Source organism: Pontibacter sp. FD36, from assembly GCF_015686655.1.
In the GTDB taxonomy this organism is placed as follows: domain Bacteria; phylum Bacteroidota; class Bacteroidia; order Cytophagales; family Hymenobacteraceae; genus Pontibacter.
In genome coordinates this window covers 56,450-114,120 of record NZ_JADPMP010000009.1, presented here as the reverse complement: position 1 = coordinate 114,120, position 57,671 = coordinate 56,450, and the positions used below count along the sequence as shown (strand labels likewise).

The 57,671-nt window shown below is 46.9% G+C and carries 55 protein-coding genes and 1 tRNA gene (2 of these 56 running past the window's edge); 32 read left to right on the top strand and 24 right to left on the bottom strand.

The genetic code is table 11. The features are described 5' to 3' along the window. From I0P70_RS13890 to I0P70_RS13855, 8 genes are all read left to right on the top strand, one after another. Positions 1–757, top strand: partial view of a LiaI-LiaF-like domain-containing protein gene (locus I0P70_RS13890; RefSeq protein ID WP_196119024.1) — the 3' portion only. Its footprint begins 92 nt before the window's first position; 757 of the gene's 849 nt are visible here — the last part of the coding sequence; the start codon falls outside the window, past its left edge; the stop codon is at positions 755–757. Next, positions 757–1,815 (top strand): sensor histidine kinase, encoded by a 1,059-nt coding sequence (locus tag I0P70_RS13885; protein ID WP_196119022.1) that lies wholly within the window; start codon positions 757–759, stop codon positions 1,813–1,815. The genes I0P70_RS13890 and I0P70_RS13885 overlap by 1 nt, the downstream gene beginning before the upstream one ends. Further along, positions 1,790–2,536 (top strand): LytTR family DNA-binding domain-containing protein, encoded by a 747-nt coding sequence (locus I0P70_RS13880; RefSeq protein WP_196119020.1) that lies wholly within the window; start codon positions 1,790–1,792, stop codon positions 2,534–2,536. Before I0P70_RS13885 ends, I0P70_RS13880 begins: the two co-directional genes overlap by 26 nt. A gap of 269 nt (positions 2,537–2,805) precedes the next feature. Then, positions 2,806–3,438 (top strand): TetR/AcrR family transcriptional regulator, encoded by a 633-nt coding sequence (locus I0P70_RS13875; RefSeq protein WP_230392197.1) that lies wholly within the window; start codon positions 2,806–2,808, stop codon positions 3,436–3,438. Positions 3,439–3,458: 20 nt separating this feature from the next. Then, positions 3,459–4,829 (top strand): TolC family protein, encoded by a 1,371-nt coding sequence (locus I0P70_RS13870; RefSeq protein WP_196119016.1) that lies wholly within the window; start codon positions 3,459–3,461, stop codon positions 4,827–4,829. Between the two features lie 33 nt (positions 4,830–4,862). Continuing rightward, positions 4,863–6,011, top strand: coding sequence for an efflux RND transporter periplasmic adaptor subunit (locus I0P70_RS13865; RefSeq protein WP_196119014.1), 1,149 nt, complete (start codon positions 4,863–4,865; stop codon positions 6,009–6,011). Between the two features lie 18 nt (positions 6,012–6,029). Next, entirely contained in the window at positions 6,030–9,464 is a 3,435-nt protein-coding gene (locus I0P70_RS13860; RefSeq protein WP_196119012.1) for an efflux RND transporter permease subunit, read from the top strand. Between the two features lie 4 nt (positions 9,465–9,468). Beyond that, a complete protein-coding gene (locus tag I0P70_RS13855) occupies positions 9,469–9,726 on the top strand; it encodes an acyl carrier protein (protein WP_007652315.1) in 258 nt (85 codons plus the stop codon). Between the two features lie 174 nt (positions 9,727–9,900). Here I0P70_RS13855 and I0P70_RS13850 read toward each other — a convergent pair whose 3' ends face one another. The 3 genes from I0P70_RS13850 to I0P70_RS13840 form a co-directional block, all read right to left on the bottom strand. Continuing rightward, the gene (locus I0P70_RS13850; protein WP_196119010.1) at positions 9,901–10,641 is read right to left on the bottom strand and encodes a SprT family zinc-dependent metalloprotease; all 741 of its coding nucleotides are present in this window, start codon (positions 10,639–10,641) and stop codon (positions 9,901–9,903) included. Positions 10,642–10,906: 265 nt separating this feature from the next. After that, a complete protein-coding gene (locus I0P70_RS13845) occupies positions 10,907–11,599 on the bottom strand; it encodes a YkvA family protein (protein WP_196119008.1) in 693 nt (230 codons plus the stop codon). A gap of 180 nt (positions 11,600–11,779) precedes the next feature. Then, the gene (locus tag I0P70_RS13840; protein WP_196119006.1) at positions 11,780–12,400 is read right to left on the bottom strand and encodes a C40 family peptidase; all 621 of its coding nucleotides are present in this window, start codon (positions 12,398–12,400) and stop codon (positions 11,780–11,782) included. 290 nt (positions 12,401–12,690) lie between these two features. On the opposite strand from I0P70_RS13840, the gene I0P70_RS13835 reads away from it, so the two are divergent. Then, entirely contained in the window at positions 12,691–13,068 is a 378-nt protein-coding gene (locus I0P70_RS13835; RefSeq protein WP_196119004.1) for a hypothetical protein, read from the top strand. A gap of 2 nt (positions 13,069–13,070) precedes the next feature. Here I0P70_RS13835 and I0P70_RS13830 read toward each other — a convergent pair whose 3' ends face one another. Continuing rightward, positions 13,071–13,706 carry a thioredoxin family protein gene (locus tag I0P70_RS13830; RefSeq protein WP_196119002.1) on the bottom strand — a complete coding sequence of 212 codons (636 nt, stop codon included), beginning with the start codon at positions 13,704–13,706 and terminating at the stop codon, positions 13,071–13,073. 9 nt (positions 13,707–13,715) lie between these two features. Beyond that, positions 13,716–14,213: a TlpA disulfide reductase family protein gene (locus I0P70_RS13825; RefSeq protein ID WP_230392195.1), complete on the bottom strand. Its 498-nt coding sequence runs from the start codon at positions 14,211–14,213 to the stop codon at positions 13,716–13,718. A 116-nt stretch (positions 14,214–14,329) separates the two neighbouring features. On the opposite strand from I0P70_RS13825, the gene I0P70_RS13820 reads away from it, so the two are divergent. Further along, on the top strand, positions 14,330–14,887 hold the full coding sequence (locus tag I0P70_RS13820) for a type 1 glutamine amidotransferase domain-containing protein (RefSeq protein WP_196119000.1): 558 nt from the start codon (positions 14,330–14,332) through the stop codon (positions 14,885–14,887). Positions 14,888–14,967: 80 nt separating this feature from the next. Here the strand turns inward: I0P70_RS13820 and I0P70_RS13815 are convergent, their stop codons facing one another. The 3 genes from I0P70_RS13815 to I0P70_RS13805 form a co-directional block, all read right to left on the bottom strand. Then, positions 14,968–15,513, bottom strand: coding sequence for a hypothetical protein (locus I0P70_RS13815; RefSeq protein ID WP_230392194.1), 546 nt, complete (start codon positions 15,511–15,513; stop codon positions 14,968–14,970). A gap of 127 nt (positions 15,514–15,640) precedes the next feature. Then, entirely contained in the window at positions 15,641–16,363 is a 723-nt protein-coding gene (locus tag I0P70_RS13810) for a YceI family protein (protein WP_196118998.1), read from the bottom strand. A 166-nt stretch (positions 16,364–16,529) separates the two neighbouring features. After that, the gene (locus I0P70_RS13805; RefSeq protein ID WP_196118996.1) at positions 16,530–17,159 is read right to left on the bottom strand and encodes a porin family protein; all 630 of its coding nucleotides are present in this window, start codon (positions 17,157–17,159) and stop codon (positions 16,530–16,532) included. 564 nt (positions 17,160–17,723) lie between these two features. Between I0P70_RS13805 and I0P70_RS13800 the strand changes: the two genes are divergently transcribed. Further along, positions 17,724–18,626 carry a histone deacetylase gene (locus tag I0P70_RS13800; RefSeq protein WP_196118994.1) on the top strand — a complete coding sequence of 301 codons (903 nt, stop codon included), beginning with the start codon at positions 17,724–17,726 and terminating at the stop codon, positions 18,624–18,626. A gap of 2 nt (positions 18,627–18,628) precedes the next feature. On the opposite strand, the gene I0P70_RS13795 is transcribed toward I0P70_RS13800, so the two are convergent. From I0P70_RS13795 to I0P70_RS13775, 5 genes are all read right to left on the bottom strand, one after another. Further along, on the bottom strand, positions 18,629–18,841 hold the full coding sequence (locus tag I0P70_RS13795) for a hypothetical protein (protein WP_076421093.1): 213 nt from the start codon (positions 18,839–18,841) through the stop codon (positions 18,629–18,631). Positions 18,842–18,864: 23 nt separating this feature from the next. Next, a complete protein-coding gene (locus I0P70_RS13790) occupies positions 18,865–19,041 on the bottom strand; it encodes a hypothetical protein (protein ID WP_196118992.1) in 177 nt (58 codons plus the stop codon). Between the two features lie 39 nt (positions 19,042–19,080). Further along, complete coding sequence (locus I0P70_RS13785) at positions 19,081–19,782, bottom strand: methyltransferase domain-containing protein (RefSeq protein WP_196118990.1); 702 nt, start codon at positions 19,780–19,782, stop codon at positions 19,081–19,083. Continuing rightward, positions 19,763–20,884 carry a type III polyketide synthase gene (locus tag I0P70_RS13780; RefSeq protein ID WP_196118988.1) on the bottom strand — a complete coding sequence of 374 codons (1,122 nt, stop codon included), beginning with the start codon at positions 20,882–20,884 and terminating at the stop codon, positions 19,763–19,765. The genes I0P70_RS13785 and I0P70_RS13780 overlap by 20 nt, the downstream gene beginning before the upstream one ends. A 180-nt stretch (positions 20,885–21,064) precedes the next feature. Then, the gene (locus tag I0P70_RS13775; RefSeq protein ID WP_196118986.1) at positions 21,065–22,174 is read right to left on the bottom strand and encodes an NAD(P)/FAD-dependent oxidoreductase; all 1,110 of its coding nucleotides are present in this window, start codon (positions 22,172–22,174) and stop codon (positions 21,065–21,067) included. A gap of 194 nt (positions 22,175–22,368) precedes the next feature. Here I0P70_RS13775 and I0P70_RS13770 point away from each other — a divergent pair, with 194 nt between their 5' ends. After that, complete coding sequence (locus I0P70_RS13770; RefSeq protein ID WP_007660506.1) at positions 22,369–22,704, top strand: T9SS type A sorting domain-containing protein; 336 nt, start codon at positions 22,369–22,371, stop codon at positions 22,702–22,704. A gap of 70 nt (positions 22,705–22,774) precedes the next feature. Here the strand turns inward: I0P70_RS13770 and I0P70_RS13765 are convergent, their stop codons facing one another. Continuing rightward, the gene (locus I0P70_RS13765; RefSeq protein ID WP_196118984.1) at positions 22,775–23,110 is read right to left on the bottom strand and encodes a hypothetical protein; all 336 of its coding nucleotides are present in this window, start codon (positions 23,108–23,110) and stop codon (positions 22,775–22,777) included. A gap of 934 nt (positions 23,111–24,044) precedes the next feature. On the opposite strand from I0P70_RS13765, the gene I0P70_RS13760 reads away from it, so the two are divergent. The 6 genes from I0P70_RS13760 to I0P70_RS13735 all read left to right on the top strand — a co-directional run bounded on the left by I0P70_RS13760 (position 24,045) and on the right by I0P70_RS13735 (position 28,116). Beyond that, positions 24,045–24,545, top strand: a complete 501-nt coding sequence (locus I0P70_RS13760) for an SMI1/KNR4 family protein (protein WP_196118982.1) — start codon at positions 24,045–24,047, stop codon at positions 24,543–24,545. 123 nt (positions 24,546–24,668) lie between these two features. Continuing rightward, positions 24,669–25,157, top strand: coding sequence for a hypothetical protein (locus tag I0P70_RS13755; RefSeq protein WP_196118980.1), 489 nt, complete (start codon positions 24,669–24,671; stop codon positions 25,155–25,157). Between the two features lie 154 nt (positions 25,158–25,311). After that, positions 25,312–25,728, top strand: a complete 417-nt coding sequence (locus I0P70_RS13750) for an anti-sigma factor antagonist (RefSeq protein ID WP_196118978.1) — start codon at positions 25,312–25,314, stop codon at positions 25,726–25,728. A gap of 81 nt (positions 25,729–25,809) precedes the next feature. Continuing rightward, the gene (locus tag I0P70_RS13745) at positions 25,810–26,373 is read left to right on the top strand and encodes a hypothetical protein (protein ID WP_196118975.1); all 564 of its coding nucleotides are present in this window, start codon (positions 25,810–25,812) and stop codon (positions 26,371–26,373) included. A 157-nt stretch (positions 26,374–26,530) separates the two neighbouring features. Beyond that, positions 26,531–26,917 (top strand): hypothetical protein, encoded by a 387-nt coding sequence (locus tag I0P70_RS13740; RefSeq protein WP_196118973.1) that lies wholly within the window; start codon positions 26,531–26,533, stop codon positions 26,915–26,917. A gap of 716 nt (positions 26,918–27,633) precedes the next feature. Continuing rightward, on the top strand, positions 27,634–28,116 hold the full coding sequence (locus tag I0P70_RS13735) for a hypothetical protein (protein WP_196118971.1): 483 nt from the start codon (positions 27,634–27,636) through the stop codon (positions 28,114–28,116). 73 nt (positions 28,117–28,189) lie between these two features. On the opposite strand, the gene I0P70_RS13730 is transcribed toward I0P70_RS13735, so the two are convergent. Then, positions 28,190–28,495 (bottom strand): transposase, encoded by a 306-nt coding sequence (locus tag I0P70_RS13730; RefSeq protein WP_196118969.1) that lies wholly within the window; start codon positions 28,493–28,495, stop codon positions 28,190–28,192. A gap of 158 nt (positions 28,496–28,653) precedes the next feature. Between I0P70_RS13730 and I0P70_RS13725 the strand changes: the two genes are divergently transcribed. Both I0P70_RS13725 and I0P70_RS13720 read left to right on the top strand, forming a co-directional pair. Then, the gene (locus tag I0P70_RS13725; RefSeq protein WP_196118967.1) at positions 28,654–28,974 is read left to right on the top strand and encodes a helix-turn-helix domain-containing protein; all 321 of its coding nucleotides are present in this window, start codon (positions 28,654–28,656) and stop codon (positions 28,972–28,974) included. A 6-nt stretch (positions 28,975–28,980) separates the two neighbouring features. Continuing rightward, complete coding sequence (locus I0P70_RS13720) at positions 28,981–30,258, top strand: type II toxin-antitoxin system HipA family toxin (protein WP_196118965.1); 1,278 nt, start codon at positions 28,981–28,983, stop codon at positions 30,256–30,258. Positions 30,259–30,511: 253 nt separating this feature from the next. Here I0P70_RS13720 and I0P70_RS13715 read toward each other — a convergent pair whose 3' ends face one another. After that, a complete protein-coding gene (locus tag I0P70_RS13715; protein ID WP_230392193.1) occupies positions 30,512–31,768 on the bottom strand; it encodes a site-specific integrase in 1,257 nt (418 codons plus the stop codon). Positions 31,769–31,991: 223 nt separating this feature from the next. Beyond that, positions 31,992–32,063 (bottom strand) — tRNA-Arg (locus I0P70_RS13710). Between the two features lie 158 nt (positions 32,064–32,221). On the opposite strand from I0P70_RS13710, the gene I0P70_RS13705 reads away from it, so the two are divergent. From I0P70_RS13705 to I0P70_RS13695, 3 genes are all read left to right on the top strand, one after another. Beyond that, the gene (locus I0P70_RS13705) at positions 32,222–33,475 is read left to right on the top strand and encodes a tyrosine-type recombinase/integrase (RefSeq protein ID WP_196118963.1); all 1,254 of its coding nucleotides are present in this window, start codon (positions 32,222–32,224) and stop codon (positions 33,473–33,475) included. 105 nt (positions 33,476–33,580) lie between these two features. Then, complete coding sequence (locus I0P70_RS13700; protein WP_196118961.1) at positions 33,581–34,708, top strand: DUF3800 domain-containing protein; 1,128 nt, start codon at positions 33,581–33,583, stop codon at positions 34,706–34,708. A 26-nt stretch (positions 34,709–34,734) separates the two neighbouring features. Then, a complete protein-coding gene (locus I0P70_RS13695; protein WP_196118959.1) occupies positions 34,735–35,751 on the top strand; it encodes an HNH endonuclease in 1,017 nt (338 codons plus the stop codon). Between the two features lie 75 nt (positions 35,752–35,826). Here the strand turns inward: I0P70_RS13695 and I0P70_RS13690 are convergent, their stop codons facing one another. Next, complete coding sequence (locus I0P70_RS13690; protein WP_196118957.1) at positions 35,827–36,339, bottom strand: HNH endonuclease; 513 nt, start codon at positions 36,337–36,339, stop codon at positions 35,827–35,829. 864 nt (positions 36,340–37,203) lie between these two features. On the opposite strand from I0P70_RS13690, the gene I0P70_RS13685 reads away from it, so the two are divergent. Beyond that, on the top strand, positions 37,204–38,802 hold the full coding sequence (locus tag I0P70_RS13685; protein ID WP_196118955.1) for a hypothetical protein: 1,599 nt from the start codon (positions 37,204–37,206) through the stop codon (positions 38,800–38,802). A gap of 741 nt (positions 38,803–39,543) precedes the next feature. Here I0P70_RS13685 and I0P70_RS13680 read toward each other — a convergent pair. Continuing rightward, the gene (locus I0P70_RS13680; protein WP_196118953.1) at positions 39,544–40,272 is read right to left on the bottom strand and encodes a hypothetical protein; all 729 of its coding nucleotides are present in this window, start codon (positions 40,270–40,272) and stop codon (positions 39,544–39,546) included. Positions 40,273–41,057: 785 nt separating this feature from the next. Between I0P70_RS13680 and I0P70_RS13675 the strand changes: the two genes are divergently transcribed. The 4 genes from I0P70_RS13675 (at position 41,058) to I0P70_RS13660 (ending at position 42,828) form a co-directional block, all read left to right on the top strand. Further along, complete coding sequence (locus tag I0P70_RS13675; protein ID WP_196118951.1) at positions 41,058–41,249, top strand: hypothetical protein; 192 nt, start codon at positions 41,058–41,060, stop codon at positions 41,247–41,249. A gap of 82 nt (positions 41,250–41,331) precedes the next feature. Further along, the gene (locus I0P70_RS13670; protein ID WP_196118949.1) at positions 41,332–41,601 is read left to right on the top strand and encodes a hypothetical protein; all 270 of its coding nucleotides are present in this window, start codon (positions 41,332–41,334) and stop codon (positions 41,599–41,601) included. Beyond that, positions 41,552–42,085 carry a JAB domain-containing protein gene (locus I0P70_RS21395; RefSeq protein ID WP_196118947.1) on the top strand — a complete coding sequence of 178 codons (534 nt, stop codon included), beginning with the start codon at positions 41,552–41,554 and terminating at the stop codon, positions 42,083–42,085. Before I0P70_RS13670 ends, I0P70_RS21395 begins: the two co-directional genes overlap by 50 nt. Continuing rightward, complete coding sequence (locus I0P70_RS13660; protein WP_196118936.1) at positions 42,082–42,828, top strand: recombinase family protein; 747 nt, start codon at positions 42,082–42,084, stop codon at positions 42,826–42,828. Before I0P70_RS21395 ends, I0P70_RS13660 begins: the two co-directional genes overlap by 4 nt. Here the strand turns inward: I0P70_RS13660 and I0P70_RS13655 are convergent. The 3 genes from I0P70_RS13655 to I0P70_RS13645 form a co-directional block, all read right to left on the bottom strand. After that, the gene (locus tag I0P70_RS13655) at positions 42,817–43,923 is read right to left on the bottom strand and encodes a putative phage abortive infection protein (protein ID WP_196118934.1); all 1,107 of its coding nucleotides are present in this window, start codon (positions 43,921–43,923) and stop codon (positions 42,817–42,819) included. The genes I0P70_RS13660 and I0P70_RS13655 overlap by 12 nt on opposite strands. A gap of 356 nt (positions 43,924–44,279) precedes the next feature. After that, on the bottom strand, positions 44,280–44,987 hold the full coding sequence (locus I0P70_RS13650; RefSeq protein ID WP_196118932.1) for a hypothetical protein: 708 nt from the start codon (positions 44,985–44,987) through the stop codon (positions 44,280–44,282). 382 nt (positions 44,988–45,369) lie between these two features. After that, positions 45,370–45,870, bottom strand: coding sequence for a hypothetical protein (locus I0P70_RS13645; protein ID WP_196118930.1), 501 nt, complete (start codon positions 45,868–45,870; stop codon positions 45,370–45,372). Positions 45,871–45,963: 93 nt separating this feature from the next. On the opposite strand from I0P70_RS13645, the gene I0P70_RS13640 reads away from it, so the two are divergent. Both I0P70_RS13640 and I0P70_RS13635 read left to right on the top strand, forming a co-directional pair. Then, on the top strand, positions 45,964–46,695 hold the full coding sequence (locus I0P70_RS13640; protein WP_196118928.1) for a hypothetical protein: 732 nt from the start codon (positions 45,964–45,966) through the stop codon (positions 46,693–46,695). Between the two features lie 40 nt (positions 46,696–46,735). Further along, positions 46,736–48,496, top strand: a complete 1,761-nt coding sequence (locus I0P70_RS13635) for a DUF262 domain-containing protein (RefSeq protein WP_196118926.1) — start codon at positions 46,736–46,738, stop codon at positions 48,494–48,496. A gap of 989 nt (positions 48,497–49,485) precedes the next feature. Here I0P70_RS13635 and I0P70_RS13630 read toward each other — a convergent pair. Then, positions 49,486–50,739 (bottom strand): Pycsar system effector family protein, encoded by a 1,254-nt coding sequence (locus I0P70_RS13630; RefSeq protein WP_196118924.1) that lies wholly within the window; start codon positions 50,737–50,739, stop codon positions 49,486–49,488. Positions 50,740–51,104: 365 nt separating this feature from the next. Here I0P70_RS13630 and I0P70_RS13625 point away from each other — a divergent pair, with 365 nt between their 5' ends. Together I0P70_RS13625 and I0P70_RS13620 are read left to right on the top strand one after the other, a co-directional pair. After that, positions 51,105–54,914, top strand: a complete 3,810-nt coding sequence (locus tag I0P70_RS13625) for a metallophosphoesterase (protein ID WP_230392191.1) — start codon at positions 51,105–51,107, stop codon at positions 54,912–54,914. Between the two features lie 80 nt (positions 54,915–54,994). Beyond that, the gene (locus I0P70_RS13620) at positions 54,995–56,044 is read left to right on the top strand and encodes a DUF6268 family outer membrane beta-barrel protein (RefSeq protein WP_196118922.1); all 1,050 of its coding nucleotides are present in this window, start codon (positions 54,995–54,997) and stop codon (positions 56,042–56,044) included. Positions 56,045–56,122: 78 nt separating this feature from the next. Here the strand turns inward: I0P70_RS13620 and ppk1 are convergent, their stop codons facing one another. Beyond that, positions 56,123–57,671: the 3' portion of a polyphosphate kinase 1 gene (gene ppk1, locus I0P70_RS13615; protein WP_196118920.1), read on the bottom strand. It continues 548 nt past the right edge of the window; 1,549 of the gene's 2,097 nt are visible here — the last part of the coding sequence; its start codon lies off the right edge, out of view — the gene reads right to left on this strand; the stop codon is at positions 56,123–56,125.

Genomic DNA, 57,671 nt, shown 5'->3' with positions numbered 1-57,671 from the left:
GGGTATTTTCTTTCTACCGAGCTGGGTGTTTTCCTGGCCAATGTTCCTGATTGCACTGGGCCTGTTTCTGGGCTTTAAGCATTCCTTTCAGAAACCAAGCTGGCTGGTGCTGATCGTGATCGGTGGCGTTTTTCTGCTCGACAGGCACTTCTTTCTCGATATCAACCTGAAGCTGTACTTCTGGCCTATCCTGATCATCGGTCTGGGGCTGTGGCTGATCATGAAGCCAAAGAAGCGCAACCCCTGGGAAAACCAGGTGGGACCTGGCCCCGAGCCAAGACCAGAGGAAACCCCCGGCTACTATACCGACCCTGTGAACGGCGCCTATCCTGGTGGCTATACCGACTACACCGGCAACGAAGCTTATACCTCCAGCGGATATGACGGCAACCAGGGTTATACGGCAGGAGGGCCTGAAGATCAACTTGACAGTGTGGCGATACTCGGAGGCATAAAAAAAAACATCGTCTCTAAGAACTTCAAGGGAGGGGAAGTGGTGAGCGTGTTTGGAGGCACAGAACTTAACCTGATGCAGGCCGACATACAACACCCGATCGTGCTGGAGGCGACCCAGATCTTTGGGGGAACTACGCTCATCGTACCGCCACACTGGCAAATCAAGTCCGACGAAATGGTGGCCATCCTGGGCGGCATCGACGACAAGCGACCTGCAATGCCACAGGGCTACGACCCCAATAAGGTGCTCATACTGAAAGGCACCACCCTCTTTGGCGGACTCAACATCAAGAGTTACTAATGGAAGGGGTCGCATCGCAGGTACGGCTCATGCTGCTCTATCTGGGCTGGGCCCTGCTTTGGTCGGTGGTGCTGGTATTGGTGCTCTGGCAAACGGGCTTTGCCTTTAAACTGATACTGGCAGATGCCCTGCTGATGAACGTTTTACTGGCTGTGGGTGGATTTGCTGTAGGTACAGGCCTGCGGTTCTATCAGCCGAGCATTCGTCAGGGAGCATTTCTGCTGGGCTGGAGTTTGGGTTTGGCAGGTATATGCACCTTGCTGTTTGACTTTATAATGGGTCAGATGGTACCAGAAGCTACCACATACCTGGCTTTTGTCGACAAAACCCTGCCGATGCGCATCGCATTTAGCTGGCTGATGCTCTTGCTGATGCTCCTCCTAACCTGGCTGTGGTTCTATACCCGTCAGTTGCAGGAGGCTGAGAAGCGCAAAGCCGCCACCGAGAAACTGGCCCGCGAAGCCGAACTCTATAACCTGCGCCAGCAACTGCAGCCACATTTTCTGTTCAATAGCCTCAACTCCATCAGTGCTCTGGTGGTGAGTCGGCCGGAGCAGGCCCGCAGCATGGTACAACAGCTGTCAGACTTCTTGCGCGGCACCTTGCGCAAGGACAACAACCAGTTGGTACCCCTGGCGGAAGAGCTGAAGCAATTGCAGCTATACCTGGACATCGAAAAAGTGCGCTTCGGGCATAGGTTGCAGGTAGAAGTAGAAGCTACCGAGGATAGCCAAGGTATGAAGCTGCCTGCCCTTTTGCTGCAGCCCGTAGTGGAAAACGCCATCAAGTTCGGACTCTACGACACGGTGGGGGAGACGGCTATCAAGGTAAAGGCTACTACCGCGGACGGCTACCTGACCATCATCACCCAAAACCCCTATGACCCGGCCACGAGCCAGCCCCGCAAGGGTACCGGCTTCGGACTCGACTCCATTCAGCGCAGGCTATATCTGCTCTACGCCCGGCAGGACTTGCTGCGCACCTCTCAACAAGACCATCAGTTTACAACCACCATCAAGATACCCCAACACTATGAAAAAATGCCTGATAATAGATGATGAACCGCTGGCCCGCAGCATGGTGGCCGAGTACCTGCAAGCCTACCCTGAGCTGGAGGTGGTGCAGGAGTGCGGCGACGGTTTCGAGGGTGTGAAAGCCATCATGCAGCACCAGCCCGACCTGATTTTTCTTGACATCCAAATGCCTAAGATCAATGGCTTCGAGATGCTGGAGCTGGTGGAGCAAGCCCCCGGTGTCATCTTCACTACCGCCTTTGACGAGTATGCCATCAAGGCCTTTGAGACCAATGCCGTGGACTACCTGCTCAAGCCCTTCAGCAAAGAACGCTTCGATGCCGCCATACGCAAATGGCTGCAGAGCCAGGCAGCAGCAGCACAGGCTATACCTGCTTCAAGTGCGCTGGAGGAGGCTACTGGCAAGCAACCTGAAGAACAGCATCGCATTGTAGTAAGAGCCGGCAACAACATCCGCATCATACCGGTGGCCGATGTGCTATACCTGGAGGCCTATGACGACTATGTGAAAATCCATACTCGCGACGGTGTTTTCCTCAAGAAAAAGACGATGGGCTATTACGAAAAAGCGCTTGATCCGAAGCAGTTTGTGCGGGTGCATCGCTCTTATATCATGGCCCTGTCGCAGCTTACCCGCATCGAGCCCTTCGAGAAGGACAGCCACGTAGCCCTGCTGCGTAACGGCGAGCGTATTCCCCTGAGTAAGAGTGGCTATGCCCGACTGCGGGCAGTACTGGGTATATAGTCACCTTTGTACATGCCTATATTTGTATTTATCTGATTGGGAATATGTTTTTGGCTGTTTGGAGTCAAAAAAGCAGTGTCTGAATCAGCATTTGCCCTATTCGTCTAAATAGTTTTTCTCAAACCGAAAAAGCTATCACATTTGTCTCGCTCAAAGCTGTTTTGAGCTTGCCCGGAAAGTCTGAACACTTACTAAATAATTCTGTTAAACACTTGTGGAAACTTTTGAGATAAAAAACGTTTCCGTAGTTTTGCCTCGGAATTATGAAAATGGAAACGACAGTACAGCCATCGGTTAAAGATAAGATTGCAACAGAGGCATTTAAGCTTTTCTGTCGCCGCGGCATCAAGGGGTCCTCTATGGATGACATTGCGCAGCACCTTTCTATGTCCAAAAAAACCATTTACAAGTGGTTCAGCAACAAAGACGAGATTGTGTACTGGGCTATCAACTCTTACCTGAGCTCGGTGGATGCGGACTGTGAGCGATGCAAGCAGGAGGCGCCCAATGCCATCGAAGAACTTTTTTCGATCATGAAGACCACCCGTCAGGTCTTCGCCAGCATTCACCCCGGCATCTTCTTCGATCTGCAGAAGTACCACGCCAACGCCTGGCAAAAGTGGCAGGAGTATAAGAACCATGACTTCCTTCACCGGATAAAAGATAACCTCAGGCGCGGCATTTCTGAGGGCTTGTTCCGGCAGGACCTGGACGTGGAGGTAATCGCCCGCCTGCGACTCGCCCAGATCGAGGTGCCTTTTGACGAAGCCCTTTTCCCCCGCTTCCAATTTGAGCTGCTGCATGTGCAAACGGCCAGCCTCGAGTACTTCATGCTCGGGATCGCCACGCTCAAAGGGCACAAGATGATCAATGACTACAAGCAAATCACAGAAGAAGAATAACTGACTACAACTCTCCGATTATGAAAAAAACCATTAGCCTGTTACTGGCACTATTCGTCTTGCTAAGCCCGGTCAAGGTGCTGGCGCAGGCATCGCCGCAGGCTTTCAGTCTGCAACAGAGTATCGATTATGCCCTGCAGAACCGCGCGAGCCTGAAAATGGCCCGCAACCAGCAGGATATCGACAAAGCCAAAGTAGGAGAGATCCGGGCAATGGGCTTGCCGCAGATCGACGCCGCCGCCGACCTGGGCAAAAACGTGATTCAGCAGAAGAGCTTCCTGCCAGCCGAGTTTTTTCAGGATCCGGATAACCCAAACGCACCGGAGCCAGGCACTTTTGTGCCGGTAGTGTTTACGCCACAGTATACTGGCAACGCTGCCATCACGGCCAGCCAGCTGCTGTTCGACGGCTCATACCTGATCGGTTTGAAAGCTGCCAAGACTTATACCGAGCTGTCGCGCAAAACCACGGAGCAGAACGAAATTGATGTAGTAGAGCAGGTGACCAAAGCTTATTACAGTGTGCTGGTGAGCCGGGAGCGCATGGAGCTTCTCAACCAGAACCTCTACCGCCTGGACACGCTCCTGAAGCAGACGCAAGTGATGTTTGAGCAGGGCGTAGCTGAAAAGCTGGACGTGGACCGCCTTCGTGTGACCTACAATAACCTGAAAGTAGAAAAGCAGAAAACTGAGCGCTTGCTTACATTAGGTGAGGACCTGCTTAAGTTCCAGATGGGGATGCCCCAGAAAGAACAGCTGCTGTTAACTGACAGTCTGAGCGAAGTGCAGGTTGATATGGCCAAGACCAATCGAAACGGTTTCAATTATAGCAATCGCATTGAGTACTCTGTCCTGGAGACGCAGCGTGACCTCGCCATGCTAAACCTGCGCAACATCCGCTCTGGTTACTTACCCAAACTATACCTGAACGGCCGCTACGGCTATGTGGCTGCCAACAATGACTTCAGTGAGATCACCCGCAGCCGTAATTGGTTCGACTTCGCCTACGTAGGCCTGGGCCTGCAGGTGCCGATCTTCGACGGCCTCCGCAAGCACTACCAGGTGCAGCAGTCCCGCCTGACGCTCGAGAATGCCAAATTGGGGTTTGAGAGTCTGGAGCAAGGTATAGATCTGGAAATGGAACAGGCCTCCACCGACCTGACCAACTCTCTGGACGTGCTGGCATCGCAGCGCGAGAACCTGGAACTGGCCGAGGAGATTGCCCGTGTGGCCAAGATCAAGTTTCAGGAGGGCGTAGGCTCTAACCTGGAAGTAGTGACCGCCGAAACCGACCTGCGCCAGGCACAGACCAATTACTACGCCGCCATGTACGATGCCTTGATCGCTAAAGTGAATCTTGACAAAGCCACTGGCACCCTGCTTATAAAATAAAACACTTGAAAAAAGACTAACACACGACTTATCATGAAGAAGATACTTGGAGTTTCATCGCTGGCCCTGTTCCTAAGCCTGGCCGCCTGCAACCAGGGCAGCGACAAAGAGGCGCAACTGGCAGAACTGAAGAAACAGCAAACGGAGCTGCAGGAGCAGATTGCACAGCTGGAAGCGGAGCTAAAGACAGAAGGCAAGGGTGGACCAGTTGAGAGAAAGACTGTGCCGGTAACTGTAGCGCAGGTGCAGCAGGACACGTTCCGTCACTACCTGGAGGTGCAGGGCCGTGCAGACTTTGATCAAAACGTGCTGGTAAGCGCCAAAGTACCGGGTGTGCTCACGAGCGTGCGGGTAAAGCGCGGTGACAAGGTAACAAAGGGGCAGACCATGGCCACCATCGACGCGCAGGTGCTAGAGCAGAACATAGCCGAGGTGCGTACCCGCCTGGAACTGGCCAACGTGGCCTATGAACGCCAGAAAAACCTTTGGGATCAGAAAATTGGCACTGAGATGCAGTTTCTGACAGCCAAAAATAACAAGGAGGCCCTGGAGCGCAGCTTGGCCACCCTGCAGCAGCAGCGTGATCAGTATAACGTGAAGGCTCCTGTGAGCGGCGTGGTCGACAACGTGATTCCAAATGCCGGAGAGGCCGTGGCGCCGGGCGTGGGTATCATCCGGGTGGTCAACACCAATGGCTCTAAGATTGTGGCGGAGGTGTCAGAAGCTTACCTGACCAAGATCAGCAAAGGCGACGAAGCCCTGATACGTTTCCCGGACCTGAACCAGGAGATTAGCGCTACAGTGGATGTGGTCAGCAGCTTCATCAACCCGAGCAGCCGCACCTTCATGATCGAGCTCCGGCCGAAAAACGTGAACATAGAGTTGCGTCCGAACTTGGTGGCCGTGGTGCGCATACAGGACTACCGCAAAGAAGACGCCATCATTATACCTGTCAACCTGGTACAGCGCGACGAAAAGTCGCAGTACGTGTACGTAGCCCAGAAACAAGGCGAACGCTACGTGGCCACCCGCAAAGAGGTGGAGACGGGCGTGAACTACCAGGGGCAGGTAGAGGTGCTGAATGGACTGACAGCGCAAGACTACATCATTACAGCAGGATACCAGAGTGTGAACGAAGGGCAGCCAGTTGTCTTCAACCAGGAGCGTCTTGCGCAGCAATAATCTTTTAAGCAGCAGACTATGAAATATTTCAAGCCGACCAATTGGTCCATTGATAATAGGACGAGTATATACATCATTACCCTCATCATCTCGGTGTGGGGTATCTTCTCGTACATCACGCTCCAGAAAGAGAATTTCCCCGACATCGTGATTCCGACCGTGTTTGTGGGCACGGTATACCCAGGCACATCGCCGGCAGATATCGAGAACCTGGTGACGCGGCCGATCGAAAAGCAGCTGAAGGCTATTTCGGGAGTGAAGAAGGTGACGTCCAATTCTATTCAGGACTTCTCGATGATCACAGTGGAATTCAACACCGACGTGGATGTGGTAGAAGCGAAGCAACTGGTGAAGGATGCTGTGGACAAGTCCCGCACCGACCTGCCGACCGACCTCGACCAGGACCCGAACGTGCAGGAGGTGAACTTCTCTGAGTTCCCAATCATGTACCTCAATGTGTCCGGCAACTACAGCCTCGACCGCCTGAAAAAGTACGCTGAGGATATACAGGATCGCATTGAAGCGCAGCCTGAGATTACTCGCGTGGACATGGTGGGCGCTCTTGACAAGGAGGTGCAGGTAAACGTGGACCTCTACAAAATGCAGGTGGCGCAGGTGACTTTTGACGACATCAAAAGAGCCATTTCTTCTGAAAACGTTACTGTGTCAGGTGGCAATATCTCGGTAGGCGAGATGAAGCGCTCCGTGCGTGTGGTAGGCCAGTACACCGACCCGAATAAGATTGGGGATATCGTGGTAAAGTCACTGTCCGGCGCTAATATCCAGCTGAAAGAAATTGCGGAGGTAAAAGAAGGTTTTGAAGAGCAGGAGAGCTTTGCCCGCTTGGACAATTCGCCCGTAATTACGCTCAACGTGATCAAGCGAAGCGGCGAGAACCTGATACAGGCATCTGACAATATCCACGAAATGGTGGAGGAGATGCAGGCTACCGTGCTCCCGGCTGACCTAAAGGTGACCATCACTGGTGACCAGTCCACGATGACGCGCCATACCCTGAACGACCTGATCAACACGATCATCATTGGCTTCGTGCTGGTGACCTTGATCCTGATGTTCTTCATGGGCACGACCAACGCCATTTTTGTGGGCTTGTCAGTTCCAATTTCGATGTTCATCGCCTTTATGCTGATGCCGGTGCTGGGCTTTTCGCTCAACATGATCGTGCTCTTCTCGTTCCTGCTGGCCCTGGGTATTGTGGTGGACGATGCTATCGTGGTAATCGAGAACACGCACCGCATTTTGCACCAGTCCAATCTGGGCATCATTAAATCAGCTAAACTGGCTGCCGGCGAGGTGTTTATACCTGTATTGGCCGGTACCCTTACCACAGTGGCTCCATTCCTGCCGCTGGCTTTCTGGCCAGGCATTGTAGGTAAGTTCATGTTCTTCCTGCCGATCACGCTTATCGTCACACTGATGGCGTCGTTGCTGGTGGCCTTTATCATTAACCCAGTGTTTGCGGTTTCTTTCATGAAGAGGGAGCACGAGCAGGAGGCTGATATTGCACCGCGTGCACGTCGCAACTTCTGGTTACTGATAGGTGGTGCTGCACTGGTGGCCATCGTGGGTTACATGGCTGGCTGGTATGGCACGGCCAACCTGATCATGCTGGTTGTGGTGTTGGTGCTGCTGAACCGCTTTGTATTCCGTCGCATGATCCACGGTTTCCAGAACAACGTACTGCCGCGCTTCATGCGGGGCTACGAGCGCCTGCTGCGCTGGATGCTGATGGGCAGACGGCCAGTGTGGATGTTCCTGAGCATGTTTGTGCTACTTATTTTTTCTTTTTTTCTGACAGCAGTACGAGCACCTAAAGTAGTATTCTTCCCGGATTCCGACCCGAACTTCGTCTATACCTACATTAGCATGCCAGTCGGTACAGATCAGCTTGTGACTGACTCGGTTACACGTGAGGTGGAGAAGCGCATCTATCGGGTGATTGGTGCCGAAAACAGCGATGTGGAATCGGTTATTTCCAATGTGGCCATCGGTGCCGGCGACCAGAATGACCGCAGCGTGACCGCACAATCTCACTTAGGAAAGGTTACCGTAGCCTTTGTTGAGTATCAATACCGAACCGGCGAGCGCAGCACGCAGGAGTACATGAACGAAATACGTGAAGCGGTGCGCGGTATACCGGGTACCAACATCACGGTAGACAAAGAGCAGAACGGTCCGCCGGTGGGTAAGCCAATCAGCATCGAAATAGCGGGCGAGGACTTTGAAGGCCTGGTGGCGCTGTCGAAGCAAGTGCAAACTTACATTGATCAGCAGCAGATTGGTGGTATAGAAGAACTCCGCAGCGACCTGGAAGACAGCAAGCCGGAGATCATCATCAACATCGATCGGGAGCGTGCCAACCGCGAAGGCATCAGCACCGGGCAAATCGGTATGGAGCTGCGCACGGCCATTTTCGGCGACGAGGCATCTAAGTTCAAGCTGGACGAAGAGGAGTACCCGATACAAGTGCGCTATGCAGAGCCTTACCGCGAGAACATTGATGCCTTGCTGGACATGCGCATCACGTACCGCGACATGAACAGCGGGCAGGTACGCCAGATCCCGCTTTCGTCACTGGCGAGTATTGAGTACGGTACTTCATACGGAGGTATCAAGCGCAAAAACCTGAAACGGGTGGTAACGCTTGAGTCGAACGTGCTGGATGGGTATAACGCCAACGAAGTGGTGCAAAGCATCGGTAGCTCACTGCAGAACTTCCAGACGCCGGAGGGCTTTGAGATCAGCATGGGCGGACAGCAGGAGGAGCAGGAGGAAACAGCCAACTTCCTGATGATTGCCCTGGTGGCGGCCTTCCTGATCATCTTCCTGGTGCTGGTGACGCAGTTCAACTCCATCTCGAAGCCGTTCATCATCCTGTCGGAGGTGCTCTTCAGCATCATCGGCGTGTTGCTGGGCTTCTCCATTTTTGGGATGGACGTGTCGGTGGTAATGACCGGTGTAGGTATAGTGGCCCTGGCAGGTATCGTGGTGAAAAACGGTATCCTGATCGTGGAGTTCACCGACATGCTGATAGAAGAAGGACGCGACCTGAAAGAAGCGATTGTGGAAGCAGGCAAGACCCGTCTGAACCCGGTGCTGCTGACCGCGACTGCGACTATACTAGGCTTGATACCCTTGGCGTTAGGTATAAACCTGAACTTCTATACCCTGTTCACGGAGTTCAAAGCGAACTTCTTTATGGGGGGCGACAGTGCCGCCTTCTGGGGACCGCTGGCCTGGACGATCATCTTTGGCCTGGGATTTGCGACTATCATCACACTCCTGATCGTGCCGGTGATGTACTTGCTCAATGAGAAGCTGAGAGCAAAGGTAAAAGGAGAGAGAAAGCCGGTAGGAGGCGTGAAAATTATACCTCAGGACGAAACAGAGGTACCTGTAAATGGAAAAGTAGTTAGAGAATACACCCTATAAATATATGATTGCAACAACAGACAAAACTATTGAGCGAGAGGTAATCCGCATCATTAGCAAAACCAAGGAGATTAGACCTGCCCGTTTGCAGGCAAATGCCCGTCTGGAAAAAGATTTCGGCTTTGATACGGTGGATGTAGTGGATATCATCCTGGAGTTGGAGAAAAATTTCCAGATCACCATTCCGGATGAAGTTCCGATCAACACGGTGGGCGACTTTGTGGACTTTGTAGCATCACATGCGATGCAGAAAGCCAGCTGATCGAATTTGTAAATGGTATAAACAGAAGCGGCCGGGGTGCAAACCCCGGCCGCTTTTTATTTGGTAAAACAACAGCCTTGAAAGTGGAACCAGGTTCCTGTGTGGCTGTCGTTATGCGTATGTTTTCAGAAAATAATGTGTGTAGTAAGCGTTCTGTCGATAGGCAATACTTGATTAGTAGATAGAGATGCGGTAAGCTTTCAGTTTCTGGTCGAGGGCCTTTGAGTTAGGACATACCTTGTCGAGCAGTGCCCAGAAACCCGGACCATGATTTTTCTCGATGGTGTGCGCCAACTCGTGCAGGATTACGTAATCGCAAAGTGAGTCAGGCAGGCGCATCAGGTGCAGGTTGAGGTTGATGTTGTTGGTATGCGAGCAGCTTCCCCAGCGTGACTTTGCGTTTTTGATAAACACGTTCTGGTAATCGAAGCCAAACTTGTCGGCGAAGAATTTGACACGCTCCGGCAGATACGCTTTGGCCTCTTTGCGGTAGGCCTCCTCAATCGACTTGCGGATAAACTTCTGCACTTCGTTGTCGCGCACGTCTTTGTAAGCCGGGTAGAACACGTTGATGTAACCGTTCTCGATCACGCAGCGCATGGTATACTGGGCATGCGTGAGCAGGCGCAGGGTATGGCAGCGGGTCTTGAAGTCGGTGTTGCCATCGTACATGGTCACACGGGCCTCCTGCTGCTTCATGCGGGCCTGGTGCTCTTTTATCCAATCGCTCTTGGTATAAATAAGCTGCTCGGCTTTTTCGAAGCTGATGTGCGGAGGGACGGCTACACGCACCCCTTTGATAGGGCGCACACTGATGCTAAGACGCTTGGCTTTGTCGCTGCGTTCGATCAGAACCTTCCCAATGCCGTCGATGTGAAGATTAACGGAAGTAAGTCGTAGAAATGATGAAGACACCTTGGCTAAAAAGTTAAAAATACACAATCATCAGTCCAAATATAGAAAATTAATTCCTGAAGAAACTAATAGATAAGCGGCTTTTTTCTAAATTTTTTCAGATTTCTGTATTTGAATAGTACTATATTGTGTAGCCGTTATGTATTTTTTTAAGCTGTGTTATGCAGTTGTTTAACCTGCTGTTACACTCTCTAATGAGGTACCAAGGGCATAAAAAAAGCCGCCTTGAAAGGCAGCTTTTCATGTGTTTTTTCTGTGACGCAGGCTAGCGGATATTGCCGCCCTCCGGAATGTCGTCGTGCGGGTTTTTGGCTACGCGGCTGCTGTCGGTGGTAGAGGCACGTACAATGGGCTCGTGATGGCCTGGTTCCTCAGAGCCGTGTCCCTGCGAAGTATGGGCTGGACTCTCGTGCTGAACCTCTGTTGAGTCAGCAGCCTGGTCGCTGTACTTTGGCGTGCCAAAGGAGCTGTCAGCATGGTGCGGCTCCATGGTGTGCACCGACTGCTGTCGGGCCTGGCGATCCTCGTCCCACTCCTTGAATTTGTCGAGCTCCGACTTGATGCTGGTCATAAACCAGGCCAGCAGGGTAGCATCGTCCAAAAGACCGATCACTGGTATAAAGTCAGGTATCAGGTCGATTGGCATCAGGAAGTACAGAATAACGGCCACACCACCTACCAATGTTGTATTCGGGATGCCTTTGTACTCTCCATTCACAGCCGATCTGATCATATGCGATAGGACCTGGAAGCTTTCCCATACCTCGCCCGCAATCGTCCCCAGGCTTTTCTTGGCCGTGGCTTTCTTGAAGGCGTCGTTCAAAAGTCTGATAACCTGCGAAGGATGCTCCAGATACTTCTCTGCCTTCTTGAGTATGTTCTTAAAGAGCTGGCTTTGGGAAATGGTTTTCCCGTCCGGGCTCTGCTGTTGCTGATTCTGAGTGTTCTGATCTGTCATAAGGTATGTGTGATTTTGTATAGCACCTGCTTCGGCTGTTTGTCAAATCGGGCGCAAGTTGCTCAACTCCGAACAACCTTCCTATACCCTGCTACAAGTAATTTTGTTATACACCGCAAACGAAAAAACGGGCGCTGGTATAGCCGCCCGTCCTCAAAATCTATGATACAAGGTATGGTGTTAGTCAACCCGGCCGGCAGCGTAGTAGTAGTTACGGTAATAAGGCTCCTTGAGGGAACTGATCATCACGCCACCGCTTGTGGCGGAGTGCACAAACTTGTTGTCTTTGAGGTAGATGCCCACATGAAAGATCGGCTGCCTGGGACTACGACGGAAAAAGACAAGATCGCCGGTGCGTACACTGTCTTTGCGGATGCGGGTCACGTCGTCGAACATGGAGCGGGAGCTGCGGCTCAGGTCGATGCCGTACACGTCGCTGTAGATGCGGGTCACAAAGCCGGAGCAGTCGGTTCCTCTTTTGGAGTTGCTGCCATAGCTGTAAGGAGTGCCCAGCCACTTGGATACGCTTTCGAGCAGGTCTTTGTCTTCGCTGTAGTCGAGCTTGAGGCCCAGTTTGCGGGAGTAGCGGTGGTAGAAGGCCGAATCCACGGGTTCGCTCAGGTGGGACGGCACCTGTAGTTGCAGTGCTTTCGCGATGTCCTCCCCAGTCTGGATCGGGTATAGCATGAGGCTGGCCGTTTCTGATTCAGCAGGTGTCGACCCAGGCTTTTTTACTTCGTAGAAGAAAGAAAGAGCGATGGATACAAGGGCCAGTACACTCAGTATGATTGTTTTTGTCATAGGGTTTAGCATGTTTAGCTCTGCCGCAGCAGCAAACTTTGTCACCTTATGGTTGTAGAGTGGTATAGGTCTAGTATTGCATTTTATACCCTGCAACCTGTTCGCCAAAACTAAAATGGCGAACCAGGGAGCAAAAGTAAGTACAATTTTCTAGACTGGCAATATGGTAAATAGCTGATGTTCACAGGAGAAAGGCATGCTATTCACTTTTTATTCAGAGCTGTTTACCCGTATGATAGCCTGGACGCGTAACCTAAATGACCTGTTGTGTCAGGTATAAGCTTACAAAGATGAAGTACAAAATTGTTGAGAATTCTCCTTTTGCCCGCATCGCCCGCCTGGTGCTCAAGAGCAGCAATGTGGCTATGGTACTGGGCCAAACGATCCACCTGAGCGGCGTGAAGCGGGACTCTTTTCTGCGTGACAAAGGCTGGGTGGCACATGAGCTTTGTCATATCCGGCAGTTTCAGGAGCATGGCTACCTGCGCTTCCTGTGGCTATACCTGCGCGAGTCGATGCGTGTGGGCTACTACAACAACAAGTATGAAGTGGAGGCCCGCATTGCCGGCCTGAAAGGTGAAATAGATCTGCCTGTAGCCCAAAAAGCAGACAGCTCAATCAAACCGACTGAGCTGCCATTGCCTATTGATATCAGAAAGGAAAGCTGAAACTATGCCTCACGCCACTTGATGGTGCAGCCGATCGCTTTGGTGTTAGGCTGGCTCACGGCTTTGCCTGCTACCAGCTCGTCAAGTGCCTCCTCAGCATATTTCTTCTGCACTTTCGCTGGTTCACGCGAGTTATCGTCTATCGTGCCGATGTAGGCTACCTTAAAAGTGCCGTCTTGCTGCTTCTGCACCACATACAGGTGCGGTGTGCGGGTAGCACCATAGGCTTTGGTGATTTCCTGCGTTTCGTCATACACGTACGGGAACGGGAAGTTCTTCTCCCTGGCACGCACCTGCATGTCTTTGTAAGAGTCCTTTGGTGATACTTTCACATCGTTCGGGTTGATGGCAATGATCGGGTAGCCCTGCGGTGCATACTTGTTGTGCAGCTCAATCAGGCGGTCTTCGTAAGCCACCGAGTAAGGGCAGGTGTTGCAAGTGAACGTGACAATGAAGCCCTTGGCATCCTTGTAATCGCTCATGGAGACCATCTTGCCGTCCACGTTCTTCAGTTTGAAGTCGCGGGCTGTGTCGCCTACCTGGTAGCCGGAGTTGTTAGAGGCAGGTATAGCTGCCATCAGCACGCCCACCAACAGCAGGCACGCCATGTAAAGAAGCGGTACTCGGTTATTCTTCATAGTAATAGGTTATGGTTTATACTTGTTGATCAGTTCCTGTAACTCATCTTGTGAGATCTCGCGCTCTACGAATTCATACTGCTTGCGCTTGTTGTTGAAGAACATGGTGGCAGGTATGGCGCCTGACCACTTCGGCTCGATGCGGTCGATCCAGGTGTTGCCGTCTGGCTCGTCGAGCAGGTATAGCCGCGACTGGAGCTTACGCTTCTGCACAAAAGGCATCACCCGCTTCTCTTTGTCCTGCACGGCATCCATGCTCACCAGGATCACCCGCACCGGCTGGTCTTTGTACTTGGCGTGGGCAGCTTCGAAATAAGGCATCTCTTTAATGCAGGGCTTGCACCAGGTGGCCCAGAAATTCACCACGTACAGGGTGTCATGCGGCGACTGGCGTAGCTCCTGTAGCTGGTCAAACTTGATGGTCGTGACCTCCTGAGCCTGCGCTGCCGTGCTGACGAACAGGCCAAAGGCCATTGCCAGCATAAATTGCTTCAGATGTTTCATCATGGAATTATAACGAAATATACAGCAGGGCTATTGCTGCTTGCTGCCTTCTAACAATTTGCTCTCTAAATCGTTTTGAATATACTATACGAATGTTAAACTATAAAAACCAACTTAGAATGGCTAATAATCTGGAAGGAAAAAAGATAGCAATAGTAGTAACCGATGGGTTTGAGCAGGTGGAGCTAACCGAGCCTAAAAAAGCTTTGGAAGAAGCCGGTGCGCAGACTCATATAATAGCCCTGAAAGAGGGAGAAGTGAAAGGCTGGGACCATACGGACTGGGGCGATAAATTCAAAGTGGACAAAACCATCGACAGCGTGAACGCCGACGACTATAACGGGCTGCTGCTGCCTGGTGGGGTGATGAGTCCTGACAAACTGCGCGCTAATGACAAGGTGGTGAGCTTTGTGAACAAGTTCATGGAGAGCGGCAAGCCCGTAGCCGCCATCTGCCACGGCCCCTGGACGCTGATTGAAACCGGCAAGCTGCAGGGCAAGAAAATGACAAGCTACCATACCCTGAAGACCGACCTTAAAAACGCCGGAGCTGAGTGGGTGGATCAGGAAGTGGTAGTAGACAATGGCCTGGTGACAAGCCGTAATCCGGATGATATACCTGCCTTTAACAAGAAGATTATTGAGGAATTCGCCGAAGGCCGTCACGAGCCGCGTTAAGCAAGCACTGAGGAATATTAAAAAGCCGCTGCACTATACCCAGACAGGTATGGCGCAGCGGCTTTTTTTAGGTTTATAAATTAGTTTTGGATAAGGGGCAGTAACTGCTCAGCCCGGCCCTCCAGCATTACAGCCAGCGTGATATCGAGCACTAGTAAAAACAGCCCCTGCAGTGTGATAGACTGCCCATAGCCCAGGTACTGCTCTGCTTTTGGTGAACTCAGCGATCGTTCTTTTAGGTAAGCTGCCAGCATCAGAAACGCAAAGTCCAGGCCGATGCTCAGGTATAGCAGCTTAAGCGTCCAGTAGTGGAAAGCAACCGTTTCAGATAGTGATCGAACACTAGAGTCAACTGAGAGAATAAAATAGAGTGATCCGCCTGCAATGATCATGTTGACGATGTTCCAGTAGATGTTCATCTGGAAAAAGTAACGTTTGTTGCGCGAAGACTTGGTTAGTTTGATACTGCTGATCAGTATGTTGATAAGTGCCCAGACACCCAGTGCCAACATGCCGAATTTCAGCGTCTCTGCCTGTTTCAAGTTAAATGCCGCTATGGCGCTGCCTTGGGCGTTGGCCGTGAGACAGAGTAGCAAAAGAGGCAACAGGCAAAGGTATTTTCTCATAATATGTTCACAAATGGTTTGTGTAGGAACGTATTACGGGTGAGTTTAGCATAGCTGAGCGGTAATAAATGTCGGAACAGTACAATTGCTGTAACGCAATTGTTGCTATAAGTGTTTGTTGATTAGCTTATTGCCTGCGAGCCACTATGTCAAGTCCAATATTAACGGATGGGTAAATAGTCCTGTTTCCGAGTGACTGGTCTGAGCCGTAGGTGAGGCGCCAGTGGGTGCGGTCAATGTTGAAATTAGCTTTGGCGCGCAGCACAGAGTCTTCCAACTCAATAAGGGCAGGAAAGCTGATACTCTTGGTGATGCCTGTAATGGTAAGGTTGCCTGTCACTTTGTGATTCGGGTTTTTGATGCGCAGTTGTTTCGTGTTGTCGGGAACAGCAGGGGCGTCCTGGCGCTCCGTGCTGTCATAAGGTACAATGGAGGTGATCACAAAGGAGGCAATGGGATGCTGTTGCACGTCAAAAAAGTCTTCGGAGCGCAGGTGCTTTGTCAGCTTTTTGTTTCCTGCCTCGTCAATCGACTTGTCATCCGAGCGCACATTGGTCATGTCAAACACTGCCTTGCCGCCATGGGGCTTGCCATCGTGCAGTGTGATCGTGCCTTCTCTGATTGGGATAAGGCCATTGTGGCGTCCCGTCACTTTAGCACCTATCCAGGTAACAGTGCTTTTGGTTGTGTCCAGCTGAAATATCTGGTCGGGCATGCCGGGGCTGAGAGCCCTAACGGCAGCGCCCACTTCTGCTTCATCGGTTTTTACGGTAGTGTCGCAGGCCATGCCAGCAAATGCCAGAAAGGCCCAAAGTAGGGTATAGAGCAGTCGTAGTCTGTGCGTGTTCATAAGTGTAAGCGCTGTGCCCGCTGGCACAGGGGTGGTTTTCAGCATTATAAAATACGGCATAGAAAGACAAAGGGCTGAAAACAACAGGCTGTATACCTGCGCCTAAAACAAAACAGGGACCTGCTGCCAGGTCCCTGTGTCGAGGAGATCAGAGGTGAGTAATGCCTTAAAAGCCAAGGCCCAGGTATACCTGGAATACGCCATGTTTTATATCCTGATTTATCTTCTGCCCCTGGTTGTTTTCTTTGCGCAGGTCCTCCAGCCCCAAGTTATAGCGGGCTCCCAATCTGAAAATGCTCAGACGGGCTTCAGCTCCGGCTGCTATGCCATAGGCAAAGGTGTTCAGCGGCTCTATGTTCACTTCCGTATCTTCTTCTTTTGCTGACATCAGGATGCCTACCTGCGGACCAAAATGTATACTTACATTTTCAGTGATGTTGAATACCGCCAGAATGGGTACTTCCAGGTAATCGAAGCGGAAGGTGGAGTCGTTTCGCTCAATGCCTTTGCGGGAGTACAGCGCCTCAGGCTGTATGGAAAAGGTATTGCCAAGTGAAAACTGGGTATAGACACCGGCATGGAAAGTTGTAAGGCCACTGAAGTTGCCCAGCACGTCTTTGTCGCTGCCGCGGAGGGTGGCGAAGTTCACACCGCCTTTTATACCAAAGCCGGAATTGGTGCCGGTGCCGCTGAACAGGTTGTGATTCTGCTGTCCTGCCGATGGTCCGTAATCGGTCTGAGCATAGGCACCTATTGAGAACAGGAAAGCTAGTAGGAGTAGTATAGATTTTTTCATCGTCTTGTCTGGTTGGTTTTTATTAAAGTTTACGATAGCCTACGCTAAAGTGTGACTTTTATATGTGAATTGCTATATATCGTTGCATAAATTACAAAGGTTGCATCGTCCTTGCACACAGATTATTAGGTATAGCTTTTGCGCTGATAATATTTAGCCGGGAGCGCTCTCTTTTTGGACTGCTCCGTGTGAAGCCATGACTGTAGCGTCTGTCAGACAGTTGTCCGCGGTGATGAAATTTACCTGAAATTAACAGGGAGTTAACAGTAAATGGTGGATAATTCACCGTAATCAACATAGTTATCCACATTTATCCACATCCTGAATGCGCATTTGTGGGCAATTATATAGGGTTTCATGAATTTATGCACCTGTGTGCATAGGGTGTTTTACATAATGTTGTGAGAGGATAATTGCACTGAAAATCAGGTATAAACGGCTTGTGCAGGTGCTGTAAAAGTAGTTCTAGAAAGGGTTCTGACCGGCAGAAAAAAGGGTGTATCGGGGAAAGAAAATGGATCGGTGGATAAACTAGTGGCGGTGTATAAATGTTAATTTTGCACTATGCTAAAAATTGCCTGGTCTGAAATATTCGCACACTCCCTGCCCGAAGGCCACCGCTTTCCGATGGCCAAATACGATCTGCTGCCCGAGCAGCTGCTCTATGAAGGCACCATTACGCAAGACAATCTCTTCGCCCCCGAACCGCTACAGGAACAATACATCCTTGACACCCACGACGCCACCTATTGGCAGCGCCTGCGCGACTTGGAGCTAAGTCCGTCAGAGATTCGAAAAACAGGTTTTCCGCTTTCGGAGCAGCTGGTAGAGCGTGAGGTGGTGATCATGAACGGTACGCTGCAGGCATCGCTGTTTGCGCTGGAGTTTGGCATCGGCATGAACATAGCCGGTGGTACGCACCATGCCTTCACCGATAGGGGCGAGGGCTTCTGCCTGCTCAACGACATTGCCATTGCAGCTAATTACCTAATCAAATATAAGGGGATAAAGAAAGTGCTGGTGGTGGATCTGGACGTACACCAGGGCAACGGCACGGCACAGATTTTCAGGAACGAGCCACGTGTGTTCACCTTCAGTATGCACGGCGGACACAACTATCCCTTTCACAAAGAGCAGTCGGACCTGGATGTGCCGTTGACGGAGGGCACAGATGATAAAACCTATTTGAAATTACTGGGAGAGCACCTGCCACGGCTGCTGGACGAGCAGGAGCCAGAGTTTGTGTTTTTTCAGTCAGGGGTGGACGTGCTGGCGACTGACAAGCTTGGGAAGCTGGGCATGAGCATAGCTGGCTGTAAAGAGCGCGACCGCATGGTGCTGGAGGCTTGCGCACGGCACCGCATACCTGTCACGGTCAGTATGGGCGGTGGCTACTCCAAACAAATCGCGCACATCGTAGAGGCGCACGCCAACACCTTCCGGCTGGCGCAGCAGCTCTTTTTCTAAACCTAGGGCCTGGACTTCAGCTTATCATCTTCGCTCTTGCCTTTTGCTCCGGGCAGTATCAGCTTGAGCACAATATAAATGATCGGGGCCAGTACAAGCACCAGGATCACAAACAGAACAGCCTTGAGCACCTTCACGAAAATAGAGATGATCAGGGCTGAGATAATGATGGACACCACAAAGAGAATCCAGAAATTAAGCGTGCTTTTGTTCATGTCAAAAGGGTTAAGTGAGCGATTCAGCTATACCTGTTGCGGGCGTGTCGCAGCACCAGGTAGATAGCCGGTTGCAGCGTGGCAATTAATGCCAGCGCCAGCCACACATTTGTGACAAACTCGCGGGACCAGGCGAAGTAGAACGCCGCGGCAGCCAGCAGTACCGAAAGCAGGTAGGGCATGTTGATCCGTCGCATCATAAGGGAGTTGATTGGTATACCTTGTTAAGATACTAATTGTTAGGCTTTTTTCAAAAGCAATTGCCAGCGAAATGCCCACATCCAGCGCAGGCTATACCTATCTATACCTGCTTCCTGCACCAGCGTTTGTAGCTCCTCTCTTCGAAAAGCCCGCCAGACTGAAAGCGGTGCGTCGTTTTTGACAAGATAGGAATCAGAGAAAAAATGTGTGAGCAACCTGATAGAATGATAGGCCAGCCAGTGCCGGTGCAGGTCGTTGATGATAACGGCTATACCTGCCTGCCGGTGCAGCTGCCGGAACATGTGCACCAACTGATCATCGGTGAAGTGGTGGCAAAAGAGGCTACATACAATAATATCATACTGCTGATGCTGAAAGCGCTCCGAAAATACATCGTGCTGCTCCAGTTCTATTTCGGGGAAGCCACCGCAGCGTTGCCGGGCATACTGCACCATGAAGTTGTTAGCATCTATACCTATAAGTTGCAGCGGAACCTTCTTGCGGCGGGCCCACTTGGCAATATGTCGCAGCGTGTCGCCGCCACCACAGCCGATGTCGGCCAGCCGGAGAGGTGGACCTGTGTATCCATCCAGCAGTTGCTCCAGCGCATCGAGCACCACCTTATAACCGCCCAGCCAGGTGTTGATCACCTCCAGTTCTTCGAGGTTGCGGCGCAGCTCGTCACCAGACAGGCTGAGGTCGTCCATTAGTTCGGCTTGGTTAGACCTTTGCTTCAGCATAGTGCACTTTCAGTAGCATCGATTCCAATGTTAGGCCGGGGCCAAAGGCAAAGCTCAGCACCGGCTCGTCTTTTTCGTGTGTGGTCAGGCTCGCCATCAGCTCCTTCAGCACAAACAGCACCGTGGCCGACGACATGTTGCCAAATTCGTGCAGCACCCGGTAGGCAAAGCGATTGTCGTCGCGGGTCATGCCCAGTTCCTGTTCTATCACTTCGAGGATGCGCCGCCCACCGGGGTGTATAGCAAACAGCTTGATCTCCGAAACCGTGGTGCGGAGGCCCTGCAACAAACGTTCTGTGAGTTGCTTGATGCCGTTTTTGATCAGATCGGGTACGTAAGAGGAGAGGGTCATCTCAAAACCCGTATCGCCAATGTGCCAGGCCATCTCGCGTTTGCCGGCAGGCGCCAGGTCGCAGTGGAAAGACTGCAGCTCGAGGCTCACCTCCTGACAAGGTTGCCCCTGCATAAGTACTGCCGCCGCGCCGTCGCCAAACAGTGCATTCGATACGAGGTGGTCTTGTTCCTGATTTTTCTGGAAGTGGATGGTACAGATCTCGGTGCACACCAGCATCACCCTAGCGCTGGGGTCAGCTTTGCAGATGGCGTCGGCCAGCTTGATGGCATTGAAAGCCGCATAGCAGCCCATAAAATTGACAGCCGTGCGCTGCACACAGGAGTTCAGCTCAAGCCGCTCCACAAGATCAATATCAAGACCGGGTGCGTACATGCCCGTGCAGCTCACGGTGATCAGGTGGGTCAGGCTCTGCAGCGTAGTATCGCTGACCTGGGCCAGACAGTTGCGCACCGCCTGCTCTGACAGGTCGAGGGCGTGCTTGCGGTATACCTCCATGCGCTGCTGCACCGTGGGGAAGGGCTCGAGGTCATGCGTGTTGGGAAAGAAGGTATAGTCGCCGTTTTGTCGGGTGAAGTCTTCGAGCACGCTGTAACGTTGGCTTATACCTGACACGCGGTAGAGGGCTTTGAGCTTGCGGCTTCCTTGCTCATCGAGCTGGTGAGCCGCTGCCATAAAATCGGCCACCTGCATCTGAGGGATTTTGTGTGGCGGGTTAGCCGTGCCGATACCGCATATATAGCTTTTCATGAGCTGGTGTGTGTGCTAAGAATTTGTTTCAAGGCAATTGGAATGCTATACCTGGGCTTGCCCGTCTGTCATAGGTATAGCAGCAACAGGTAAACAAACACTATGTTTGTGCTTCTTCCTAAAAAGACGCAGCCACAGGTTTGGATAAGTACGAAAGCGACCGGTTTAAGATGTATAGGATTAGAAAGGCTGCCCGTGGGTTTGACGCATGATCAGGCGTACAGCTGCTGGCAGGTAACGTAGCGTGCCTACTGCCAACTCCGACAGCAGTGGGTTTCCAAACAACCGTTGCACGGCACGCCCTACCTGCAGACGCTGTGCAAACTGCTCTTTCCAAGCCAGGGTATAGCCTGCTTCCAGTGCTTGTCGGTTACGCCCATTCTGAAAGTAGTACATGGTCTGCTCCGCCGCCAGTTTGCCTGCGTGGATGGCCATGGCCATGCCGTTGCCGCAAAGCGGAGTGATCATGCCAGCCGCGTCGCCGCACATCAGCATGTGGTGTTCCACGCAGGTCTTGTTGGCAAAGGATATCTCGTTGATAACTTCGGGCTTCTCATACAGAAACTCGGCCTCTGCAAAAATACGGCGCAGGTGTGGGTTCTGATACAGGATGGCCTGCTCCATGGCAGGTATAGAACCATGCCTCCGCAGGTTCTCGCGGGTAGTCAGGTAACAGAAACAGTAGCGGCCGTCTTCGATGGCTGAGATGCCTGCATAGCCGTCACTGAAATTGTGGAGCGCGATCAGGTCATTGGGCATGTCAAGCCGCACGTGGTACTTCACCCCGATGTAGGGAGAGCGCCTGTTAAAGTAGGAGCGGTGGAGCTGGCGGTCGAGGGCACTGCGCTTACCGTAAGCGCCAAGTACGACTTCTGTACTGAGGGTATCACCGTCCGAGAGTTTTAGTGCAAATCTGTTATCCGTGAACTGCACGTCCTGCACCGCCGTCTGCAGCCTCACCTGCACCCCTTTGGCCAGTGCTACCTGATACAGGAAGTGATCGAGGGTATAGCGGCTGATACCAAACCCGCCCAGATCGAGTGGTGACTCCAGCGTGGCCCCTTTTGGAGAGGTGAGCATAAAGCGGGAGATAGAGGCCGGTTGGAGCGTCGCCGGGTCAGCTCCGATACTACGCAGATAGGGGAGTACTTCGTTCGAGACATACTCTCCGCATACCTTATGCAAGGGGTAGGACTTTTTTTCGATGAGCGTCACAGAAAGCCCCCGCCCGGCCAGTGCAATTGCACTGGTCAACCCGGCAAGGCCCCCTCCGATAACTGCTATCTGCATAATTGATAGGCTTTATGTTTTAAGTCCAAAATTACTTTCCACTATTTAGTGAAAGCATCCGATCTGGTATGTAAAATACAAGAACAAATTATCTCTCCAGACGTTAACAATATGGAACAACTTTTGTATATACTTAGAAGGACAAGATCTTAATTTTCAATATGAAGCAAATTATACTTACTCTCTTTTTCTGTATGGCAGTTTTACTGGCACAGGCCCAAGTACGGGAGCCGGCTCCGGGACAAACTGAAACAAAGAATAAGAGCTTAGAGCAACAGGAAAAAGAGGTTGCCATATACCCTAACCCCAACAACGGGGTTTTTACGATTTCGTTTGCCCAGCTGGATGCCCGGCAGGTGGAGTTGCGTATTCTGAATGTGATCGGCAATGAGGTGTATCAGGAAGTGATCAGCCGTCCGGACATTCAGACAACCAAAACCGTAGACCTGACCCGGCTTGCCAAAGGGCTGTACTATGTGAAAATAGAAGCTGAAGGCTACAGTTCTGTCAGAAGGGTTGTAGTCAAATAAGGAAACATACATTTACAACGAAGGCCGCTCTGCTTGCAGAGCGGCCTTCGTTGCTTTAGAATGAAAGGGTTTACTCCGGCAGGATGGCCTTGGATACAAAGCCGGTATAAGCGGCAGTGTCGCGGTGCACACGCGCCTTTACAAACATGGCATCGGTAGTGTCGAGCACCTGTATGAGCTGTGTGGTGTCAAAGTGCAGCAGGCTATTGGCCTGAAAGCTGGCTGTTTTGTACACCTCCCCACCGATCAGAGGCCTGGTGGCGTATAGTACGTCCGCAGGGAGCCCTCCGGTCTCGCTGGCTACGGTAGCTTCAGAGTCGTCCGCTTCCATACTCCGCTGTTCGCTGTTGCAGGCCGTAAGGCTGACAAAGATAGCCAGCATGCAGGCAGTTAAAGTTGTTTTCATGGTGTTAGAGAGTGGCTTCAGCTCTAATATAGGGAATAAAATATGAAATCGGAAATATAGCGCCTTTGCGAAGTAGCTCAGACTCTTTCTATTAAGTGGAGCCAGCAGGGGTTAGTTCCCCAAATACACTGAAAAATAACTCTTACATTGGTGGCCCTGTCAGGAATCGTAACTTCCTTGCAATGGACAGTAAATCAATAGGTTATGAAGTGCTGTTTTATTTACTCACCGAAAAACGCACCAGTTTTAGCTTTAGTTTAGCTGCAAATGCTTAAATGTAAAGTTAACAAATTGTGGTTTGCTTGTCAATACTAAACCTTTATCCACGAAGATTTAGTGACCTAGAGTGAACATGCTGATGAAGAAGAGAAGTGTCAAAGCTCTATTACAGCAGCTGTAAGGTGCTGTTATATCTCTTAGTGCTTTTATATCCAGTAGGTGGTGCGGCCTATGTTTTACCTTCTGGTAGTAGGGTTACGTAGCAGGAATGGAGTTTACACTTTGGCCCAGTAAATTGTTCATACACCTTTACCTAAAGATCCGTTTTTTGAAACGTATAGTTACGTTTATAAACGGATCACTGCTTTTCTAGGAGCAAACTAATCATTGTTAAGGTGATTCGGTTTGGCACTTACTTTCCTCTTATTTACTGGTGCAGGGCACTGATCTGAGGTATATTTAGTCGCTGTTGTGGCTCAGGAGCAGCAAAACAATGGAAATTTACACGTATGTAACGAGCTACGCCCTGGATAAAATCACAAGCCCACTTGATAATCTAGGAAAATGAATTATCTTAGTTTAATTGTATGTATAGGACGGTTCATTCAAAGTCGCAAAGAAAAAAACTAGGTAATTAGAACAAAACCGGCTTCGCATATAAGGCAGATAAACGTCACGATGACGTTTACACAGTAGTTAGCGGTAACACTCAATCATGAAAGAAGTAGAGCTACAATGTGATAAAGTGTTGGAGAATCTTCACCAGTTCTCCAATGGCTTGCTGGACTTAGGAGAGCCTATAAAGGACAATAGATTAAGGGAGTTTGAGAATCAGATTGGTTTTCAGCTACCCCATGACTTCAGCTACATCCTAACCAAGCATAACTACATTTCTTTAGCAGGAACGGAAGTTCTCGGAATTGGTAGCGAGTTCAAAGAAGAGTCGCTTGATAAAGTATACCTTTTTGAACATGATGGGGTTGGAAATCCAATGCCTAAAGAATTTCTGCCTTTCTCTCCTGACGGCAGGGGAAACCATTATTGCCTTGACCTATCCAGAATGGAAAACAGTCTCTGTCCTGTAGTTTTCTGGCAACATGACTACACTTACTCCAGAAAGGAAGAAGTAGAAACGTGCAATGAAAATTTTATAGATTGGGTAGAAGAAGTAATGATTGAGTGGACCCAAGAAGACCTAGAGTCTGAAAACAATTAAAGGCTTGGAAGCCGAATTAGAAGTATAAAAAGTGCTCTCCGCTAACAAAGTACAGGCTTAAGCTTCAGCTGACGCCTTGCCTTAGCCTGTACGAGCCGTTGTAGGTAACTTGACTAACAAATTATGACACATGAAATATTAAACAAAAATGGGTACAAATGGGAAAGTAATGGTGAGAAAATCATAATAAAATCAAGTCGTAGAATAAGCGAATTTTTACTCATACTCTTTGTAACTATTCTAATTCTTTATACCCCTATTCAGACAGAATTTAAAACGTTCATACAATACTTGGCTCTTATAGTCCTCACATTAATACCGATTTCAATTCTCTTTTTTAGATGGATAAGGAGGGTAGAAATCCAAAAAGGGAAAGTTAAAATTAAAGGAACAACAAAGGGAGAAATTGAAAACTGTTGTATTCAATCCATTGACATAAAGACAGAACAATCAGCCCAGAAAAGAAAGATTACGGTTTTTGTAAATGATTCCGACAAAGGACTCAATAAACTTTTTGTAATAAGTATAAAGCCTGAAGAAATGAAGGAGTTGAACGAACTTGTTGACTGCATACGGATGAACATTGGTATAAACAGAGTAACTACTAAATAGAAAACCTACCCACAACACTAGCTATAAAACATAGGCTGCATTGAAGCGTGGGATAGACCAGATTGTTTAGATTTTTTACTAAGATAGCTAATCTACATTTCTAGCTCCCCTACGTTTTATAGCCAATCCGTTGTTGGGCACAATAAAATTTATTATGATTCCTCAGTCATCGATTGATTCCATATTCGCTTCAGATCCTAAGTATAAGAAGCACTTTCTTTTAAAGAATTTGACTCTAAAAGGAGAAGACTTCTTATATCTAAGTATCAAAGAAGATTCAACTGGAAAAGATTTGGAATCAATCATGAACACCTTAGACCACTTTTATACTGAAGTTGAAAACCTTGGTCAGATTAATCTTATTTATTCATTTAAGGAGATAGAGTATTTTAGTGATATAGGGCTTTCGCTGACAATTCGCTTATCTGAAGTAATAAGAGCTAAAGGCGGAAAGTTCATCGTACTTGAACCAAGAAAATATCCAAGACAAGTAATGGAAATGATGGAATTAGATGAAGATTGGCTAATATACAATTCTGAGAGTGAGTTCTTTGAAGAAATGAAAGATTAAAAAATTACTAAGCCCAACACGACCTATAGTGCATTTAAACGCACCATAGCAAAACCGTTGGGCTTAATAACAAAGTATAAAATGGGAGTAATTAGACTAATATTGTTTTCGCTGATTCTAATCCAGACAACTGCTTACTCTCAAGTTGACTTTGATAAGATTAAGCAAAAAAGGTTAGAGCCAATCACCATCGACACAGTCAATGAAGACGTGCTGATTGTTGAGAAACGCTTTGCCACTCTATACTTCAAGAAAGCCGATGTCAGGGAATATGCTATACCTCATAATAATCTAGGTGTTCGCATTGACCAGCATCATGACAACTTATTGGAAGTAGTAAATACGTCTGGTGACACAAGGTTAGTGGACTGGTGGAATGACTACACAGACGAAGAAAGGCAAAGCATCCATGGTGACCCCAATTTTGTGAACGAGCACAAGAAAGCTCTATCAGAACTGTACTATGTCGGAGCCGACTTGATTCATGACGGGAAATTCATGGTCGTAGACAAAGCCTCTGGTGAAGAAGTCAGAAAAGGGCTTAAAATAAAAAGGGTCAATGGTCTGTATGGGAGCCGCTATGTGGAGTTCCTATTGCCAAACGGTCAGAAATTTTGGCACCTCGTGATCCGCCTTGGAGAATAGAACTACTTAGCCCAACACGGTTTATACCCTATGCTTCGGCTGACTGCCTCGCACATGGTATACACGAGCACGTTGGGCAGAATAAAAGAATCAAAAAGGAAGGACTAACTAAAATTTAAGCGTTAACCACCTAAGAGGTTTCCTTCAACGAAATAAAATGAAGAAAAAAGACCTTCTTGCTAAATACAGTATAGAATTTAAAAAGAAGAATTTCACTAACCCAGTTACTGGGGAGAACAGAATCTCTAAATTCGTTTATACTTCAAGCAACGACTATTCTATACTTGCAGACTTTTTCAATGACTTACAAAAACCAGAAGAAGTTAAGATGGAAGTTCTTGAAGTAATTGAAGAGGTAGAATGTAGAAGTTTGGAAGAAGGTGAAACTGGTTCTCAATCAGGGGTTGCAGTTTATATTAATATTGAGAATACTAAGTTGGTCGGATTTAATAGCATAGGATCATACCTTGAACCTGACTTGATAGTGCCGACTATAGATTTTAAACTAATAGGTTTTGCTTGGCTGTATTTCCTAGAAAATTAAAACTACTCTGCCCAACAGAGTTAATACTCTACCCTTGCTGACGCAATGGGCATTGTATGCACCAGCAAGTTGGGATTAATAAAATATTAATAACTTAACCTAACAAACTATTTAGTTGGTAAAGTTTCTATAATATAATCTGTTTTTATTATATAAGTATGTTCAGTCGTTTTTTAATACTTCAAAAATAACTCCTTTAAAAATAAATAGATGGAGTACATTATTCAGTTTTTTGTCTTAGGATTATTTTTTTGGATGCTCTCTATATGGTTGGCCTTACCAGTTGGACTTTTGCTTTTTTCTAGGTTTAATAAAGAGAATTACTCCTTGACCATGTTCATTCTTGTATTCGTGATATTGTCTTTTTTCACAAATAGTTTTATTAGTTTATATTATGAAACAACTAAAAGTCCTTCTTTCAAAGGAATGATGTTCATTTCAATTTTTCAATATTCACCAATATATGCTATTAGCCATTATTTTTCCGAAACAAAATCTAAAAGACTAAAAAAAGTGATAAGATAACTATAATACTTCAATTTTCATGATTAAAAAAGTGAGTATCATGATCTTTGAACTTTTTATTTAAATAATAAAAATTCGGAAAATTTTAGACTTATGTCAAAGAATAACTCTGCCCAACAGAGTGTATATCCTATGCTTCGGCTGGTCGCCTCGCACAAGATATACACGAGACGTTAGGTGCCATATAAATCATGGAAGAAAAACTTACACAAGAAGAATTACTCTTGATTGAAGAGGGAATCAGTTTTCATAAAACTTCTGGAGCTAAAATACTCAAGGGTGGAATTTTGGCGTCAGTACTTGCTTCGATAATAGGTTATACTATAATGGGGTTTACACTTCTAGATGTAGTATTAATGTTTTTGGGGTTGATTCTGCTCACATTATATATCTGGTACAGTGTATTTGAACGACCTAAATCAAGATTGAAGCAAGACCATAATAAAGGAACAAAGATTGTCCAAGCAGCAACTGTTAAAAGAGTCAAAAACAACAGTGAAGGAAAGTTCTATCAATTAAGCAATGGACTAAAAATCAAAGAAAGTGACTTTGAAGAAAATCAAACACTACTGGAAAATATCGGAAAAGGAAAGGAGCTTTTATTAAGCTACACACCACATCATAAAATGATACTGAACATAGAGGAAAAAACTACGGCACCTAACCAAATATAAAAACTATACTTCGGCTACGCCTTGTTAACTTTTTATACCAGCCGAAATCTATGATTAAAACAAGGGTTTTGCTCTAAATATTCTTCAATTTCAGTTCATAGGGCGTCCCCCGTTTCACCACCGCCACGATCTGGTGGAGGAGCTTGTTACGCACGGCATTGATGACGCTCATCTTGCTCTTTCCTTCTCCCACTTTCCGCTCGAAGTAGAGCCTGAACTCCTCATTGAAACGGACACTGTTGATGGCGGCCATGTGCAGGATGTGCTTGAGTTCTTTGTTGGCGAACTTGGAGACGCCTGTTCTGCCCATCACGCTCGTGCCGCTGCGGTACTCGAAGGGCGCCACCCCGCAGTAGCAGGCCAGCATCTTGTCGAACACTAGCAATAAGCTGCTCTCCTAGGTCTGTGTCCCAGGCGATCAAATGCCGCACTATGCGGAACATGCTTCCCTTCTTTTGGATAAGTAAACATATTTTGCATAATAATGTAAGCTGTAGTTTACAATTATGTGTATATTTGTTAACTATATTTTACATTATGGTAAAATCACGACCTTTATATCCATCTTGGCAGCGGCTAATGGCTGAGCTGGGGGAGAACATTAAGCTGGCCCGGCTACGGCGCAAGCTCAGCGCCGAGCAGGTGGCCGAGCGTGCCGCCATCTCCCGTCCCACGCTGAGTCAGATCGAGAAAGGGGAGCCCACGGTGGCCATGGGCAATTATTTCAAAGTGCTGGCGGTGCTGGGCCTGGAGAAGGATCTGGCTCAGGTGGGACGGGACGACAAGCTCGGCCGCAAGCTGCAGGACGCCGAACTGCCAGTACGGGAAAGGGCTCCGAAACACACAAGCGGTACCTAAAAGGAGATGGCAAAGAATAGGGAAACCAGGAAAATATATGTATACGCCGACTGGGACGGACTAGGAGAGCCCCAGCGGATGGGTACGCTGCAGGCGAGCGTCGTGCGGGGCAAGGAGGTGTTCTCCTTTGAATATGAAAAGGCTTGGCTAAGCAGTGCGTACGCGCAGGTAATGGATCCTGAACTGCAGCTATACGCTGGGCCGCAGTACCTGACAGGGGAGGAAAAAAGCAACTTCGGTGTGTTCCTGGACTCTTCCCCGGACCGGTGGGGCAGGGTGCTGATGCGCAGGCGTGAGGCGGCAATGGCTCGCAAAGAAGGCAGGGTGGAGCAGCGCCTGCTGGAGAGCGACTACCTGCTGGGTGTGTATGACGGCCACCGCATGGGAGCACTACGATTTAAGCAGGCGCCTGACGGGCCGTTCCTGAATGACAACCGCGAAATGGCCACGCCGCCCTGGACGGCCTTGCGGGAGCTGGCCTACGCCAGCCAGAAGCTGGAGGAGGATGACATCAGCCAGGACGAGGAATACCTTAAATGGCTCAGTTTGCTGGTGGCGCCCGGGTCTTCATTGGGGGGAGCCAGACCGAAAGCCGGTGTAACGGACGAGAAAGGAAGGCTGTGGATCGCCAAGTTTCCCAGCCGCACTGACAGTCGGGACGTGGGGGCCTGGGAGATGGTGGTGCAGGAGCTAGCCGTGTCAGCGGGGATCAGCATGGCAGAGGCCAGGGTGGAGCGGTATGCCTCCAGACAGCACACCTTCCTGACCAGGCGCTTTGACCGCACTGAAACCGGGGCGCGCATTCATTTTGCCTCTGCCATGACGCTGTTGGGCTACCACGACGGCATCGACTACCAAGACGGGGTAAGTTACCTGGAGCTGGCTGAGTTCATCAGCAGGCAGGGGGCCGCTCCGGAAAAAGACCTGGAGGAACTCTGGCGGCGAATTCTATTTAACATCTACGTGAGCAATACGGATGACCACCTGCGCAACCACGGCTTCATCCTCACCCCCTTGGGCTGGCGGCTATCGCCTGCCTATGATTTAAACCCGGTGGAGACCGGGGCAGGTCTCAAGCTCAATATCACAGAGGAGGATAACGAACTGGATCCGGAGCTGGCACTCGCCACGGCGGACTATTACCGCATTTCCCCAAAGCAGGCCGCAGCGATACACCAGCAGGTCAGGGAAGCTGTGGGCAACTGGCGTAGCCTGGCCGGCAAGTATGACATCTCAAAGGCGGACCAGGAGTTAATGGCACCCGCCTTTCGGCTTGTCCCTTGAGGCGGGCTGCCTCCAGAGGAATAGGATAGGCGGACACCCTACCCAATGTGCTTCACATGACCTTGGAAACTTCGGGGCTAATGTAAGTTAAGGGACAGCGTAATTGGAATGAACACCGCTGCGACCACCGGGAGCCGCGGGCAAAAAGAGGTTTTTGTATGACAAAAACACAAACTTGCTCCCTCTGTTCATAAGCTCTGCCAATCAGGCTTTCACTTGCTCCTTCTGTTCATAAGCTCTGCCAATCAGGCTTTCACTTGCTTAGCTTATGATCGCTATACCTATCTTTTAGCAATCGCATATCCTCGCTCACTTTTATGTCAAGCACCTTGGCATAGTGTTGGGTTGTCTTAATAGAGGAATGGCCCAGCATCTTGGACACGCTTTCCATAGGAACACCATTGAGTAGCGTGACAGTGGTGGCAAAAGTGTGACGGGCGGTATGAAACGTTACGGATTTTGTGATGCCGCACACGTCGGCTATTTCCTTCAGGTAGGCATTCATCTTCTGATTGCTGAGCACAGGTAGAAGCTGATCTTTATAAAGGCATTGGGGGTGCTCCTCGTATCTTTCCAAAATCGCGAGTGCTGAAGGTAGCAAGGGAATGCGAGAGGGAATATCGGTCTTTTGGCGACGCTTGAATACCCATTGAGCGCCATCCACGCCTTTCTGTACATCAGAACGCTTTAGCTGCTGGACATCCACATAGGCAAGGCCAGTAAAGCAGCTGAAGAGGAAGATATCCCGCACCTGCGTCAGACGTTCTGTGATGAAGACTTTTCTGGCAATCACATCGAGTTCATCCTCAGTGAGGAACACGCGGTCAACCTGCTTCGATTTTCCTTTGTAGTGTAGAAATGGGTCTTTGTCAATCCAGTTATGCGCCTTGCAAATGTTAGTGACCTTCTTCAGGTGTTTGATGTACTTTGCCACAGAATTAGTAGAGCACTTGCACACGCTTCTCAGATAATAGTCGTAGTCGTTTACAAAAGCATGATCCACCTTTCTTAGATCCAGGTCACCGGCTCCATGCTTCCATTGAATGTAATTCTTTGCGTGGCCAAGAGAGGTTTTGTACCCTTTAAGTGTGCTCTTTGCGAAATCCTTACCAATAAGGCTCTCCAGCCGTCGGTTATGGTCCTCGTACTCTGCGATAAGGGTTCGTATATCGTCTTCTTCACCGATGAACTTCCTTTTGACACTCTCTGCTGTTATTGACTCCCTGGATTCTAACAGAATGCGATGAGCTTCATAAACCTGGGCTTGTAGTGTGTCTAAGTAGGCATTCAGTGACGTGGCGGCCTCTCTGGTACCTGTGGCACGGCCTGAGGAGGACTTCCATTTTTGAGGCTCGCACTCCCTCCCGGTGGAAATCTCCGCCCGCTTCCCATCGACAGTAATACGTATGTAAATTGGCGCAGAACCCGAAATGTAGTTCTTGGGTTTTTTAAGGTAGAAAAGAATTTTAACACGCTTGCTCATAGCTGTGCTGCTTTTAAGGTTAAACAAGTTAGCCTTTCAGCCATTCCTAAACAAGATGTGCAATAAGTGTACATCTTGTAAATCAGCTAGTTATGTATGTTTTGGTGAGTAAAATATACTCGTAAAATTTACTCACCGAAATACGCTCCTTTTTTATAGCAGAAGCGGAAAGAATCAGTGACGCTACCAAAGAAAAAAGCCTGCAAACGTTAAATTTGCAGGCTTTTTGTTGTTATCGCTATTGAACTCGTGGCCCTGTCAGGAATCGAACCTGAATCTAGAGTTTAGGAAACTCCTATTCTATCCATTGAACTACAGGGCCGATTAAAATGCTAGTTTCCAACATTTTGTAAAATCAGGTTCGCAATTAAGTAGAAACATTTTGAGCGGTGTGAAAACAATGTTTCGACAGTTGTTTCTACGTTTCGCCTCAGTTTTTACTCTGTTTACTGCTATACTGCCTTACAAATATAAGGTACTATGAGGACTATACAAGCAGTGTTGTACCAGCGCAATAAGAAAGACAAGGCTGGGATTATCAAAATCAGAGTAACAGAAGACCGCAAGGCAACATACGTAACGACAGGAGAAAAGCTGCCTGTGAGGCTATGGAATGATAAACGAGGGATTGTGAAAGAGTCTGACGAGGTGGACTATGAGCGTATCAACCGTATCATTGAGGATAAGCTGAAAGAGGTCAAGGCCCAGTATGATGAGAATGTCAGGTCGAACCGGAACACTTCCTTTATCGGGTTCTTCAGAAAGGTGATTGAACGTCAATCCAATGAAGGCACCAAAATCAAGTATGGCACCATCCTGTCCAAGGTAGAATCTTACCTGGCGGATTCAAAGCAGACTGACCTGACTTTCAAGCAAATCAATGAGGATGTTATCTATGCTATGCGAAGTTACTTTATAAAAGGTATGCAGGAGGATACTGCCGACCATTACCTTAAAGTTATCAAGGCGGTCATAAGAAAAGCCGTGAAGGCTAATATGTACAACTACTACAGGAATCCGTTTGAGGGCATTGATTTGATGAAAGATGTTTCTAAGGCGCCAAGCAGCCTTACGGGTGAGATGCTCCAAAGGCTTATAAATGCGCAGATAGAGAACCAAAGAATAGAGAGCCACAGGAGGGCATTCCTGTTCCAGGTGTTCTGCCAGGGGATGCGGATAAGCGACCTGCTCGTGCTGAGGTGGAACAATTTCAGAGACGGTAGGGTGGAGTACACAATGCTCAAGACCCAAAAACAGATGTCTGTTTTGCTCAACGACAACTTGTTAGTGCTGTTAAGACCCACAGTGGAAAGATATGCAAAGCAAGGCGAATCGATGCGTGAGACCATTGATAGGCTGTCTATAGATAAGAAATACAGGAACTCATTTGTATTCAGCTTCCTGAGTGATGAAGAGTTCAGCTGCGTTGGTGGCAATAACGACTTCAGTAAGATCAGTAGGGAGCTTTATGTGAGGCTCAATAAGAAGAGCATTGTATATAACCGGAATCTGAAAGATGTACAGAAGCAGGCAGGCATAAGAACCAGCCTGTCGTCGCATACGGCACGCCATACCTTCGCTTCTCTGTTATTGGATGGTGATGTCAACCTTTATGCAATAAGTCAATCCTTGGGTCACTCTGACATCAAAATCACGCAGAAGTACCTTAGCAACTTCGGAACGAAGAAGCTTGATGATGTGAATGCTTCTTTAGTTAGTAGGTTCAAGATGTAGTAAGGGTGAGAAAATAAGTTCAATGGACTATCAAAGATAAAAAAATAACTATATTGTACAACTTTAATGCTTAGACGATGGTTCAAGATTCTTAAAACATTCACTATGGAACAAAATGACTCTCTCGAACAAACTCAAGAGGTAGAAGAACTGGAAGTACAAGATACAACAGAAGAGAAGGAGAAATCTAAATCAGAAAGAATAGAGAGTGAGAAGAAAGAAGTTATTAGCCGAGTAAATAGTGGAAACATTGAAAAGGTACGGGATAGAGTAGCTTTCATCCTCAATTACTCGAACGAGGCGAGAAATTCTGATATAGACCTAGCTTGGTTGTATTGGAGAACTTTTGAGGCGGACAAGTTTAATGGGACATCTATAACCAAGGAGCAGTTAAGAAGCCTAGCAAAAATAGGTACTTTATCTCGTCATAGAGCAAAAATACAGAATGAATATAAGTTGTTCGAAGCGGATTATGATGTCAAACAATACAGAGGCGTATTGCAAGAAAACAATAAACAGGAAGCGGTAGATGACAAACCTAAAGGTATAGGAATGTATTCTGTTTATATAGATGAAACGGGTAAGAATCAGTCTTATCTCTCTGTTGGCTCCCTATGGATTCTGGAAGTAGGGTCTTTATTAGCATATCCAGAGTTAGCCAAATGGAAGAATGATAAGCAAATAAATTATGAGTTCCATTTTAATGCATTAGATAGGTTTCGGATGCCGATGTTTAAGGAGTTTTTTTCAAAGTTCCTCTCATTACATCCCGCTATTAGCTTTAAATTAATAGTTGTTAATAATAAGGGGTTCTCTGATAAAAATGCTGCCATTACTGACTTAACTTATCATTTATTGAATAAAGGAGTAGGTCACGAAAACGATTCAGGGAGAGCACCCCTTCCAAGGGTGCTCCAAGTATGGATAGACGAGGATGAGAAAGGTAGTGATATACTTAAGATTGAGAATATCAAGGAGCGCATTGATAGTCAAAGGATTGAAGGATTGCACCTTGGCGAGTTTCAGGCTGTTGACTCTGAAAGTAATTTTTATATTCAAATAGTTGACCTCTTCACTGGAGCTATAAATAGGAAGTTAAATACTCCCCCTGGCAGTAATCATTTTAAAGATAATTTTGCTGACTTTATTCTTGAAACCATAGGCTTCGACATAAGCGACATTGATACAGATAATGATGAAATTGACCATTCTAAACTGTTCAACTTAACATAGGCGATATTAAACTCTAAAATATTACGATGAGCAACGTTTTACTTGTCAATATTACCTGGAACCCTTTCGGATGGAGGAACAACAATTACATTAATCCGAAGGCTGGGCATAAATACGCACAGACAAATGTTGGCGGGGAATCTTTGAACTTTAACTTTAATAAAAGGCAGGTTGACGACAATAAGATAGTTAAGGGATATGTCCAGTGGCAATTCAGTCCTAAAAGGTTCGAGCCTAAGGGACTGATTATATTCTATACAAGGAATACCGATCTGAACAAAGGCCAAATAGTAGGGATATATGGCAAAGCAGACGTTTACAGCGAAGGCCAGTCACAAAGGGTTTCCTTCCAAAAAAAAGAGTACTGGTTCAACATTCAGGGAGAGAAAGATTTCTCTTTGCTTTTCCCAATCCCTCTTGATGCTGATAACTATAAACCGGCGAAATCTACAAGGATTGTTGGGCAAGTTGGCTATACCTACAAGGATTTAAGCTTTGCAGAGTCCATATTGAAGGATCAACTCTTTGCCCTGATAGAGGCAGGTGTTTCAGGGCAGGAATTCCAAAAGCTAAAAAGCATCTATGAATATTATATAGGCAAGAAGTTCAAGGCCGGATTCGTAAACAAGGATGAAAAGGAGCAGGACGAGCTGGAGGAATTCTATAAGAAGAATAAGACGAAGGCGGAAATAATAAAGGATTTACAGAATTTAAAAGAAAGCGACCCCGAAGAGGTTTTTATTAACCGCAAGTCTTATAAGAGAGATAATAAAACAATTGCACAACTAAAGTTATTGAGGGACTATAACTGCCAATTATGCGGCTTACATATTCCAAAAAAAGACGGCGGCAAGTACATTGAGGCGGCGCATATTTTGCCCAAGCATAAGAAAGGGAGAGAAACCCCTGATAACATATTAATACTCTGCCCCAATCATCATAAAGAGTTTGATTTTGGCGAACTAAATATTTTGAACCACACAAAAGATCAAATCACTTTCAAGTTGAATGGTAAGAACCATCTTGTCTCATTAAAAGTTTAGAAACATTAACTTAGTATTTAAGCTGTATACTTGAGAGAGTATATCTGTCATCAGATTAGGATCATTGGTTGAAGCCTAGCTATATCTGATTGAATTCACAGGAGAAAGTCCTAAGTCAATCAATACGGTGTCATAGGCAAGAGCCGCTTCCTCTTCATCTTTAAAGCTGCCAAGCAAGTGATTTTCTTTGTTAATGTATATCCTGGCTATCCAACAGCTATCACTTTTCCTGTAAGAGACACCGACATACCTGGATGTGGTTCTGCCTTCCCTATTATCATTACGGTTCTGCAGGTTCTCCCTGTTTGTTACCCACCTCAAATTCTCCACCCTGTTATCTTCAGGTATGCCATTAATGTGGTCCACAAATGGATAACCGCCAGGATTAGAGATAAAAGCATTCGCAACCAATCTATGTACTAACAGTTTCTTGTTCTTCCCTTGAGTTCTAAGTGTTACCTGCTGATGGCCTGTTCCGATGTCGCCCGGCTTCAGTATTCTGGGCTGCTTGTACTTTGTGCTTCTTACCTTCCCGTAGTTTGATACTTGGTAGCTGTCGTAGCCCTGAACATTCTTCCATATTTCCATTACTTTATTCGCCGGAATGCAAGGAAAGTCTTGGAAAAAGAGTTTGGAATTCTTGGGACTTAGTGTCTATTGGGTAGCAACCCAGCCCAAGAGGTGGTTTATATGTCGTAGGTAAAAATATACAATACGAGAGCCCTCATCGCATCCTGTTAGACTTTCAGCAGGTAAACTAGGTTTATGATTTAGATGCGATGTGGAGGCTAGAAACGTTCTAAAAACAGCAAGTTTATGTGTGTTTGAATGTGTGCTTGTCATCTATGGTCTAGATAAGTCGTTTGTAAAGAATCAACACCACTCATCTACTATGATTAAAAGTTATACTTGCGGCATAAGCATATCTTTTAATCACTGTAATAGTTTTTTGTTAATTTAAATTATGACTGATTGTTACAGCATATACTCTCTCACCTGCTATTCAAATTTATTATGTCGTTGCATCACACCTTTGCTTGAATGACATCAAATCAACTTCCTCCTATTCCCTAATTGTATCATAATGTCGCACCTTTGTACCTTTCTTTATACAAGATTCCAACTATACTTTACATCAATTCCCTGTTCTTTGCTTAACTTCTTGTACTAAGTATCATAATGTCGCACTTTTGTACCTTTTGCTGAAGCTCTGTGTAAAAGAAAATCAGACTTTTCTCAAACTGGGTGATATAACAGATATAAATATGTTATAAATCACAGACACACAATGAGTAGGAAAACAGAATACACTAAATCACTTGCACTCACAGAGAGGACGCACAGCAAACTCAGGAGCCTGATAATGAATCTGCAGGCCAGGCTGGAAAGAAACGTTTCGGCCAATGAGGTACTTATTATTTTAATGGAAAGCTATCAAAGACAACAGGGGTAATGCCAAGGAAGGGGTACAAATCAAAAACACAGCAAGCCGCAGAAATTCTGGGAGACGGCTCTTTGGAGCTTTGGGTACCCGCCTTACTGAGTGTGGAGGAGGTGGCCAGGGCTTTGGGTCCAGAGCTAAAGCTGGACAATGCCCTAGCTATACTAGCCAAAATTGCCGGAAAGCAACGCAATGTGGAGATGCAAAAGTACAGGGGTATGGAGTTCAGGAACTATGAGCGATACGGCTATGTATCCCTGCACTCAAACACACTGAAGCACTTGGGAGGCAAGAACTATGCGGACTATACAGAAGCCTTAAAGAGGGCAGGCATCATACAGGTTTACCAGTACGATGACAAGGAGTACAACCCTGCGCCAGGGCTGTTCGGGCCAGACGAACCCAAGGTTAAAGTCAGCAGAAGAAGCGTGGGGGCCTATGAAAGTAGAGGTGACTTCAAATACACCAAAGGGTACAAGATTCTGCATAACTGGTTTCCTGAGGGTGAAACCTACCACAGGTACAGGAGCATAAGATACACGGATCCCACTGTAATACTTAAGTTGATTGCATCAAGGTCAAAGGTTGCGCAAAACCTGACTGATCACAGCAGAAAAAGGCTGGCTGAGATGACCAATCATCTTGTTGCTAAGTCTGACCCAGATTTCGCTGATAAGGTGGTGGAGGGCTGGTATCACACACACCAAGAACGCATAAAGCAGGACCCAAAGCTTAAGCCCTTAAAAATAAACGATATGCACCCGCAGGATGCAGTGTTGTATATGCGAGACCTGAAGGAGGACGGTTGCTGGATCACGGACTACGATGACTATGGCGGGCGCTTCCATCACTCAATAGGGGTAATGGATAGCCGTATGCGCTGCTTCTACGGCAGCTGGTCCATTGACTTCAAAAATTCGCAGTTCGCCCTGCTCGCGCTCTGTATCGAGAATCCTCAGATAGCTTTGAAGATAGTGACTGAAAAGGAAGGGGATGACTACGAAGAGATGAGGTTCGCTATTAACCAGCTGACGGCTGCACGCCAAAAGTATGAAGATGTCCGGCAGTTCGTCAGGCAGGCAAAAGCCGGTACTCTTTATGAGTGGGTTGCAGCCAGCCTCGGTTACTTTGGTGCTGACGGGAAGCCCGACAGGAAGAGGGCTAAGAAACTGATGTTTGGAGTGATGTTCTCAGGAACGCTGGAGAGGTATAAGCAGAAACTGGAACTTCAGCCTGTAATAGGCGATCTTTTGGAGGTGTGCAGTTACATTAATGATCCTCGTGGGGTGACTAATGTTTTGATAGACGAAGCAACAGAGAGCTTGAAGTGGACTAAGGCGAAACAGAGGAGAATTCAAGAGGGGAAGATGTCAACCCTGCCTAAAATGCTCCAACGCTTTGAATCCAGAATGATGATAGACCGGTTCACCTTGGTTGCTGCCAATTCAATGCAGGGAATTGGTGATTTTACTACTGTCCACGACAGTGTGTTGTGCAACAAAAAGGACGCAGAGGTGCTTGAGTCAATACTCAGGCAGGTGTTTGCGCATACTGAATTGCCGATGCCACAGGTGGAGTCCAAGGAACTTACCTTCGACTATCCAGGGTAAGATAAAGCATAAATCATAGTAAATGAAAAGGAGTTTCTAAACTTCTTTTCTCGTTTATTCCCTCACCAGTAAAACTCTTTTAGAGTAATAGCCAAACTCCCTCTCACAAGTTTTGCAAACTGATCCAAAAGAGGCGACTTCATCCAACCCAAATTTGCCAGAGGGGTTCAGATAGTCTATATATCCAATACCAAAATCGCTGCCTTTATCGGGTACCTTGCTTAAACAGAGCCTTGCTTGAATGACTGTACTTCTGCTACTTGTTCTTCTAAATCAAAATTCACTTTCTTACCTTTTGAAACCCACTTTATCTCAAGCTTCATTGAGACGGGATATCGTCAGAGTTTTAACAGCAAAAAGGAATAGCCTTGTGCCTCTAGGCTTGTATTCTCTTAGTATTAATCTATCCTGTGTAGGTTTGAATATTAATAGTACTATACTTGTGTCAGGATATTCGATAGAATTATGGCATTAAGCTGTGTGCCTGAAGAGGTTAATTTTTTAAATCAGAATGCAACTTCCATTATCAATAATTTTAATCGGGAGAGTCTAGATGTTTACAACTTCTTGTAAGAGTTTCAGCAGTCTGACTTAACTGAGAACCTATTGTTTCAGTTTGTGTTTAGAACTTTCTACCCCTCAGATAACACCGGTCTTACGCCTGAATGTAAAGCAGAATAATGCAGAAAGAAAGCAATAAAGCTGGCGACACTCAGATTTATTTAAAACACTTAATTTATATTACTCTTTTTCCTTGCCTGCTCCGAAAGAATAGGCAATTTTTAAACCCAAAGCAGGATAGAGTCTTGTGATAAAAATTGAGTTATCATCAGGGCTTATTGTCCTAGCTGGCTCTTGTGATCCGGCTAGAATCAGTTGTTTGTTTTGGCCTTTATAACTATCTATAAAATATTTTCTTGGTTGCCTTATAGGAGTAAACTCGCCTGTTACTAAAATTAGTAACTTCTCGCTCCTATAGCCTAAGCCAAAACCTACATCAATAGGAGAAGTTGTATATGATTGATCGTTGCTATAGGAAAGTTTAAACAAATTAACTAACAAAGCAATCGCAAAAGGATGACGTTTATATTTATAGTGCCAATCAATATCTTTATCATTGGGTTCTGATATTTTATATAATACCGTAAAAGGGTTCCAAACCAATCCCGTAGCTACACCTGAGTTTAGAGAAGTTACACTTTCAAACTGAACTACATTATCTACTGGAGAAATTGCGACATTGTAATTTCTACCCATTCTGTGGCTGATTCCAGCAGAAATGAAAGCATTAAATGGCCTTTCAAACACAATTTCCACATCGCCTTTCGCTCGATCCTTTTCCAATTCCTCTTTTGTTGCCTTCACTTCTAAGTCTTTCTCAGTCCTTACATCCTTGTCAACTTCCTCTTGCGCAACTGCTTGTAAACAAAAGAATAACGCAAATGCTGTGATACTCAATTTTATTTTCATAGAATTTAATATTTATAAATAAACAACTGACTTAATTTTTAGATTAATTAATCTAATATTATAAACTTTTCTATAAAAAGAAAAATATTTATATAAATATTTATAATGTACGTCAAGACTTTTCTTTCTATTTTTTAGAGGTAACTAGCTATACTACAGATACTATATCTGCTAAGTAAGCAGCTGAATAGCTTGGAATGAATATATCTGGCCTTGAGGGTTCTATACTAAGTTTACTTTTAGTATAGAACTCTACAATTGGACTGAACATAAGTTTATTCAAACCAACTCTGGAGATGAATTTGAAACCTATGCCAACTGCCGTACTGCTTTATAGTTTAAATTAGGTACTTTGGGTTTAAAAAGCTGTCCTTAAGGATGCCATTTTCAATGTATAGTGAAGAGTAGCAGTATGCACAGAAGGAGTGGGCAAGTCCTCATCTATGTGCGGAAAGCTTGTTTCGGCCCGTTTTAAGTGCCGCAGCGGCGAGCGTAAAACTTCCTTAATATTGTTTCTATTTGAATTATCAATTAAAGCTCCCCCTTGTCCTGCCCACCTGTAAACTATGACGCATCGTCGCTATATCTATGACGCGGTGTCGCTGTTGTGGAATTCTAAAAATCTAGAACCTCCGTTGCTGCCTTTTAGAATCCGATAACCCACTGATTCTGAAGTTGGTAACAGCGTTAGTAAGTTTCTACGAAATGTTCGTAACTGATTCTAAAAAGCAAGGACGGTGTGAACGGTTACTTCTATACTCGCTTATCATTTAAAACAAAGCGATATGAACCTAACGATCAACCCTTTCCAAATCAGAACAGTAGTAGCGAAATACAGAGCAGAACTAATTAAGACCTACACCACCACTACAGAAGAAGGTTTGTCAACCTTGCACTTAGTTGTGTTCGGAGACTCAACTGACAGCACAATAGTCAGGGATATGCTGACAGATGCCATCGAGAACCGATACAACTAATACAACATCAACAGGGCATCAGAGGAGATTACCATCTACACATTTTTAGCTATCAAGGGCTATACTTACTGTATCAACTAATATGGAAATCAGAGATATAACGATTAACAGCAGGGAGGACATCTCTGCTTTTTTCCACTACCTGATTACTGACCTGAACCTGAACTTCCATCCTGATAACAGCTTCTATGACTATGTAAACCCTGATGGCACTACCACCTTCACAGAAGAGCAGACCGACCATTTTGAGGCTATTCTTGAGGGGTGCTTTGTGTACTGTCACGTAGAGGGCGAAGACATTTATGAGATTGGTCTTGAGGTGTTTTACAAGTGTCTTACTGCCAACGATTAAGAATAAGAAGATAACACTAGGACAGATACCTGTATCAGCGGTAGGGGAGGTAGAGCTGACTTACAAGAGGTTGCATACTGAAGACACTATTACAATGCGCAATGTCAAGGTCACATCATCAACAGATGTCTATTCCTTCCTACGGAGCAAAATGGAGAGCCATATCGAGCACATAGAAAGATTCTATGCAATCTACTTCAATAGGGCTAACAAAGTGCAAGGCGTATATCAGTTGAGTTTAGGAGGCGTAGCCGGTACAGTAGCAGACCCTAAGATAATACTGCAGGCGGCATTACTACTGAACGCTTCTAGCATAGTCATAGCACACAACCACCCATCAGGCAATACTAAACCAAGCTCAGCTGACATTGCAATGACTAAGAAACTTAAGGCTGCTTGCGAAGTGATGGACATCGTACTGCTGGACCATCTGATTGTATGCGAGGAATCATTCTATTCATTTGCTGACGAGGGACTTATATGAAAGTCATAGAATACTACAGAGTATCAACTCAGAAACAAGGTAGAAGCGGCTTGGGCTTAGAAGCTCAGGCCGCCGCCGTTACAGCCTATATTAACAGCATAGGAGCAGAGTCTATCGATAAGTATGTCGAAATCGAGTCTGGAGGCAGTAAAGACAAGATCAGTGCACACCAAGACGTAACGATAGACAAAATACTTAAAAAGCGTCCGGTGCTCCTAAAAGCCATTAAACAAGCCCAAGAGTCAGGCGCTACATTAGTGGTTAAGGAGGCATCCAGGTTAAGCAGGTTCTCCTTATTGATAAACTACCTGATAGCTTGCAACATCAGATTTGTGTGTGCTGACAATCCCCAAGATGATGAGATGTTCATCAGGCTCAGGACGGCATTCAACGAGGAGGAACTCAAGAAGGTATCGGAACGGACCAAGAAGGCACTGCAGGCAAGGAAGGCAAGAGGATTGGTTAACGGTAAACCTGAGAACTTCTCTGACAAGGGCAGGCTCAAGGGTTCGGCTAGAATGAGTGAGCTTGCTGCTGAGTCAGATGTGAATAAAAAGGTATTGAATCTTATTAGTCTTTATCAAGATAAAGGGATGAAGCTCCAGCAGATATGCAACGAACTAAATACATTGGGATACAGAACACCGCGAGGTAAGACTTTTCAGACAGGCAGCATTGCAATGTTGCTAAAGGGGCAAAAGAATAGGGAAACTATTTGGTTTCCCTATTCTTCAAAGTCTTAACATTTCTATTTTAGACTTTAGCTTTATTGCATAGTATTCAATTTCCCCATTAACCTCCAAATCGTTATAGAATAATTTGTCATTGTCAGGATCTAGCAAGTCATCAGAATTTAAATTTTCTAAAAAATCAAAGTGGTATAACAGTCTTTTCATTTTTGGAAAAAATAAACTATTGTAAAACAACAAGAAAAGTTCGGTGGAGTTCATCTGAGCTTGTACAAAATCAGCATATCTTTTGTATTTAGCTTTGAATATTCCTCTGATGTCTCCTTCAGTAAAGTCTTTATATGCTCCTGTTGAGTCATTGAAAGCTGTTCTAAATTCCCGAATCTCATTTTCTTCTAGGTACAATAGAATATGATACAGATTTCTAAAATAATGTCCTAATTGATTGCTGTATAATAAATATACATATCTATAAGAGGCCTTTGCTATATTTTCTGGAGTATCTAATATCTTTAAATCATTGATTTCTGTAAGCTTCACTATTTCCTCTTTAAGAGTATTTTTTTCAATTAGTTCTGCAGGAGTTAAATTGTCTTTTTTTTCGAGATTATCTAACTTGTTTAAACTAGTGACTAAAAAATTATAAAAGTTAGTTATAACATTCTTTAGATATATAAATGCAGTCCCTGATTTGTAATGTGGTTGAGAATTGGGTTGATACTCTACCAAAACTTTGTTATGGTCCACTTCGATATTCAGCCGAATATCTTGTTGAGTCTTAAGCAAATTAAAAAAGGTATTCTCAAATTGTTGAGTTGAAAATACGTCTCTTGTATCAGCTAATTCTTTGCGTTGTAACGCCAGCTCATTTGTTTGAAGTCTGAGCGCCAGAAAGAACAGAATTACACCTACAAATGACAACAGAGAACCAACTACTCCGCCAATAAAATCACCTATGATACCATTTGCTGAAAAATCTTTTTCAGTAACAGGAGTGCCAAATTCAAGTGACCCGTTAAGGTTATATATGAAAACGCCTGTAATAAGTAGGCCAATTGCTACGGAAACAGCTGATGCGATCAACAATCCAGACCCAAAACGTCCATACTCTCTTCTTGTAGTTTCCCAAAAAGACTCTTCTTTAGACATAAATCTATATTCTTTAAATTATTTTCATAATATATATCACAAAAATAATCAATCTATATATAACAAGAACATTAAAAACGAACAGAAACCTTTGCATTGAGCAGCGAATTTTTATTACAGCAGATACAATCAACAAAAAGTAGTGTAGTTACATAATTGGTTTAGCTAGGGGCAAAAAATACTGAACCTAATCCACCTGTACCGCGAAAAGGGTCTAAGACTTCAATAGATATGCGACGAGCTGGATGGTTTGGGGTATATAACTCCCCGCGGAAATAATTATCATACAGGCAGTATTGCAATGTTATTAAAGGGGTAGAAAAAAGGAGGCCGTTTAGGTCTCCTTCCTTTTTTAATTAGAATAGCTCTAACATTTTAGCAGCTATTGAGCCTGCAACTGTTATAACCGCTACAATAATTGGAACCCACCATTTACTCTTAGCACTTTCAGTTGATCCTTGATTGTTTGTGTAATTAGTTGTTACTGGAGAGTTGCTTAGCGTCGAGCGGTCAAATACTGGAGCGTTATAATTATGCACTGTAGACGGAGGAGATTGATGAGTAGCACTATTATCCTTAATGAAATCTTGAACTGTTCTACCGCTGTAGGACAACGTTAGACCTTCTCTAGAAAGTGTATAGAAACTTCCATTAGGCTTAATGAGACCTAGCGTAAGTAGTACATCAATTAAATTATCCTCTTCTTCTGATTGTTCTTCATATCGCAAAACACGACCCTCTTCTGCTATAAAGTAGAAGTAGTCATTTAGTTTCTGCGCTTTTGTTTTTGGTGGATTGAGCTTGTTGTACTCAACAATGAACCCGCCCTGTTTCTCAAATAGCTTTGCTTTGCCATTGTCTTTAAGGACGAGAGAACCCCCTTCTTTGGTTCTGTAAAGGTTAGCGTAATCTCTTTCTTTAAATTCTTCAGCAATCACTCCAGCTAAGTCTTTATCACCATCACATAGCTTCGTAGCCACCTTCATCTCGAGTTGTCCCCAAAATGTAGCGTTGATGCTTGACAGAATTCTTTCGTAGTACTTTACGTTTTCGGCGTTTATCATAACGTTCCAATAACTGACACGGAGGCTGTTTAGGCGACCCGTATCGCATCCATTTGTTTTAACGATACAATATACTCATTATCAATGTGAATGGAGTTTGGAATGACGCGGGAAATTCTATTTATTCCTCGTCTTTTAATCTATTGTGGCCTAGCCTTGAAATTATAGTAATCGGCAGCAAGAATGTAATTAAAAGAGAGTAGGATACACTATGTCTGATTTGCGATAAGGGGCTAAACTTGCAGCAGATATGTGACCAATTGAAATGACTTATGATACAAGACGCAAAGGGGATATACCTACTACCAAGCAGGTACTATAGCGATGCTGCTGAAAGGGGGAGGAAGAAGGGAGGCTAGACTGTTTAAGTCTCTTTGCTTAATTATGTTAACATATTAAGGAGGTAACCTACAATCAGTCCACCGCCTGTAAATGCCCACCAAAAGGTTTTGAATGCTTCTGCAGTTTTAAGACTATGGTCTAAGTCTCTTATCTGCTGCTCCTGATTTCTTATAGTCTTGGTATACTCGAATTTCTCGTTTTGAAGAATTAAGTTTTCTTTCTGAAGTTCTGATGTTTCTTTAGCTATAAGCTCCTTATAGCCTTCATTTAGGTACTTTTTATCAGAGTAAGCGACAGCTCCATCCCTAAGGAGGACTAAATACTGTGCTCCCTGATCCCAGTTTACCAACAGTTCATTTTGCTTAACAAGAAAATCAAGGTGGTTAACTATTTGATTTGTACTTAGCTTCCCTCGGTTGGCTACATCATTCACAGATAATCGCAAATCCTCGAAAGAAGGGTTTTCTTGGTTATCTAGTTGTTGCTCATACCCCCTTAGGACTTCCAGTATCTTATGCCGAATCAAATATTTGTCTTCCATAAGCAGAGATTAATATAAGTTTTTTTAAATATAGGATTCTATTAATACTATTCTTACTTTAAAGTGATATTAAAGAAAACTTAGCAAATTAATATGCCAATACAGCACAAGTTCTTTCAAGAAAATTGGGAGAATGAGTTTGAAACAAACAGCGCGATTCTTGATGTGACCCCCTATGAACCAGAGGTGATGTTCATAGGCACATTCAACCCGGATACCCCTCACAATGTAGCCGACTTCTTTTATGGAAGGAACTACTTCTGGACAGGCTTTGAGAACCTTTTTACTCATAATGCTCCACTTGTACAGCAACGCAGGGATTGGCTTAACCCTTTAAGCCCTAGTATCATCGAAGTCCTTGAACTATGCAGAAGACAAAAGTTAACCTTTGCGGACTTGATTTTGGAAGTTTTGCATAATGACAATCCTCATTATGAGTATGTCCCCAACAACAAAATAGATTATCAAAATAACGTGATCAGCTTGATTGAGGATAATGGTCTTCAGCAGCTTGACGACGCGGGGCAGGTTCATTGGAACACTGGAAACATCATCAATTATCTATGTGATCATCCAAACATCAAAACAATCTATTTCACCAGGAGGCCTAATGGAATTTGGCAAGAGAAGTGGAATGCTATAGCAAACCACAGGTGTATGGAAAGCCGAACCCTGATCAACATTTACACCCCCTCTGGCAGAAGGTTATCTAACCCTGTAATGTCAAACCTGCAGCATCGCTGGGTTCACAATGATGTACAAGGCTTTGGGCGACTTGACAATGCCTGGTTACAAGCCAATGGAGTAAACCTGAATAACTTTTAATTGAAAGCAAAATCAATCATACATCAATTTAAACAAGCTAATGGAAAGCATCACCATCGAAAAGCTATTTGACAGCAAAAACAGAAAGTTCGAAATTCCCTCTTATCAGAGGGCATACTCTTGGGATGACAAAAACATCAAGCAATTCATTGAGGATTTAGAGAATGCAGAAACCCATTATTACCTAGGACATTTTCTCTTTGAAGTTAAGGAGGATAACATTCTTTATGTGATTGATGGACAGCAGCGCCTTACAACTTGCATCATATTCTTTAGCTGTCTCAAAAAGGAGTTGGAGAAGAGGGTTAAGGAGAGGCAGGTTGTGAGCTTAGATTTGGAAGACATTACTGATTATTACCTAAAGGACATCAGAAAGGGAACCCAAAAATTCAAGACGGTTAGGGATGACAACAATTTCTTTTTAGAGGAAATAATTGAAAGCAAGAAGGAACATTCCCAAGAGGTAGATACAGCCTCTAAGGGTAGGATAAGAGAGGCAAAGGGAATATTTTCTGGAGTATTTTCTGAAACCACAACTGAAGTTTTAGAGAAGTGGTGTCAGTTGATAGAGGAGGCAACGGTAACAGAGTTTATAGTAAAAGATAAAGTCCAAGCTACTCAGGTGTTCGCTTTCCAGAATGATAGGGGCAAGGACTTAACCAAGTTGGAAACAATCAAGGCATTCTTTATGCTGCAGATCTACCTCTCAGGCAGTTCAAAAGAAAAGATAGAAGAGAATATCAGCTACTTGGAAGAAGAGCTTTCAAAGATTTACAAGCAGATCGTACGTATCAACCTTGATGAAGATGATGTGCTTAACTACTATTGGAGAGCAGTGAGTGGAAAAGGCTTCAATAGTGAGGAAGTCGTAAAGGGCATCAAGGGCAAGATAAAAGGGATATCCGAAAATAAGGCTGAGTGGATTATGGGCTTTATTTCCGGGCTTGCGCAAGCATTTCAAACTGTCGAAAAAATAGAGAGAAGCACTAATAGCCATATTAGAGACTTACGGCACCTTAATAATTTATCGTTCGCTTATCCATTCTTCATTAAGGCTTACAAATTTAATGCAAGCCCTAAAGTGGTAGACCGCCTTGCAAAGCTATTTGAGAACATTACTTTCAGGTACTTGCTAAGGGGAGGCCGGGCTGAAATCGAATCCAGACTAAATGGCTATCTGATTAACCTGAAACCAGCTAAGGATTATGAGAAGACATTTGATGATATTCTCAACAGCACTATTGATGCAATCATAAATGACATCAAACATAGTGGCTGGTGGTGGTATTGGAATGACCACTCTATGAGGGAACATCTGAATAGCAGCTACTTCTATCAAAATAGGATAGATAATTATTTGCTATGGAAGTATGAGCTTTACATATCTGACAAAGAGCATCCTGAGCCGCACAAAGTGTCATTTGAGGACCTGATACAGAATGAAAGCATTGAGCACATTGCACCTCGGACCCCAACTAACGGAGACCCCGTTGCTAACGGGTATGGTCCTTATAAAGTAGAAGAAGCCTTGGAAGAAGGTATAGTGTCTGGTAATTGGCTGAACAGTTTAGGCAATCTTATGCTTATTTCAAGGAAGCATAATAGCTCAATTGGGAATAAGCCATTTGATCATAAACTCGAGTCCTATGGCCGGGATAATCTGTTAAACCAGCAAAGAGAAATAAGGGAATTCATTGTAAAAGGTGAAAATCCAGTTTGGGATAAGAAAGCTATTGAGGCAAGGAAGAAAAAGATAGTAAGTGCAGCACTTGATATTTGGAACCTTAATAGAATCAATTAACGGGAGAAACATTTTCAAGAAGAATAAAAAAGGGGCTCATTTAGCCCATTTTTTATTAGAAACCTTACATTCTACTAAAGATTTACAAAAGCCGCCCAATTAGAGCAGCTTTAAGATATGGTCGTCTCGACGTAATCTGAATTTTCAAGAGTTTTATGATTTATATAGGTTGTTAACCAGTTGATTAGCTTTATCAATTTTGATTGATGCTACTTACAGTACACTCAATCTTTAATTAAATTTATATGTTACTGTTTTTATGTAGCCAAGTAAATACATTGTTAAAGTATATCTTAAGTTTAGATTCAAAAGTTACTGCTTGACTTGCATCCGATGTGTTTGGTATCACAAGATGGTCGCGTAATTTATGTTTACGAGCATCCGGACTATTATGAAGCATATTTATTGCATTAAAAAAGGCATTTAATTTTGGGGTCATATCCAATTGTTTTCTCATTCCACAATTACCGTTTTCTCTGATAAGACTAACGATACTAGGCGTCTCAAAAAATAGGTTAGTTGGAGTTGGAATATTGGGATTTGAATGTGATAATGTAAGAGACACAGTTTCAAAACAGTTATCATCAGTAAAAGTCGCCTTCAAACCTAGGCAATAAGGTCTCCCAATTACTTTTACTTTATCAATATGAGAGAATTCGAAATACTCCATCTAGGTGGGAATTTAGTTTATCTAAATATAGAATAAAATTAATATTATTTATTAAGTCTAGTATAAAATAAATAAAGCCGCCCCATTTAGAGCAGCTTTGAAAGATGTGACTGTTTCGACATTTGTCTCGACTTCGCCCGAATTTTTACGAGTTTTATTTATTATACAGGCTGGGAGCCAGCCGCTTAGCGCAGCGTAGGCCGTAAGGCCGTTAGGAAACTCCTATTCTATCCATTGAACTACAGGGCCAGGTAATCCGGAATAAGCTTCCGGGCAGCCTGCACAAATTTAGCTTAATTCCGACTATTTACAAGTTCGACTACTGCTGCGGGGTTTGTTCCTGTGCTGGCTGTGCCTGTGGGGCCGGTTCCACAATCGGTTCATCATACAGGGCTATGGAAATGCCAAAGGCAATTACCGTAAGTACCAATCCCACCATAAAGATCGAGTAGGAGATGCGCAGGATCTTGTACTTGCGGCTCAGTACTTCGCCCAGGTAGTAAATGTCGGTGATCATGTTGGTGTAAAGCGATTTCTTATCACGCATGATCTCGTGCATGCCATTTTGGAAATCCTCCAGCGGAATATTAGTGAAGTTACCGAAGAATAGCAGGTTCACCTTTTTGCTGTTGATCTTTTTTCGGTTGAAAGAGAAACTCGTCACTTCAGGCTGCGCTGAGATAATGGCAAAGATGACAGAGCCAAGGGTGGTGAGCAGCAGCATACCGACAGGTATAAGCAGCGAACGATGCTGGGCAAACTCAGCTCCTGTAATGGAGGTCTTGGTACTGAGGTACGTGATGATTACCGACATGATGATGGCGTTAAGGCTGATCATCATGTTGGCCTTGTTATCAGCAATGGCGCTCAGGTTAAGGTGAGTACGATAGGTGTTGCGAAACATCGTCTCGATACCGCGCTTCGGCTGGGCGAGTGTTTCGCGCTGCTCTTTCTCTTCCTTTTTTGTCTTTTTCGACTCTTTATGCAGCTGGTTGCGCTGCTCCTGTATGTTCAGGCCAAGCTGCGCGGCGTATTTATGCTGGGCTTTGGCGGTATAGAAGGTTGTGGAAAGCAGAAATTCCATCTGAAACTGCGCCCACTCCTGATCTGAGAAAAACTTTTCTTTAAAGATCTCCCACTCCACACGCAGCAGCTCGGCTGTGGCAAAAAATGTTTCTTTGCCAATGTTGGCCATGTCCGCATCAATGATGATCTCCTGCAGCAGTGTTTCAGGCTTGGTGCCGTGCCTGGTAGCCATGATGCAATCGGTCACACGGGTAATGCGCTCAGGCGAGTAGTTGTTTTCCTGCAGCCACGAGGTGGCGAAGTGCACGCTCTCCTCTTCGTGTCCGTCGTAAGCGGTTACATAGCCGGTGTCATGAAACCAGGCCGCTAGTTCTAGGTCCTGCAGCTCTTCCGGGCTCAGATCATATAGCTCTCCCAACTGGCGTGCTTCGTTGGCAGTCTCGAAGGTGTGTTTATAATTGTGATAAACAAGCTTTTTAGACAGTTGTTCCTTAAAAAGCCTGAAAACGTACTCACTGGCTTGTTTGACGATATCTTGTTCTTCCATAACGGTGTTTGCCGCCATTGTCAGGTAGCTCTGCAGTAGATGCACAGTTGTGAGCGGCGGTTGAAGGTGGTGCTAGTATTCTTTTGCCGTTACGGTGAATAGCGCTTTTTGTTGAAAAGAGCAACCTCGGCGCACAAAACGCTCTATATAGTGAAGCAATAACTTAATGCCGCCGCCATACGTTATCTATTTCAGCCCGGTCGCAACCGTGGCGCACTTTCGGGCTCTGATACCAACCATGCACTACCAAACCCAAGCACTGCTTTCAGTCCTCTCCGTACGGCAGCAAACCCATCGCCAGTCGTTGTGTTTATACCGTCACACTTGCTTTTGCTAGACAGGACATCCCGTACACACAGAACCTTATGAAAAACCGTCTTTACCTTATTTCTGTTATCCTGCGCCCCCTGGCTGTGGGCTTCTTCTTAGTACTCCTGCAGGCCTGTGCCACTAAAAAACCTTACTACAGCCGTGACGTGCTCAACTGGGAGCAGAATGAGCCCAAACCCGACAACAAAGTAAACTACACCGTGTTCCTGATCGGTGACGTGGGCGCTCCTGACTTAAAGGAGCAGGAGCCTTCGCTGAAGCTCATGCAAAAGCAGATGAACGAAGTGGGGGCACAGAGCGCGACCATCTTTTTGGGTGACAATGTGTACCACAACGGCCTGCCTGAGCCGGGTCGTTACGACCGGGAAGTATCGGAGCAGCGCCTCAATGCACAGCTCGATGTGCTGCGGGGCTATAAAGGAGAGAAGTACATGATCCCGGGCAACCACGACTGGAACCACAGCGGCCGCGGAGGTATAGAGTATGTGGTGCGCCAGCAAAACTACGTGAACGAGTACCTCACCGAAGAAGGCATAGTGGTAGGCGGCGATTTTTACGTACCAGGTGATGCTTGCCCTGGCCCTTATGAGGTGAAAATAAGCGATGACGTGGTACTGATTGCGCTCGACTCTGAGTGGTGGCTGCACCCCTGGGAGCGCCCTTATGGTGCCGGCAGCAACTGCTGGGCCTCTACAGAGGCCGACTTGCTGGTGAAGCTCGAAGACATTATTGAGAAGCACCAGGGCTCTAACATCGTGGTTGTAGCGCACCACCCTTTGTTTACCCGTGGAAATCACGGCGGCTTTTTCACCCTGAAAGATCACGTGTTCCCCCTCACCATGCTGCGCGACTGGATCTACCTGCCGCTGCCTGTGATCGGGTCCATCTATCCTTTCGCCCGAAAGTACGGCGGCATCCTGCAGGATATTCCGCACCCACGCTACACGGCTTATATCGAAGGGCTGCTCAACATATTTGACAAGTATGATAACATCGTGTACGCCGCAGGGCACGAGCACTCGTTGCAGCACTACAAGTACAATAACCTGACGCACATCGTAAGTGGCTCGGGCTGCAAGACGCAGCATGTTAAGCCGGGTGGCACAGCCATGTATACCCACGAAGTAAAAGGCTTTGCCAAACTGCTGTACTATGAAAACGGAGAAGCCTGGGTAGAGTACTGGACGCCGGTGGGCGATGGCTCGGAGGGCACCATGACTTTCCGGACGCCGCTCTACGCCAAGGAGCCCCGCCGCAAGAGAGGAGCTGTGGTCGATGAGACCAACTACGCCGACAGCACCATTGTAGTCGCTGCCAATGATGACTACACCGCCAGAGGGCTGCGTCGCACGCTGCTAGGTGAACACTACCGCCGCGAATGGGCCACCCCTGTAGAGGTGCCTTTGCTGGACATGCGCAACGAAATGGGTGGACTCACCCCTTACCAGAAGGGTGGAGGCAAACAGACCGCTTCCCTGAAAGTGCGCAACCCGGATGCCCGGGAATATACCTTGCGTACCGTTGACAAAGATCCGACGATGGCCTTGCCGGAGTACCTGCGCCAGACCGCCGCCAAGGCACTGCTACAGGACCAGGTATCAGCCCAGCACCCTTATGGTGCACTGGCTATACCTCCTCTGGCGGATGCCGCAGGCGTGTTTCATACCAATCCCAAGTTGGTATACATTCCCCAGACGCCCTACCTGCGCCAGTACATGGATGAGTTCAGCAATACACTGGCCTTTCTGGAAGAAGACGCTGACGAAAACCACGAGGATGTAGAGAGCCTGGGCTTTGCCGAAAACCTGGTGGGTACTGACAAGGTGCTGAAAGAACTGCGGCAGGACAACGACAATCAGATAAATCAGCAGGAATTCGTGCGGGCCCGCCTGTTCGACATGCTGGTAGGTGACTGGGACCGTCACGAGGGACAGTGGCGCTGGAAAGAGGAGAAGACCGACAGTGGCAAGGTATACATCCCGGTACCCGAAGACCGTGACCAGGTGTTTTTCAAAGCAGATGGCCTTATACCCTGGCTGGCCACCCGCAAGTGGGGCGTGCGCAACGTGCAGAACTTCGATCATGATTACCGCGACATAGTAGGCCTCAACCTGAGTGCCCTCACCATCGACCGCTCCTTTACGCCAGCCATCACGCGACAGGACTGGATTCGCATTGCCGAGGAGATAAAAGCAGGCGTGACGGATCAGGTGATAGAAGAGGCCATCAGCCAGTGGCCGCCAGAAGTGCAGGCTATCTCAGGCGATGAGATCAAAGCCAAGTTGCGCTCCCGCCGCGACAAGCTGCCGCAAGCGGCTGAGGCTTACTACGAGCACATCTCAGAAATGGTGGATGTAGCCGGCAGCGACAAGCACGAGCACTTTGTGGTGAACCGCCTGAACGACGAGGAAACGCACCTGACGGTATACAAGATCAACAAAGAAGGTGAACTGCGTGACACTCTGTACAAACGCACCTTCTATACCTCCGAAACAAAGGAACTGCGCCTGTACGGGCAGCGTGGCAAAGATATGTTTGAGGTGAACGGGGATGTGAACAAAGGGATAGTGGTGCGCATTATCGGTGGCAACGACGAAGATGTGATCACCGATAACTCACGCGTGGCCGGTCTTAGACGGCACACAGTGGTATATGACACGAAGGAGGGCAACGTGTTCAACTTCGGGCCAGAAACAAAAGACCAAACCAGCATCAGTCCGGATGTGAACTTCTATGACCGTGATAATCACAAATTGCCTTACCTGGGCCCTCGTTTGTCCCTGGAATATAACGTGGATGACGGGCTGTTTATAGGGGCAGGGGTACTGGCACGCACACATAAGTTCCGCAAATCGCCTTATGCTGCAGAGCATCTGCTGGAGGGAAATTACGCCTTTTACACCAACTCCTTTAACGTGCGCTATGCCGGTGATATCCGGCAGGTATTCGGCAACTGGAACATCGGGGTAAACGCCGCCATACAGGGGCCGCAGTACCAGCGCAACTTCTACGGCTACGGCAACGATACCCGACAGCAGGACGGGCTGGATGACTCCTTTTACCGTGTCCGGTTTAAGCGGGTGAACGTAGGGGCGACGCTCAACAACAACTTAGCGCCATTCTTCAAAATCGGTATAGGTCCGACTTACGACCGCTTCCGGGTGGTGAACTCTGAGCAAGACACTTACCTGGTGAACGAGGCAATGAATGGCCGTTTAGAACCGGGGACCTATGACTTTGAGCAGGACCGCTTTGAGTCGCAGCATTATGTGGGTCTGATGGCTTTTGCTGATCTGGACGTACTGGGCGAGGGCAATCAGAAGAACCCGCGCATCGGCATGCGCCTGCACAACCGCCTGAGTTACAACAAGCAGACAGACGGCGAAGGACTCAGCTATACCCATGTAAGCTCTGAGTTCGCCTTCTACCTGACACCTAACTTCCCATTCCAACTAACCTGGGCGGGGCGTCTGGGGGCAGCGCATAACTTCGGCGACTTCCGCTTCTATCAGGCTAACACGCTGGGCGGTATGGACAACATGCGCGGCTACCGCCGTACCCGTTTCCCGGGCCGCAGCGCGATCTTTGCCAATGCCGAGGCTCGCCTGTCGCTTTTCGACTTCAACCTATACCTGACGCCGGGCCGACTGGGCGTGTTGGGCTTGTATGATGTAGGCCGAGTGTACTACGACGGTGAGCGTGACTCTGCCTTCTTCCGCAGTTTGCACACGGGCATCGGCGGGGGCGTGTGGGCTGATATCATGCAGAAGAACGTGATTGTACTGACCTATGCCAAAGGCGACGTGGAAAGGCTGTGGACATTAAGCTTCGGCTTCTTATTCTAAAAAAATCGAAAGACGTATAGCAGAAGGTGCCGCAATGCAGGCACTTTTTGCATTTAACGCTATGTAACTAGCCACAAACTATGAAACTAATACTTCCGAAGTTACTCCTTATACCTTTGCTCCTGATAGGAGAACAAGCACTAGCCCAGGAAACTGAACGGGACCTGATGGATGTGCAGAAGCAAACGATAGATTACGCCAGCCCGGGGGTGCGGGGTATGGGCAGAAGCCGGGGCATTGTGATCGGCTATGAGCGCCTGCCGCAGTTCGATATGGAGTCGGAGTCAGATCACCCGGAGGTGGGCAACGGGCGTGCGCGGGTACGGCGGCACAATAAGTTTTTTGTGCGGGCACTGGCTCCTATCATGAACAAGCCCAACAACAAGCTGATCCTGGGTATAGACCACAAATTTGAGGAGTTCAACTTCGAGAATGTATCACCGGCTTCCTACAGCCTGTACCGCAACCTGGAGGATAGAAACTTAAAGAGCCTGGGACTACAGCTGGCCTTCCTGCACTCGTTTGACGATGTGCGGTTTATGCTGGTGCGTGCAAAAGGTGAACTGAACGGGGACTATACCCGCGACAATGTCAATGTATCAGACTACCTGAAAACAACCGTGGACCTGGCCTATGGCTGGAAACGCAGCCCTGACTTTGCCTGGGGTGTGGGTCTGCAGCTTGGCTATACCTTCGGGCGGCAACGCATCTACCCGGGCATTATGTACAACCGTACCTTTAACGATCGCTGGGGCGTAGAATCCATCTTCCCGGCTAACCTGCGGGTGCGCTACAATGTGTCCGAAAAAACACTGCTCTATACTGGCTACCGCATTGAGGGTGCCAGCTACAACCTCTACGCCAGCGAACCGCCGCTCTCGCAGTTCAACGACATCGAGCTGCGCCGCACCGACATTAAGGCCCTGTTGCGACTGGAGCAGGAGATCTATGACTTCCTGTGGTTTGCCGTGGAAGGCGGATTTAGGCAGTACTACCGCCACCGGGCTTTTGACGTAGTAGGCTCTCGCGATGAGCTGATCACCAATACCCTGGCTGGCGCAGGCTACATCGGTATAGAACTCTATGCAGTACCGCCCCGCAAACTGCTGGAGCGTAGTCAGAACCGTTAAGAAACTCAGGTATAGGTATGGCAAAGCCCGACTTGCAGGTATAGCGAGTCGGGCTTTATTGCTTTGCAGGCGCTACTCCTATTTGCTTGCCGGTTCCATATCTGCCGGGATCAGGCTGTGCAGATACTCGTAGGTAGCATACTGTGATCGGATATGGGTAGGGCTTGCCTGCTCTACATAGCTGTTGTCGATATCGCGGGCCTTGGTGTCGTCGGCCAGCTGAAAGTCGATGATCGTACGCAATTCCTGGATCAGATCTTTCTGCAGGATAGGGAAAGCCACTTCCACCCGGCGGCTTAGGTTTCGGACCATCCAGTCAGCCGAGGCCACATAGTACTCCTCTTTGCCATTGTTGTGGAAGATGTATACCCGCGCATGCTCCAGATAACGGTCCACGATGCTGCGCACCCGGATGTTCTCACTCAGCCCCTCTACGCCCGGCACCAGGCAGCAAATGCCCCGCACCAAAAGATCTATCTTCACACCGGCCTGGCTGGCGGCATACAGTTTCCTGATCATGCGCTCGTCCTGCAGGGCATTCATCTTGAGGATCATAGAGGCAGGCTTGCCTTTACGGGCATTTTTGATTTCCCGGTTGATCATCTCCACAAAGCGGTCCCGCATGTTGATGGGCGCCATCAGCAGTTTCTTAAACTTTTTGTCATGCTGGCGATCGATGAAGAAGTTGAATACCTGCTCCACATCCTGCGTGATGTCTTTATGTGATGTAAAGAGGGCGTGATCAGCGTAGATCTTAGAAGTGTCTTCATTGTAATTGCCGGTACTTAGGTAGGCGTAGTTCACCAGTTTGCCGTCTTCGTTGCGGGTGATCAGGCCCAGCTTGGTATGTACCTTGAGATCAGGCAAACCCAGTATCACATTGGCGCCGGCCTTCTGCAGCTTACCTGCCCAGAAGATGTTAGACTCTTCATCAAAGCGGGCTTTTAGCTCCACCACTACCGTAACAAGTTTTCCATTCTTGGCAGCTTTGACCAGCGACTTGGCAATGGCTGAATTATCAGCTACGCGGTATAAAGTAGCGCTCATGGCGGTCACTTTCGGGTCTTTGGCAGCTTCATCGAATAGGCGCAGGACGTAGCCAAAGGATTGGTACGGGTAGTGTACCAGGTAGTCCTGCTTTTTCATGGCCTCGATCAGGCTTTCTTCTTTTTCCAGAAGCGGATTCACCAGCGTAGGCTGTGGCGTGTACTTGAGGTCGGGCAGGTTGAAGTCCGGGAACTGAAAGAAGTCACGGAAGTTGTGGTACTTGCTGCCTTCCACCAGTTCATCTTCTGATATGCCCGTGTGCGCCATAATGGCTTCGAGCATTGGCCTTGGTGTGACAGGGTCGTACAGGAGGCGGGCCGGATAACCCGTTTCACGCTTCTTCAGACTCTTCTGGATCTTAGCCATCAGGCTGCCTGACACTTCTTCCTCAATATCCAGTTCAGCATCGCGCGACACCTTCACGGCATGCGCCTCAAAGCGGGTATAGTTGGGGTACAGCTCGGGCAGACAGAAGCGAATCACATCGTCCAGAAACATCACATAGCGTTGCTTGCCCACAGTAGGGAGCTTCACGAAACGGCTGCCGTGCTTCTTAGTGGGTATTTCGAGCATAGAGAAG

Bases quoted from the DNA above. Each gene is read 5' to 3' on its own strand.
- I0P70_RS13855 (WP_007652315.1), top strand. From the start codon at position 9,469: ATGATTGCAACAACAGACAAAACTATTGAGCGAGAGGTAATCCGCATC.
- I0P70_RS13635 (WP_196118926.1), top strand. From the start codon at position 46,736: ATGGAAAGCATCACCATCGAAAAGCTATTTGACAGCAAAAACAGAAAG.
- I0P70_RS13745 (WP_196118975.1), top strand. From the start codon at position 25,810: ATGGGAGTAATTAGACTAATATTGTTTTCGCTGATTCTAATCCAGACA.
- I0P70_RS13725 (WP_196118967.1), top strand. From the start codon at position 28,654: ATGGTAAAATCACGACCTTTATATCCATCTTGGCAGCGGCTAATGGCT.
- I0P70_RS13750 (WP_196118978.1), top strand. From the start codon at position 25,312: ATGATTCCTCAGTCATCGATTGATTCCATATTCGCTTCAGATCCTAAG.
- I0P70_RS13740 (WP_196118973.1), top strand. From the start codon at position 26,531: ATGAAGAAAAAAGACCTTCTTGCTAAATACAGTATAGAATTTAAAAAG.
- I0P70_RS13765 (WP_196118984.1), bottom strand. From the start codon at position 23,110: ATGAAAACAACTTTAACTGCCTGCATGCTGGCTATCTTTGTCAGCCTT.
- I0P70_RS13870 (WP_196119016.1), top strand. From the start codon at position 3,459: ATGAAAAAAACCATTAGCCTGTTACTGGCACTATTCGTCTTGCTAAGC.
- I0P70_RS13680 (WP_196118953.1), bottom strand. From the start codon at position 40,272: ATGAAAATAAAATTGAGTATCACAGCATTTGCGTTATTCTTTTGTTTA.
- I0P70_RS13825 (WP_230392195.1), bottom strand. From the start codon at position 14,213: ATGATGAAACATCTGAAGCAATTTATGCTGGCAATGGCCTTTGGCCTG.
- I0P70_RS13640 (WP_196118928.1), top strand. From the start codon at position 45,964: ATGCCAATACAGCACAAGTTCTTTCAAGAAAATTGGGAGAATGAGTTT.
- I0P70_RS13620 (WP_196118922.1), top strand. From the start codon at position 54,995: ATGAAACTAATACTTCCGAAGTTACTCCTTATACCTTTGCTCCTGATA.
- I0P70_RS13840 (WP_196119006.1), bottom strand. From the start codon at position 12,400: ATGACAAAAACAATCATACTGAGTGTACTGGCCCTTGTATCCATCGCT.
- I0P70_RS13795 (WP_076421093.1), bottom strand. From the start codon at position 18,841: ATGAACAAAAGCACGCTTAATTTCTGGATTCTCTTTGTGGTGTCCATC.
- I0P70_RS13805 (WP_196118996.1), bottom strand. From the start codon at position 17,159: ATGAAAAAATCTATACTACTCCTACTAGCTTTCCTGTTCTCAATAGGT.
- I0P70_RS13865 (WP_196119014.1), top strand. From the start codon at position 4,863: ATGAAGAAGATACTTGGAGTTTCATCGCTGGCCCTGTTCCTAAGCCTG.
- I0P70_RS13820 (WP_196119000.1), top strand. From the start codon at position 14,330: ATGGCTAATAATCTGGAAGGAAAAAAGATAGCAATAGTAGTAACCGAT.
- I0P70_RS13675 (WP_196118951.1), top strand. From the start codon at position 41,058: ATGAACCTAACGATCAACCCTTTCCAAATCAGAACAGTAGTAGCGAAA.
- I0P70_RS13690 (WP_196118957.1), bottom strand. From the start codon at position 36,339: ATGGAAATATGGAAGAATGTTCAGGGCTACGACAGCTACCAAGTATCA.
- I0P70_RS13670 (WP_196118949.1), top strand. From the start codon at position 41,332: ATGGAAATCAGAGATATAACGATTAACAGCAGGGAGGACATCTCTGCT.
- I0P70_RS13775 (WP_196118986.1), bottom strand. From the start codon at position 22,174: ATGCAGATAGCAGTTATCGGAGGGGGCCTTGCCGGGTTGACCAGTGCA.
- I0P70_RS13785 (WP_196118990.1), bottom strand. From the start codon at position 19,782: ATGCTGAAGCAAAGGTCTAACCAAGCCGAACTAATGGACGACCTCAGC.
- I0P70_RS13720 (WP_196118965.1), top strand. From the start codon at position 28,981: ATGGCAAAGAATAGGGAAACCAGGAAAATATATGTATACGCCGACTGG.
- I0P70_RS13650 (WP_196118932.1), bottom strand. From the start codon at position 44,987: ATGATAAACGCCGAAAACGTAAAGTACTACGAAAGAATTCTGTCAAGC.
- I0P70_RS13770 (WP_007660506.1), top strand. From the start codon at position 22,369: ATGGCAGTTTTACTGGCACAGGCCCAAGTACGGGAGCCGGCTCCGGGA.
- I0P70_RS13885 (WP_196119022.1), top strand. From the start codon at position 757: ATGGAAGGGGTCGCATCGCAGGTACGGCTCATGCTGCTCTATCTGGGC.
- I0P70_RS13645 (WP_196118930.1), bottom strand. From the start codon at position 45,870: ATGGAAGACAAATATTTGATTCGGCATAAGATACTGGAAGTCCTAAGG.
- I0P70_RS13810 (WP_196118998.1), bottom strand. From the start codon at position 16,363: ATGAACACGCACAGACTACGACTGCTCTATACCCTACTTTGGGCCTTT.
- I0P70_RS13700 (WP_196118961.1), top strand. From the start codon at position 33,581: ATGGAACAAAATGACTCTCTCGAACAAACTCAAGAGGTAGAAGAACTG.
- I0P70_RS13845 (WP_196119008.1), bottom strand. From the start codon at position 11,599: ATGACAGATCAGAACACTCAGAATCAGCAACAGCAGAGCCCGGACGGG.
- I0P70_RS13790 (WP_196118992.1), bottom strand. From the start codon at position 19,041: ATGATGCGACGGATCAACATGCCCTACCTGCTTTCGGTACTGCTGGCT.
- I0P70_RS13815 (WP_230392194.1), bottom strand. From the start codon at position 15,513: ATGAGAAAATACCTTTGCCTGTTGCCTCTTTTGCTACTCTGTCTCACG.
- I0P70_RS13660 (WP_196118936.1), top strand. From the start codon at position 42,082: ATGAAAGTCATAGAATACTACAGAGTATCAACTCAGAAACAAGGTAGA.
- I0P70_RS13860 (WP_196119012.1), top strand. From the start codon at position 6,030: ATGAAATATTTCAAGCCGACCAATTGGTCCATTGATAATAGGACGAGT.
- I0P70_RS13880 (WP_196119020.1), top strand. From the start codon at position 1,790: ATGAAAAAATGCCTGATAATAGATGATGAACCGCTGGCCCGCAGCATG.
- I0P70_RS21395 (WP_196118947.1), top strand. From the start codon at position 41,552: ATGAGATTGGTCTTGAGGTGTTTTACAAGTGTCTTACTGCCAACGATT.
- I0P70_RS13780 (WP_196118988.1), bottom strand. From the start codon at position 20,884: ATGAAAAGCTATATATGCGGTATCGGCACGGCTAACCCGCCACACAAA.
- I0P70_RS13830 (WP_196119002.1), bottom strand. From the start codon at position 13,706: ATGAAGAATAACCGAGTACCGCTTCTTTACATGGCGTGCCTGCTGTTG.
- I0P70_RS13630 (WP_196118924.1), bottom strand. From the start codon at position 50,739: ATGGAAGAACAAGATATCGTCAAACAAGCCAGTGAGTACGTTTTCAGG.
- I0P70_RS13755 (WP_196118980.1), top strand. From the start codon at position 24,669: ATGACACATGAAATATTAAACAAAAATGGGTACAAATGGGAAAGTAAT.
- I0P70_RS13705 (WP_196118963.1), top strand. From the start codon at position 32,222: ATGAGGACTATACAAGCAGTGTTGTACCAGCGCAATAAGAAAGACAAG.
- I0P70_RS13625 (WP_230392191.1), top strand. From the start codon at position 51,105: ATGAAAAACCGTCTTTACCTTATTTCTGTTATCCTGCGCCCCCTGGCT.
- I0P70_RS13835 (WP_196119004.1), top strand. From the start codon at position 12,691: ATGAAGTACAAAATTGTTGAGAATTCTCCTTTTGCCCGCATCGCCCGC.
- I0P70_RS13655 (WP_196118934.1), bottom strand. From the start codon at position 43,923: ATGTCTAAAGAAGAGTCTTTTTGGGAAACTACAAGAAGAGAGTATGGA.
- I0P70_RS13875 (WP_230392197.1), top strand. From the start codon at position 2,806: ATGGAAACGACAGTACAGCCATCGGTTAAAGATAAGATTGCAACAGAG.
- I0P70_RS13695 (WP_196118959.1), top strand. From the start codon at position 34,735: ATGAGCAACGTTTTACTTGTCAATATTACCTGGAACCCTTTCGGATGG.
- I0P70_RS13800 (WP_196118994.1), top strand. From the start codon at position 17,724: ATGCTAAAAATTGCCTGGTCTGAAATATTCGCACACTCCCTGCCCGAA.
- I0P70_RS13760 (WP_196118982.1), top strand. From the start codon at position 24,045: ATGAAAGAAGTAGAGCTACAATGTGATAAAGTGTTGGAGAATCTTCAC.
- I0P70_RS13735 (WP_196118971.1), top strand. From the start codon at position 27,634: ATGGAAGAAAAACTTACACAAGAAGAATTACTCTTGATTGAAGAGGGA.
- I0P70_RS13685 (WP_196118955.1), top strand. From the start codon at position 37,204: ATGCCAAGGAAGGGGTACAAATCAAAAACACAGCAAGCCGCAGAAATT.